We start from the raw sequence: 57,671 nt of genomic DNA, 5'->3' as shown, positions 1-57,671 counted from the left end.
TGGCGCCGGGGGCGTCCACCTCGTGGTGGTAGACCGTGAGCGCCCCCGCGAAGCCCAGCAGGGCCACGCTGAGGCCCGAGTAGACCATCACGCGTCCGTAGAGACCGAGCCTCGGCTCGCCCCGGCGGCGCCGGATCCGCTCGTACACCTTCACCGTCCGCACCGGACGCAGCAGGGGGAGGAGCACGACCAGGGTGTCGAGGGGGTGGGTGCGCAGGAAGCGGAACGGGGAGAGGCCGCTCAGCCGGAGCCGCACCAGGTAGTCCACGACGAAGAAGGCCCAGGTGGTGAGAATGACCGTGAGGCAGACGCCGTGCCAGACCGGGGGGAGCCGGCGGGCGAGGACGTGGACGGCGTAGCCGGTGAGGTAGACGAGGGAGGCCACGGCGAGGGGGACCTCCATGCGGCGGTCCCAGCGCTCCTGCCGGGACGGTGTCGGCGGCCTGTCGCCCGCTGGCCTGTCGCTCATCGGACCAGCATGGCCGCCGTACGGATCCGTCGCCCCGGCGACACGTTCCGAACGGACGACGCAATATGCTGCACAGCATGACGACTGAGCCGGAGCAGCAGATCGGAGTGGGGACGCAGGACGCGTTCCAGCGCCTGTGGACGCCTCACCGGATGGCGTACATCCAGGGCGAGAACAAGCCGACCGGGCCGGGTGCCGAGGACGGCTGTCCCTTCTGCTCGATTCCGTCGAAGTCGGACGAGGACGGGCTGGTGATCGCGCGCGGCGAGAGCGTGTACGCGGTGCTCAACCTGTACCCGTACAACGGCGGCCACCTCATGGTCGTTCCCTACCGGCACGTCGCCGACTACACGGATCTGGACGCGGCGGAGACGCTGGAGCTGGCCGCCTTCACGAAGCGCGCGATGGTGACGCTGCGGGCGGCCTCCGGCGCGCACGGCTTCAACATCGGCATGAACCAGGGCGCCGTCGCGGGTGCCGGGATCGCCGCGCACCTGCACCAGCACGTGGTGCCCCGCTGGGGCGGGGACACCAACTTCATGCCGGTCGTCGGCCACACGAAGGTGCTGCCCCAGCTCCTCGCGGACACCCGGAGGATGCTGGCCGACGCCTGGCCGTCCGGCGTCTGAGCCGTGGGGGGGGGGGGGGGGGGGGGGGGGGGGGCGGGCGGGCGCGGCCGCGCGGGCGCGGCGGGGGGGGGGGGGGGGGGGGGGGCGGGGGGGGGGGGGGGGGGGCGGGGGGGGGGGGGGGGGGGGGGGGGGGGGGGGCCCCCCCCCCCCCCCCCCCCACGGCCACGTCAGGCGTCGTAGACGTCGGCCTTCTTGGGACTCGCCTCCTGGACGCCGCCGCTGAGGGCGAGCGAGCGGTTGGTGAAGCGGTCCGTGTCGACGTTGTGCTCGTCGAGGACCTTGATGGTGGCGTTGTGGACCGCGCGCAGGACCGGCGTCGCCATGCGGATGGCGTCGTCGGCCATGAAGCGGTTCCTCCAGAGCGGACCGGCCCAGACGTGACGCAGGCCGAAGGGCTCCGGCAGGACGAGCTTGCCGCCGAGGAACTCCAGGACCGGCGGGAACCAGGTGAGCGGGGCGCGCACGGCCGTCCGCACGACGTCGTCGGTGGTGGTCAGCGGCAGCTTGACCTCGCGGGTCTCCCAGAAGCGGACGGACTTGGAGACCACCTTGGTCTTCGCCGCCGGCTTCTGGGTGAAGAGGCCGTGGACGGGGCCGAGGGCGTGGCCGGTGACCTCGACGCGGAGCGTGTGGTGGAGCGAGGTCACGGTGACCATCATGGTCAGGACGAGGTTGCCGTCCCAGAGGGTGAACTGCACGCCCAGGTAGTGGCGGTTGCCCGCGCCGAACTGCTGTTCGTTGCAGATGCGCTGTATCTCGTGGGGCTTCACCTGGTAGTGGACGATGCTGTCGCCCTCGGGGCGGCTGACCTCGTCGGCCCCCTCGCCGACCGGGACGACGATCCAGTGTTTCACCGTCGGCTTGGGGAAGCCGCTCTTGAGCGATCCGCGCTCCAGGAGGGTGAGCTGCTCGTGGATCTTGCGGACGACGTCCCAGGCGCGGAAGTCGTGCATCTCCTTGCCGTGCTTGGGGACGAGCTCCTCGGCGAGCGTCCAGCTGCCCCAGCGGGTGCCCAGGCCGAGGATGCCCTTGGGGCCGGCGTAGAACACGATGTTGGACTGCTGCTCGGCGGAGAGCTTCTCCAGGTTCTGGCGGAGTTCCTCGGCGGCCTTCTCGCCCGGGTCGCGGGGCGCCGCCTCGGGGATCTTGGCGCCGATGCCACCGCCGCCGAGCAGGGCGCTCCAGCGTTCGCGCAGGTCGACGGCGGTCTTCTCACAGACGCGGCGGGCGAGGAACCAGCCGATGACCGGGGCCACCAGCATGGCGCGCAGATAGGTCGGCAGGACCCCGGCGAAGGGGAGCTTGAACATCACGAGCAGGGCGAGGAACCCGGCGGCGACGAGCACCGCGGTGCCCAGGAAGCTGGTGCGCCTGTTGTCGGAGCCGGCGGCGAACCGGCGGAGCTGGATGACGGCGAGCCAGAGCAGCAGGCCGGGGAGGAAGAGGAGCCCGCAGACGAGCGTGATCAGGGTCAGCCGCGCGTCCCGCTGCTTGCGGATGCGGTTGGCCGCGAGGCAGTGGACCACCACCGGCTGGGGCTCCACGCCGAAGGACTGGACGAGCGCCTTGCGGGCCCCGCCCAGCATCCGCACCTGGACGGCGTGGGAGAACGCCTCGCCGAGGTCGGGGCGGAAGAGCTTGTGCCACTTGCCCGGGGTGACCTTCGACTTGTACAGGTCGTTGTCGGCCTCCAGGATCTTGTCGACGGGGCCGTCCCGGTACGCGGCGGAGGCGAGGGCGTGGGTCGCCGCCGTCTGCGCGTCCGAGCCCTGGAGGGGGATCTGCGCCCCGAGACCGAAACCGTCCATCGCCACTGCCGCCCCCATCGAGCCGAGTCCCTGTGCGGGCTGTTTCCCAACTGCGGTGCCCGGCACACCTTCTGAGCTGGGCACCCCAGCGTAACCGGGTACCGCCCCGTGCGTCACCGGAGTGCGGGGGGACGGCCGAATGCCGCCCGCCCCGCGTGGGCGGTCATGACTGTCGGCCCGTCAGCCGCGGCTGACGGCCCGTCAGTCAGGAGCTCTTTCCGGCCCGTTCCCGGATCTTCTCCGCCAGATGCGGCGGCATCGGCTCGTGCCGGGCGTACGTACGGCCGAAGCGTCCGGTGCCGTGGGACACGGACCGCAGGTCGACCGCGTACCGCGTGATCCCGGCCTCCGGGACCTCGGCCCGCACGAGGGTCCGTCCCGGGCCCGCCCGGTCGGTGCCGACGACCCGGCCGCGCCGGCCCGACAGGTCGCTCATGACCGGGCCGACGTACTCGTCGGGGACGAGGACCTCGACCTCGTCCACCGGCTCCAGGAGGCGGACGGGGACGCCGGCGGCCGCCTCGCGCAGGGCGAGGGCCCCGGCCGTCTGGAAGGCGGCGTCGGAGGAGTCGACCGAGTGGGCCTTGCCGTCGCGCAGGGTGACCCGGACGTCCACGAGCGGGTGGCCGGTGACGATCCCGCGCGCGGCCTGCGCCCGTACGCCCTTCTCGACGGAGGCGACGAACGGGCGCGGCACCGCCCCGCCGACCACCTCGTCGACGAACTCGATGCCGCTGCCCGGCGGCAGCGGCTCCACGTCGATCTCGCAGACGGCGTACTGGCCGTGGCCGCCGGACTGCTTGACGTGCCGGCCCCGGCCGGAGGAGGCGCCGCCGAAGGTCTCGCGCAGCGCCACCTCGTACGGCACGGCGTCGACCCGGACGCCGTGGTGCTCGCGGAGGCGTTCGAGGGCGACCTCCTGGTGGGCCTCGCCCAGGCACCACAGCACCGTCTGCCCGGTGTCCGGGTTCTGTTCGAGCCGCAGTGCCGGGTCCTCGGCGACCAGCCGGGCGAGGCCCTGCGACAGCCGGTCCTCGTCGGCCCTGCCGCGGGCCCGTACGGCGAGCGGCAGCAGGGGCTCCGGCAGGGGCCACGGTTCCATCAGGAGCGGGTCGTCCCTGTCGGAGACGGTGTCACCGGACTCGGCGTGCCCGAGCCGGGCGACGCAGACGAGGTCCCCCGCGACGCAGTGCGTCACGGGACGCTGCCGTCCGCCGAAGGGGGAGGTGAGGGCGCCGGTCCGGTCGTCCGCCTCGTGGAGGTCCCGGTCCCCCCGGCTCCCTTCCCGCCGGCCGGCGGGACCGCGTCCGCAGACGTGGACGGTCTCCTCGGGGCGCAGGGTCCCGGAGAAGACCCGGACCAGGGAGATCCGTCCCACGTAGGGGTCGGAGGCGGTCTTGACGACCTCGGCCACCAGGGGACCCCCGGGGTCGCAGACGACCGGGGGCCGGTCGCTCCCGTCGGGGGCGGTGACGGCGCGCGGCTCGTGCTCCAGGGGCGAGGGGAAGCCGCGGGTGATCAGCTCCAGGAGTTCGACGGTGCCCAGGCCCTGCGCACCGCCGTCGGCGGCGGGCGCGGCCGCGAGCACCGGGTGGAAGGCGCCCCGGGCGACGGCCTTCTCCAGGTCGCCGACGAGGGTCTCCGGGTCGATCGGCCCGCCGCCGAGGTAGCGGTCCATGAGGCTCTCGTCCTCGCTCTCGGCGATGATCCCCTCGATCAGCCGGGCGCGGGCGCCCGCGACGAGTTCCGCCCGCCTCCCGTCGGGCGGCTCCTCCCGCCGCACCCCGGTGGAGTAGTCGAGGACGCGTTCCGAGAGCAGGCCGGCCAGACCGGTGACGGGCGCGCGCCCGTCGGCGCCCTCGGCGCCGCGCACCGGCAGGTAGAGGGGGAGGACGGCGTCCGGGTCGTCGTGGCCGAAGAGCCCGGCGCAGACCTCGGTCAGCTCCGCGAAGCCGGTCCGGGCGGTGTCGAGGTGGGTGACGACGATGGCGCGGGGCGTGCCGACGGCGGCGCACTCCTCCCAGGCGGCACGGGTGGAGGCGGCGACGGCGTCGGCCTCCTGGGCGGCCGAGACGACGAAGAGGGCCGCGTCCGCCGCGCGCAGACCGGCCCTCAGCTCCCCGACGAAGTCCGCGTACCCGGGGGTGTCGAGGAGGTTGATCCTGCACCCGTCCCAGTCGACCGGGACGAGCGAGAGCTGCACGGAGCGGTGGTGCCGCCGCTCGATCCCGTCGTGGTCGGAGACCGTGCCGCCGTCCTCGACCCGCCCGGCCCGGCCGACCGCCCCGGCGGTCCGCGCGAGGGCCTCGACGAGCCTCGTCTTGCCCGATCCGGAGTGGCCGACCAGCACCACGTTCCGCACGGCCGAGGGCCGGTCGGCCGCCGGAACCCCGCCGGCGGCCCCGGCGGCCGTCTTCGCCCTGTCACCCATGACGTGTTCCTCCCGACTGCTCGCGCGGCGCGAACGGGACGTGGGCGCGGGGAGCGGCGCGCCGTACGGCACGGCTCCCGCGGCGGCCCTCCGGGGCCCGGCACCGGCCCTCGTGGCGCGTGCGGCGGCCCTTCCGGCCCGGCGCCGGTGCCCGTGGCGGCCCTCCGGGCCCGGCACCGGCTTCCGTGGTGGTCCTTCGAGCTTGGCACCCTCCCCGGGAGGCGTCCATCCGTGGCGGAGGCGCCCGCCCGCCGGGCCCCGGTCCCGAGGCACGCCGACGCGAACGGGCGGGCACCCGCCGATGACCGGGGGCGCTCGTGACTACGATGGGCGGGCCGGTGGTCGTAGGGGCCGCGCGGCCCACCGAACCTCGGGAAGGCCATGCTGAACAAGTACGCGCGTGCCTTTTTCACGCGTGTCCTCACACCGTTCGCCGCGTTTCTGCTCCGCAGGGGCGTCAGCCCCGACGCGGTCACGCTCATCGGCACGGCGGGGGTGATGGCCGGCGCGCTGGTCTTCTTCCCGCGCGGGGAATTCTTCTGGGGCACCATCGTCATCACCCTGTTCGTCTTCTCCGACCTCGTCGACGGCAACATGGCCCGGCAGGCCGGGATCTCCAGCCGCTGGGGGGCCTTCCTCGACTCGACGCTCGACCGGGTCGCGGACGGCGCGATCTTCGGCGGCTTCGCGCTCTGGTACGCGGGCAAGGGCGACGACAACGTGATGTGCGCCGTGTCGATCTTCTGCCTGGCGAGCGGCCAGGTCGTCTCGTACACCAAGGCCCGGGGCGAATCGATCGGCCTGCCCGTCGCGGTCAACGGCCTCGTCGAGCGCGCCGAGCGGCTCGTCGTCTCGCTGGTCGCCGCCGGACTCGCCGGACTGCACGCCTTCGGCGTCCCCGGCGTCCAGGTGCTGCTGCCGATCGCCCTGTGGGCCGTGGCCGTCGGCAGCGCGGTCACCCTGGGGCAGCGCGTTGTGACGGTACGGCGGGAATCGGCCGAGGCGGACGCCGCCGCGGCCGGGGGAAGCGGGGGGACGGCATGAGCGCGCTGAAGGACCGGCTCACCGACGGCCTGTACGGCCTCGGCTGGGCGACCGTGAAGAAACTGCCCGAACCGGTGGCCGCCGGCCTCGGCCGGGGGATCGCCGACCTCGCGTGGAAACGGCGCGGCCCGCGCGTCCTGCGCCTGGAGGCCAACCTCGCGCGCGTGGTGCCGGACGCCACGCCCGAACGGCTCGCCGAGCTGTCGAAGGCCGGCATGCGCTCGTACATGCGGTACTGGATGGAGTCCTTCCGGCTGCCGACCTGGAGCAGGGAGCAGGTCGGGCGGGCGGTGGACATCAAGGACATCCACCTCCTCGAAGAAGGTCTCGCCTCCGGGCGCGGGGTCGTCCTCGCCCTGCCGCACCTGGCCAACTGGGACCTGGCGGGCGTCTGGGCGACCCGCGCGCTGGGCGTGCCGTTCACCACGGTCGCGGAGCGGCTCGAACCGGAGTCGCTGTACGACCGGTTCGTCGCCTACCGCGAGTCCCTCGGCATGGAGGTCGTGCCGCACACCGGCGGCTCCGCCTTCGGCCGGCTCGCGCGGCGGCTGCGGGCCGGCGGCCTGGTCTGCCTGGTCGCGGACCGGGACCTGTCGGCCTCCGGCACCGAGGTCACGTTCTTCGGGGAGACCGCGCGGATGCCGGCGGGCCCGGCGATACTCGCCCAGCAGACGGGCGCGCTGCTGCTGCCGGCGACGCTCTGGTACGACGGCGCCGCGGTCATGAGGGGGCGGATCCACCCGCCCGTGGAGGTGCCCGGGACGGGCACGCGGGCCGAGAAGACCGCGCTCATGACCCAGGCCCTCGCCGACGCCTTCGCCGAGGGCATCGCGGAGCACCCGGAGGACTGGCACATGCTGCAACGGCTCTGGCTCGCCGACCTGGAGGAGCGCGGCGCGGACGAGCGGGGCACGGACGGGCGGGCTCCGGAGCGGAGCGAGGGCGGGACGGCGTGAGGATCGGGATCGTCTGCCCGTACTCCTGGGACGTGCCGGGCGGCGTCCAGTTCCACATCCGCGACCTCGCCGAGCACCTCATCGGTCTCGGCCACGAGGTCTCCGTCCTCGCCCCCGCCGACGACGAGACCCCGCTGCCGCCCTACGTGGTCTCCGCGGGCCGGGCCGTCCCGGTGCCGTACAACGGCTCGGTGGCCCGGCTGAACTTCGGCTTCCTCTCCGCCGCGCGGGTGCGCCGCTGGCTGCACGACAACGCGTTCGACGTCGTCCACATCCACGAACCGACCTCGCCCTCCCTGGGGCTGCTCACCTGCTGGGCGGCGCAGGGGCCGATCGTGGCCACCTTCCACACCTCGAACCCGCGCTCGCGCGCCATGATCGCCGCGTATCCGATCCTCCAGCCCGCCTTGGAGAAGATCAGCGCCCGCATCGCCGTGAGCGAGTACGCGCGGCGCACGCTGGTGGAGCACCTGGGCGGCGACGCCGTCGTCATCCCCAACGGCGTCGACGTGGACTTCTTCGCCCGCGCCGAGCCGAGGAAGGAGTGGCAGGGCGGCACCCTCGGCTTCATCGGCCGCATCGACGAACCCCGCAAGGGCCTGCCCGTCCTGATGAGGGCACTGCCCCGCATCCTCGCCGAACGGCCCGGGACGCGGCTCCTGGTCGCCGGGCGCGGGGACGAGGAGGAGGCGGTGGCCTCGCTGCCTCCCGAGACGCGGTCCCGGGTGGAGTTCCTGGGCATGGTCAGCGACGAGGACAAGGCTCGGCTGCTGCGCAGCGTCGACGTGTACGTGGCGCCCAACACCGGCGGGGAGAGCTTCGGCATCATCCTGGTCGAGGCGCTGTCGGCCGGCGCGCCCGTGCTCGCCGCCGACCTGGACGCCTTCGCGCAGGTCCTCGACCAGGGCGGCGCGGGCGAACTCTTCGCCAACGAGGACGCGGACGCCCTCGCCGAGGCGGCGATCCGCCTCCTGGGCGACGGGGAGCGCCGCGCGGAACTGAGCGCCCGGGGTTCGGCCCACGTCCGCCGCTTCGACTGGTCCACCGTCGGCGCGGACGTCCTCTCGGTCTACGAGACCGTCACGGCCGGCGCGGCGGCGGTGGACACCGACGAACGGGCGGGCGGGCTGCGGGCGCGGCTGGGGCTGTAGCGCCCGCGGTCCGCGCCCGGCGGGACCGGGGACGGGCGGGCCCCGGGGCGTACGACCCCCCCCCGCGACACCCACGGGTCCGCGGCGGGCCGGGACCGGCGGCCGTACGCTCCCGGCGGAACCCGCCCCGCGCCGGGAGCCGCGGGGCACGCTGGGACGATGAACCCGATCACCGTGCACCGGCTCGACCTCGGGCACTTCACCCGCCCCGCCGAGGAGTGGGGCGGGCCCCACGCGCGCGTGGAGCCCGTGTTCGGCTACCTCGTGCGGCACGCGCGCGGGACGGTCCTCCTCGACACCGGCATGGGCACCGGCTCGCCGGAGACCGACGCCCACTACCGGCCGGTCCGCAGGCCGCTCGCCGTCCGCCCCGGGGACGTGGACGCCGTCGTCAACTGCCACCTGCACTTCGACCACATCGGCGGCAACCAGCGCTTCCCCGGCACCCCCGTCCTCGTCCAGCGCGCCGAACTCGCCCTCGCCCGGGCCGGCGGGCACACCATCGACTCGCTCCTTCCCGGCGTCCGGTACGAGGAGCTGGACGGCGAGCACGAGATCGCGCCCGGCGTCCTCGTCGTGCCCACGCCCGGCCACACCGAGGGGCACCAGTCGCTGTTCCTCGACCACGGCGACCGCGTGACCGTCCTCGCGGGCCAGGCGTACGACGTCGCGGGCGAGTTCGGCGTCCCGTACCGCCCCTGGCTCGGCCGGCTCGCCGAACTGGCCGCCGGCCGCCCGGCCCGTGTCCTGTTCGCCCACGACCACGCCCTTTGGGACGGCGTGCTGCCACCGCCCCGGTAGCCTGTGCGCCCGTGACCCAAACCCTCATCTGGACCGTCGCCGCGCTGATCCTCGTCGGCGTCTACCTCAGCTGGACCGCCGGGCGGCTCGACCGGCTGCACTCCCGCATCGACGCCGCCCGCGCCGCCCTGGACGCGCAACTGCTCCGACGGGCCTCGGTCACCCAGGAACTGGCCACCTCGGGGATCCTCGACCCGGCCGCCTCGATCGTGCTGTACGAGGCCGCGCACGCCGCCCGGCAGGCCGAGGAGGACCACCGGGAGGTCGCCGAGAGCGAACTCAGCCAGGCGCTGCGGGCCGTCTTCGGCGAGCCCGAGCAGATGGAACTCGTACGGGAGGCCCCCGGCGGTGAGGAGGCCGTGGGGGAACTGGCGCAGGCCGTCCGCCGGGTGCCGATGGCCCGCCGCTTCCACAACGACGCCGTACGGGCCGCTCGGGCGCTGCGCCGCCACCGCACGGTCCGCTGGCTCCGGCTCGCGGGCCACGCGCCCTTTCCACTGGCCTTCGAAATGGACGACGAGCCGCCGGTGGCCCTTGCCGATCGTCCGGTCTGACCCTCCGTAACCTGCGAAAACGATCCACCGGGTCCACATTGGCCCTTGTGGTGGACCGCGAGTGGACTGTTTCCTCGACTCTGTCGTCAACCCCCGTTGTCACCAGTGAGGTATCCGTGTCCACCACGCCTTCCACCCCCTCCCCGTCCCCCGAGACCGGCACCGCCCGCGTGAAGCGCGGCATGGCCGAGCAGCTCAAGGGCGGCGTGATCATGGACGTGGTCAACGCCGAGCAGGCGAAGATCGCCGAGGACGCCGGCGCCGTGGCCGTCATGGCCCTGGAGCGGGTCCCCGCCGACATCCGCAAGGACGGCGGCGTGGCCCGCATGTCCGACCCGAACATGATCGAGGAGATCATCGGGGCGGTCTCCATCCCCGTGATGGCCAAGTCCCGCATCGGCCACTTCGTCGAGGCCCAGGTCCTGCAGTCGCTCGGCGTCGACTACATCGACGAGTCCGAGGTCCTCACCCCGGCCGACGAGGTCAACCACTCCGACAAGTGGGCCTTCACCACCCCCTTCGTCTGCGGCGCCACCAACCTGGGCGAGGCCCTGCGCCGCATCGCCGAGGGCGCGGCCATGATCCGCTCCAAGGGCGAGGCCGGCACCGGCAACGTCGTCGAGGCCGTCCGCCACCTGCGCCAGATCAAGAACGAGATCGCCAGGCTGCGCGGCTACGACAACAACGAGCTGTTCGCCGCCGCCAAGGAGCTGCGCGCCCCGTACGAGCTGGTCAAGGAGGTCGCCGAGCTCGGCAAGCTGCCGGTCGTCCTCTTCTCCGCCGGTGGCGTCGCCACCCCCGCCGACGCCGCGCTCATGCGCCAGCTCGGCGCCGAGGGCGTCTTCGTCGGCTCCGGCATCTTCAAGTCGGGCGACCCGGCCAAGCGCGCCGCCGCCATCGTGAAGGCCACCACCTTCTACGACGACCCGAAGGTCGTCGCGGACGCCTCCCGCAACCTGGGCGAGGCCATGGTCGGCATCAACTGCGACACCCTCCCCGCGTCCGAGCGCTACGCCAACCGCGGCTGGTAACCACCCATGAGCACTCCTGTGATCGGTGTCCTGGCGCTCCAGGGCGACGTACGGGAGCACCTGATCGCCCTGGCCGCGGCGGACGCCGTGGCCAGGCCGGTGAGGCGCCCCGAAGAACTCGCCGAGGTGGACGGCCTGGTCCTTCCCGGCGGCGAGTCCACCACCATCTCCAAGCTGGCCGCGCTCTTCGGCCTCGCGGAGCCGCTGCGCGAGCGCATCGCCGGGGGCCTGCCGGTCTACGGCACCTGCGCCGGCCTGATCATGCTCGCCGACAAGATCCTGGACCCGCGTTCGGGCCAGGAGACCTTCGGCGGCATCGACATGATCGTCCGCCGCAACGCCTTCGGGCGGCAGAACGAGTCCTTCGAGGCCGGCGTCACCGTCGCGGGTGTCGAGGGGGGCCCCGTCGAGGGCGTCTTCATCCGGGCCCCCTGGGTGGAGTCGGTCGGCGCGGACGTCGAGGTCCTGGCCGAGCACGGGGGCCACGTCGTCGCCGTACGGCAGGGCCGGGCGCTCGCCACCTCGTTCCACCCCGAGCTCACCGGGGACCACCGGGTCCACGCCCTGTTCGTCGACATGGTGCGCACGGCGGGCTGATCCGATCCCGGTAGGATCTCTGGGGTTCGTTCAGGAATGGGTTACGCGAAGGAGACAGGCAGATGTCCGGCCACTCTAAATGGGCTACGACGAAGCACAAGAAGGCCGTGATCGACGCCAAGCGCGGCAAGCTCTTCGCGAAGCTGATCAAGAACATCGAGGTCGCGGCCCGCACGGGCGGCGCCGACCCCGACGGCAACCCGACGCTCTACGACGCCATCCAGAAGGCGAAGAAGAGCTCGGTGCCGAACAAGAACATCGACTCCGCGGTCAAGCGCGGCGGCGGCCTGGAGGCCGGCGGCGTCGACTACGCCACGATCATGTACGAGGGCTACGGCCCGAACGGCGTCGCGGTGCTCATCGAGTGCCTCACCGACAACCGCAACCGCGCCGCCTCCGACGTGCGCGTCGCCATGACCCGCAACGGCGGCTCCATGGCGGACCCGGGCTCCGTCTCGTACCTGTTCAACCGCAAGGGCGTCGTCGTTCTCCCCAAGGGCGACCTGACCGAGGACGACGTCCTGGACGCGGTGCTCGACGCGGGCGCCGAGGAGGTCAACGACCTCGGCGAGTCCTTCGAGGTCGTCAGCGAGGCCACCGACCTGGTCGCGGTCCGCACCGCCCTCCAGGAGGCCGGCATCGACTACGACTCCGCCGAGTCCAGCTTCGTCCCGACCATGCAGGTCGAGCTGGACGAGGAGGGCGCGCGCAAGATGTTCAAGCTGATCGACGCGCTGGAGGACAGCGACGACGTGCAGAACGTCTTCGCCAACTTCGACGTGTCCGACGAGGTCATGGCGAAGGTCGACGCCTGATCGCGCTCTTTCCGCAGCGGGCCGACGGGGACACGCTCCCGTCGGCCCGCTGCGTTGTCGGTGGCAGCCGATAGCCTGCTCAAACAGGAGATCGAAGAGAGGGGGCGACGTGCGCGTACTCGGAGTGGACCCCGGGCTCACCCGGTGCGGCGTCGGCGTCGTCGAGGGCGTCGCCGGCCGGCCCCTGACCATGCTCGGCGTCGGCGTGGTGCGGACGCCCGCGGACGCCGACATCGGCATGCGCCTGGTCGGCATCGAGCGGGGCCTGGAGGAGTGGATCGACCGCTTCTCCCCCGAACTCGTCGCCGTGGAGCGGGTCTTCAGCCAGCACAACGTCCGTACGGTGATGGGCACCGCCCAGGCCAGCGCGGTCGCCATGCTCTGCGCCTCCCGGCGCGGCATTCCGGTCGCCCTGCACACCCCCAGCGAGGTCAAGGCCGCCGTCACCGGCAGCGGCCGCGCCGACAAGGCCCAGGTCGGAACGATGGTGACCCGGCTGCTCCGGCTCTCCGAACCGCCCAGGCCGGCCGACGCCGCCGACGCCCTCGCCCTCGCCATCTGCCACATCTGGCGGGCCCCCGCCCAGAACCGCCTCCAGCAGGCCGTCGCCGCCCAGAACCGTCTCCAGGAAGCGGCCGCACGGCACGCGTCCGCAGGGAAAGGCCGAACCCGATGATCGCCTTCGTCAGCGGCCCCGTCGCCGCCCTCGCCCCCACCACGGCCGTCATCCAGGTCGGCGGCGTGGGCATGGCCGTCCAGTGCGCCCCGGCGACCCTCGCGGGACTGCGGATCGGTGAAGAGGCCCGGCTCGCGACCTCCCTCGTCGTCCGCGAGGACTCCCTCACCCTGTACGGCTTCGCCGACGACGACGAGCGGCAGGTCTTCGAGCTCCTCCAGACCGCCAGCGGCGTCGGCCCCCGCCTCGCCCAGGCCATGCTCGGCGTGCACAGCCCCGACGCGCTGCGCCTCGCCGTCTCCACCGGCGACGAGAAGGCCCTCACCGCCGTCCCCGGCATCGGCAAGAAGGGCGCGCAGAAGCTCCTCCTGGAGCTGAAGGACAAGCTCGGCACCCCCCTCGGCAGCGCCGGCCCCGCCGGCGTCCGGCGCGCCGCCTCCGGCCCCGCGCCCTGGACCGAGCAGCTCGCCGCGGCCCTCGTCGGCCTCGGCTACGCGCCCCGCGAGGCCGAGGAGGCCGTCGACGCCGTCACCCCCCAGGCCGAGGCCGCCCTCGCCGAGACCGGCACCGCCCCCGTGCCGCAGCTGCTCCGCGCCGCCCTGCAGACCCTCAACCGCGCCCGCTGACCCCTCCGGCACACCGCCGGCCCCCGTACGAACGAGAAGGCACCACCGTGAACTGGGACGACGACACCGCCGCCGAGGCACCCGACGCCGAGGCGCGCATCGTCGGCGCCGCCGCAGAGGGTGACGACCAGGCCGTCGAGGCGGCCCTGCGCCCCAAGGACCTCAGCGAGTTCGTCGGCCAGGAGAAGGTCCGTCAGCAGCTCGACCTGGTCCTCAGGGCCGCCCGGCAGCGCGGCGCCACCGCCGACCACGTCCTGCTCTCCGGCGCCCCCGGCCTCGGCAAGACCACCCTCTCGATGATCATCGCGGCCGAGATGAACGCCCCGATCCGCATCACCTCCGGCCCCGCCATCCAGCACGCCGGGGACCTCGCCGCGATCCTCTCCTCCCTCCAGGAGGGCGAGATCCTCTTCCTCGACGAGATCCACCGGATGTCCCGCCCCGCCGAGGAGATGCTCTACATGGCGATGGAGGACTTCCGCGTCGACGTCATCGTCGGCAAGGGCCCCGGCGCCACCGCCATCCCCCTCGAACTGCCGCCCTTCACCCTCGTCGGCGCCACCACCCGGGCCGGTCTCCTGCCGCCCCCGCTGCGCGACCGCTTCGGCTTCACCGCCCACATGGAGTTCTACGACCCGTCCGAACTCCAGCGCGTCATCCACCGCTCCGCCGGGCTCCTCGACGTCGAGATCGACACGGCCGGGGCCGCCGAGATCGCCGGCCGCTCGCGCGGCACCCCCCGCATCGCCAACCGCCTGCTGCGCCGGGTCCGCGACTACGCCCAGGTCAGGGCGGACGGGGTCATCACCCGGGAGATCTCCGAGGCGGCCCTGAGGGTGTACGAGGTCGACGGCCGCGGCCTCGACCGGCTCGACCGCGCCGTCCTGGAGGCCCTGCTCAAGCTCTTCGGCGGCGGCCCCGTCGGCCTGTCCACCCTCGCGGTCGCGGTGGGGGAGGAGCGCGAGACCGTCGAGGAGGTCGCCGAACCCTTCCTCGTCCGCGAGGGCCTGCTGGCCCGTACGCCCCGGGGCCGGGTCGCCACTCCCGCCGCGTGGGCTCACCTCGGGCTCGTTCCGCCGGGGACGGCGGGCCCGGCGGCACCCGGAGGCGGACAGCAGGGGCTCTTCGGGGCGTGAGGGGCCCGGGTGACGGCGCGGAGTGTCGCCCGAGCAGGAACCACGGTGCCATGCTGGGCGTTGTTCCATCGATGCGGACTCGCCTAGACTCCGCCGATGCCGCCCTTTCTGGTCGGCGCGCCCACCCCCGAAGACCAGGCCGCGGGTTCTCCGTGACCGTGCGAAGGATTTCCGTCCCGTGAATAACATCGGCATGCTCCTCCCGTTCATCGTGCTCATCGGGGCGATGTTCCTGATGACCCGCTCTGCGAAGAAGAAGCAGCAGCAGGCGGCGGAGATGCGCAACCAGATGCAGCCCGGCACCGGCGTACGCACGATCGGGGGAATGTACGCCACCGTCAAGGAGATCGGCGACGAGACCGTCCTCCTGGAGGTCGCGCCCGGCGTGCACGCCGTCTACGCCAAGAACGCCATCGGCGCGGTCCTGGAGGACTCCGAGTACAACCGGATCGTCCACGGCGACGAGGGCGACGAGGCGCAGGACTCCGACGCCGTCGTCCCGGACGACGCCTCCTCCCTGACGGGGGCCACCGACATCGCCGCCGAGGACGCCCCCAAGGCGGACCTGACGAAGAAGTCGGACGCGGTCGAGGGCCAGAAGGACGGCAAGGCCGACGGCGAGACCGACGCGAAGTAGTCGCGGCCGGGGAACACGCGCACGCCTCCGGGAGTGCGCGGCCCCGGAACGGTTCCACGTCTGCGGGGGAAGGTCCCCACACATACTTCGTGGCCACCGCGCGCACACCCGGCGCGCGGTGGTTGGACAGGGAGATACGACAGGTGGCAGCACCGAAGAAGGGCCGAAGGCCGGCGGGGGGACAGAGCCGGCCGGGCCGCGCCCTGGCACTCATCCTGATCGCCATGGTCGCGCTCACCGGCGGCATGTTCTGGTCGGGGCACACCACCCCGCGCCTGGGCATCGACCTCGCCGGCGGTACGTCGATCACGCTCAAGGCCAAGGCCGACCCCGGCCAGGAGTCGGCGGTCAACGAGACCAACATGAACACGGCGGTCGACATCATCGAGCGCCGTGTCAACGGTCTGGGTGTCTCCGAGGCCGAGGTCCAGACGCAGGGCCGCGAGAACATCATCGTCAACATCCCCCGGGGGACGGACGAGAAGCAGGCCCGTGAGCAGGTCGGCACCACCGCCCAGCTCTACTTCCGGCCCGTTCTCGCGGTGACGAGCGGGGCGCCCCAGCCCGCGCCGACCGCCGGTTCCTCCGGCTCTCCCACGGCCCCTCCGGCGCCGTCCGCCTCCGGCGCGACCGCGGGCGGCAAGACGGCCGCCCCGAAGACCACCGCACCTCCCCAGGGCCGCGCGCTCACCGAGGCCCTCAGGGCCCCGACCCCGACCCCCACCGGAAGCGCCCCGGCCTCCGCGACGCCGAAGGCCACCGGCACCCCCGCGGCGACCCCGGCTCCGGACCCCGCCGCCGCGGCCCTCGAGCAGAAGTTCACCGCGCTGAACTGCCTCGACCCCAAGCAGCGCTCCGCCGCCGGCCAGGGCGTCAAGCCGTCCGAGCCCACCGTGGCCTGCGGCGAGGACGGGCCGGGCGCGTGGTCGAAGTACATCCTCGGCCCGGCCGAGGTGGAGGGCCGTGACGTCGACGACGCCAAGGGCGTCTTCGACCAGCAGCGCGGCATGTGGATCGTCACCATGGACTTCACGGACGCCGGTTCGAAGAAGTTCCAGGCGATCACCGGCAAGCTGTCCTCGCAGACCGACCCGCAGAACCGGTTCGCGATCGTCCTGGACGGCGAGGTCGTCTCGGCCCCCTCGGTGCGCCAGACGCTCAGCGCCAGCGCCGAGATCTCCGGCAACTTCAACCAGCAGTCCGCCCAGGACCTCGGCAACATCCTGTCCTACGGCGCCCTGCCGCTCTCCTTCCAGACCCAGAGCGTCGACACCGTCACCGCCGCGCTCGGCGGCGACCAGCTGGAGGCCGGCCTGATCGCCGGCGCCATCGGTCTCGCGCTCGTCGTGATCTACCTGGTCGTCTACTACCGCGGCCTGTCGCTGATCGCCATCCTCAGCCTCGGCGCCTCCGCGCTCCTCACCTACGTGATCATGGCCCTGCTCGGCCCGGCCATCGGCTTCGCGCTGAACCTGCCGGCCGTCTGCGGCGCCATCGTCGCCATCGGCATCACCGCGGACTCGTTCATCGTCTACTTCGAGCGCATCCGCGACGAACTCCGCGAGGGCCGCACGATCCGTCCGGCCGTCGAGCGCGCCTGGCCCCGGGCCCGTCGCACCATCCTGGTCTCCGACTTCGTGTCGTTCCTGGCCGCGGCCGTGCTCTTCGTCGTCACCGTCGGCAAGGTCCAGGGCTTCGCGTTCACGCTCGGTCTGACCACCCTGCTCGACATCGTCGTGGTGTTCCTCTTCACCAAGCCGGTCATGACCCTGCTCGCGCGGACCAAGTTCTTCGGCAACGGTCACCCGTGGTCCGGTCTGGACCCGAAGCGCCTCGGCGCCAAGCCGCCGCTGCGCCGCACCCGCCGCACCACCGCCCCCGCCGGCCCTGTCGACCCGAAGGAGGCGTGAGATGTCGAAGCTCGGCGATCTCGGCGCCCGACTCCACCGAGGTGAGGTCGGCTACGACTTCATCGGCAACCGCAAGCTCTGGTACGGCCTGTCCGTCCTGATCACCATCACCGCCATCGTCGCCCTGGCCGTCCGCGGCCTCAACATGGGCATCGAGTTCCAGGGCGGCGCCGTCTTCACCACCCCGAAGACGGACGTCTCCGTCAGCCAGGCCCAGGAGTACGCGGAAGAGGCGTCGGGCCACGACGCGATCGTCCAGCAGCTCGGCAACGGCTCGCTGCGCATCCAGGTCGGCGGCCTCGACACCGACAAGTCCGACCAGGTCCGCTCGGAGCTGGCCAAGGACCTCAAGGTCGCCGAGAACAAGATCGCGGCGGAGCTGGTCGGTCCCAGCTGGGGCGAACAGATCGCCAACAAGGCGTGGACCGGCCTCGGGGTCTTCATGATCCTCGTGGTGATCTACCTGGCCATCGCCTTCGAGTGGAGAATGGCGGTCGCGGCGCTCGTCGCCCTCGTCCACGACCTCACCATCACCGTGGGCATCTACTCCCTGGTCGGCTTCGAGGTCACCGTCGGCACCGTCATCGGCCTGCTGACGATCCTCGGTTACTCGCTGTACGACACCGTCGTCGTCTTCGACTCCCTCAAGGAGTCCACGAAGGACCTCACGAAGAAGCAGGCCCGCTTCACCTACAGCGAGCTGGCCAACCGTTCGATCAACGGCACCCTGGTCCGTTCGATCAACACCACCGTCGTCGCGCTGCTGCCGGTCGCCGGCCTGCTCTTCATCGGCGGCGGCGTCCTCGGCGCCGGCATGCTCAACGACATCTCGCTGTCGCTGTTCGTGGGCCTCGCCGCCGGCGCGTACTCGTCGATCTTCATCGCCACCCCGCTCGTCGCCGACCTCAAGGAACGCGACCCGGCGATCAAGGACCTCAAGAGGCGCGTCCTGGCCAAGCGGGCCGCCGCCGCCAAGGACGAGCGGGCGGACGGGACGGACGCGTTCGGCGACGGTGCCGAGACCGCCGTCGTCGGCCCCCGAGCCGGCCGCCGGGGCCGTACCGAGGAGCACCGAGGATGACCGCGGGGGCCCCGGACGTCACCGGCCTCCTGCTGAGCCGCATCCGCGACGTGCCGGACTACCCGAAGCCGGGCGTGCTGTTCAAGGACATCACGCCGCTGCTCGCGGACCCGGAGGCGTTCGGCGCGCTCACCGACGCCCTCGCCGGGCTGTGCTCCGCGCACGGCGCGACGAAGGTCGTCGGCCTGGAGGCCCGCGGCTTCATCCTGGCCGCGCCGGCGGCCGTCCGCGCGGGCCTGGGCTTCGTCCCGGTCCGCAAGGCCGGCAAGCTCCCCGGGGCCACGCTGCGCCAGGCGTACGAGCTGGAGTACGGCACCGCCGAGATCGAGGTGCACGCCGAGGACCTGGCGGCGGGCGACCGCGTCATGGTCATCGACGACGTCCTCGCCACCGGCGGCACGGCCGAGGCGTCCGTCGAGCTCATCCGCCGCGCGGGCGCCGAGGTCGCGGGCGTCGCCGTCCTCATGGAGCTGGGCTTCCTCCCGGGCCGCGCCCGTCTGGAGCCCGCCCTGAAGGGCGCTCCGCTCACGGCGCTGATCACCGTCTGACGCCGGGTCTCCACCCGCGCGGGGCGCTCCGGGAATCACCGGGGCGCCCCCGTCGTTTTCCGGAGTGCCCCGGTCCGGTGCCCCGGTCCGGTGCGCCGGGGCGGACGCCGCGGGCGCCCCGGGCGCCCGTCCCCTCCGGGCGCGTGAGCGGGGCGGGACACGGCTCGATACGATGGACTTCCGGGCCTGACCGGGGGACCCGGAACCTCCCCCAGACCCCGTCCGGGGGGACCCCAGAGGAGCGCTCTTGCCAGACGAGGCCCAGCCACTCTCCGCCGCGCAGCCCGACCCGAAGGCCGAAGAGGCCGCGCCGGGGACCGGGGCGCCACGGAACGAGCCCGCGGAGGCCGGGCCCGCGCCCGCCGCCGCGTCCGAGCCGGCCTCGCCCGCGCGCCCCGCACCGGCCCCGCCCGCCCGCTCCGGCGGCTCCTCCAACCGCGTCCGCGCCCGCCTCGCCCGCCTGGGCGTCCAGCGCTCCTCCCCGTACAACCCGGTCCTGGAACCGCTCCTGCGGATCGTCCGTTCCAACGACCCCAAGATCGAGACGGCCACGCTCCGCCAGATCGAGCGGGCCTACCAGGTCGCCGAGCGCTGGCACCGGGGCCAGAAGCGCAAGAGCGGCGACCCGTACATCACGCATCCGCTCGCCGTCACCACCATCCTCGCGGAGCTGGGCATGGACCCGGCGACCCTGATGGCCGGGCTCCTGCACGACACCGTCGAGGACACCGAGTACGGCCTCGACACCCTGCGCCGGGACTTCGGCGACCAGGTCGCGCTCCTCGTCGACGGCGTCACCAAGCTCGACAAGGTCAAGTTCGGCGAGGCCGCCCAGGCCGAGACCGTCCGCAAGATGGTCGTCGCCATGGCCAAGGACCCGCGCGTCCTGGTCATCAAGCTCGCGGACCGCCTGCACAACATGCGCACCATGCGCTACCTCAAGCGGGAGAAGCAGGAGAAGAAGGCCCGCGAGACGCTGGAGATCTACGCCCCCCTGGCCCACCGCCTCGGCATGAACACCATCAAGTGGGAGCTGGAGGACCTCGCCTTCGCGATCCTCTACCCCAAGATGTACGACGAGATCGTCCGGCTCGTCGCCGAGCGCGCCCCCAAGCGGGACGAGTACCTCGCGGTGGTCACCGACGAGGTCCAGGCCGACCTGCGCGCCGCCCGCATCAAGGCCACCGTCACCGGCCGCCCCAAGCACTACTACAGCGTCTACCAGAAGATGATCGTCCGCGGCCGTGACTTCGCGGAGATCTACGACCTGGTCGGCATCCGCGTCCTCGTGGACACCGTCCGCGACTGCTACGCGGCCCTCGGCACCGTCCACGCGCGATGGAACCCGGTCCCCGGCCGGTTCAAGGACTACATCGCGATGCCGAAGTTCAACATGTACCAGTCGCTGCACACGACGGTCATCGGACCCAACGGCAAGCCCGTCGAGCTCCAGATCCGCACCTTCGACATGCACCGGCGCGCCGAGTACGGCATCGCCGCGCACTGGAAGTACAAGCAGGAGGCCGTCGCCGGCGCCTCCAAGGTCCGCGCCGAGGTGCCGAGGAAGACCGGCAAGGACGACCACCTCAACGACATGGCGTGGCTGCGCCAGCTCCTCGACTGGCAGAAGGAGACCGAGGACCCCGGCGAGTTCCTGGAGTCCCTGCGCTTCGACCTCTCCCGCAACGAGGTCTTCGTCTTCACCCCCAAGGGCGACGTCATCGCGCTGCCCGCCGGGGCCACCCCCGTCGACTTCTCGTACGCGGTCCACACCGAGGTCGGCCACCGCACGATAGGGGCACGGGTCAACGGGCGGCTCGTCCCGCTCGAATCGACCCTCGACAACGGCGACCTGGTCGAGGTCTTCACCTCCAAGGCCGCCGGCGCCGGGCCCTCCCGCGACTGGCTCGGCTTCGTCAAGTCCCCGCGCGCCCGCAACAAGATCCGGGCCTGGTTCTCCAAGGAACGCCGGGACGAGGCCATCGAGCAGGGCAAGGACGCCATCGCGCGGGCCATGCGCAAGCAGAACCTGCCGATCCAGCGCATCCTGACCGGCGACTCCCTCGTCACCCTCGCCCACGAGATGCGCTACAGCGACATCTCCTCGCTGTACGCGGCGATCGGCGAGGGCCACGTCACCGCCCAGTCCATCGTGCAGAAGCTGGTCCAGGCGCTCGGCGGCGAGGAGGCGGCCACCGAGGACATCGACGAGGCCACCCCGCCGACCCGCGGGCGTTCCAAGCGCCGCTCCAACACCGACCCCGGCGTCGTCGTCAAGGGCGTCGAGGACGTCTGGGTGAAGCTGGCCCGCTGCTGCACCCCCGTGCCCGGCGATCCGATCATCGGGTTCGTCACCCGGGGCAGTGGAGTATCGGTTCACCGCAGCGACTGCGTCAACGTGGACTCGCTCTCCCGGGAGCCGGAGCGGATCCTGGAGGTCGAGTGGGCCCCCACCCAGTCCTCCGTCTTCCTCGTCGCCATCCAGGTCGAGGCACTGGACCGCTCCCGGCTGCTCTCCGACGTCACCCGGGTCCTCTCGGACCAGCACGTCAACATCCTCTCGGCGGCCGTGCAGACCTCCCGCGACCGGGTGGCCACCTCCCGCTTCACCTTCGAGATGGGCGACCCGAAGCACCTGGGCCACGTCCTGAAGGCCGTGCGGGGCGTGGAGGGCGTCTACGACGTGTACCGCGTGACCTCGGCCCGCAGGCCGTAGCGAAGGAACGAGAAGGGGGCGGTTCCGGTACGCACCGGAACCGCCCCCTTCGTGACGGCCGTGTCAGCCGCCGAACTCCTCCAGGCCCTTCAGGGCCTGGTCGAGCAGGGCCTGGCGGCCCTCCAGCTCACGCGAGAGCTTGTCGGCCTTGGCGTCGTTTCCGGCGGCGCGGGCCGCGTCGATCTGCTTGCGCAGCTTCTCGACCGCGTCCTGGAGCTGGCCGGTCAGACCCGCGGCACGCGCGCGCGCCTCCGGGTTCGTCCGGCGCCACTCGGCCTCCTCGGCCTCCTGGATCGCCCGCTCCACCGCCTGCATCCGGCCCTCCACCTTGGGCCGGGCGTCACGCGGGACGTGACCGATCGCCTCCCAGCGCTCGTTGAGGGAGCGGAAGGCCGCACGGGCCGCCTTCAGGTCCGTCACCGGGACGAGCCTCTCGGCCTCGGCCGCCAGCTCCTCCTTCAGCTTCAGGTTCTCGGTCTGCTCCGCGTCCCGCTCGGCGAAGACCTCGCCGCGCGCCGCGAAGAAGACGTCCTGGGCGCCGCGGAAGCGGTTCCACAGCTCGTCCTCGTGCTCGCGCTGGGCACGGCCCGCCGCCTTCCAGTCCGCCATCAGCTCGCGGTAGCGGGCCGCCGTGGCCCCCCAGTCGGTGGAGTTCGACAGGGACTCGGCCTCCGCGACCAGGCGCTCCTTCGCCTTGCGGGCGTCCTCGCGCTGGGCGTCCAGGGACGCGAAATGGGCCTTGCGGCGCTTCGAGAACGCCGAGCGGGCGTGCGAGAAGCGGTGCCACAGCTCGTCGTCGGACTTGCGGTCGAGCCGCGGGAGGGCCTTCCACGTGTCCACGAGCGCCCGCAGCCGCTCGCCCGCGGAGCGCCACTGCTCGCTCCCGGCCAGTTCCTCGGCCTCGGCGACGAGCTTCTCCTTGGCGGCCCGCGCCTCGTCGGTCTGCCGGGCCTTCTGGGCCTTGCGCTCCTCGCGGCGCGATTCGACCGTCTCCACGAGCTTGTCCAGGCGGGCGCCGAGCGCGGCCAGGTCGCCGACGGCGTGGTGCTCGTCGATCTGGTGCCGGATGTGCTCGATCGCCGCGGTGGCGTCCTTCGCCGAGAGGTCGGTGGTCCTCACCCGCTTCTCGAGGAGGCCGATCTCGACCACCAGGCCCTCGTACTTGCGCTCGAAGTAGGCCAGGGCCTCCTCGGGGGTGCCGGCCTGCCACGATCCGACGACCTTCTCGCCCTCGGCCGTCCGCACGTACACGGTGCCCGTCTCGTCGACGCGGCCCCACGGGTCGCTGCTCACAGCGCCTCCTCACCATGATGCCGTCGCGGGGTCGTACCCCCCGGGCATCGTCCACAGTTTCCCGGCGGGCCTCGCCCGCCTTCCGCAGCGCGGCCGACGGCCCACGCTGCACACCGCCAATCTAGGCGAACCGCGGCCCGGCTGTCCGCACTCGGCGGGACCGAGATTCGACGGCCGGCGCGCGGGAGCGGACGCGCGGGCCCGCGCGTCCGCTCCGGCTCACTTCTTCGTGACGGTCGCCTTCTCGATGGTGACGGCCTTCTTCGGGGCGCCGTCCGTGGCGCCGCCCGCGACACCGGCCGCGGCGACGTCCTGGACCGCCTTGAGACCGGCCGCGTCGATCTTCCCGAAGGGGGTGTACGTCGGCGGCAGCTTGGTGTCCTTGTACACGAGGAAGAACTGGGAGCCGCCGCTGCCCGGCTGTCCGGTGTTCGCCATGGCCACGCTGCCGGCCGGGAAGGTCACCGTGCCGTCCGCGCCCGCCTTGCCGAGGCCGTCCAGGTTCTCGTCCGGGATGGTGTAGCCGGGGCCGCCGGTGCCGGTGCCCTGGGGGTCGCCGCACTGGAGCACGTAGATGCCCTGCGTGGTGAGCCGGTGGCACTTGGTCCCGTCGAAGTACTTCTTGTCCGCGAGGTGCTTGAAGGAGTTCACCGTGCGCGGGGTCTTCGCCGCGTCCATGGTGATCGTGACGGCGCCCTCGTTGGTCCTGAGCACCATGTCGTACGAGGCGTTCCGGTCCACGGTGAGCTCCGGCTCCGGGTTCGCGGACCGCGAGGGCGCCGGCGTGGAGGAGGAGGCCCCGGGGGTGGGCGTGCCGCCCGCCGCGCCGTCCGAGCCCTTCGTGCCGTCGTCGGTCAGTTTCACCGAGGCGTACACGGCGCCGCCCGCCGCCAGCACCACCGCGAGGGCGGAGGCGACGACGGTGTTGCGGCGCCTGGCCTTGCGGCGCTTCTCCTCCCGCCGCTGCTGCTGCCGTACGTACTTCTCCCTGGCAAGCTGCCGCCGCCGCTGATCGCTGCTGACCACCGGGTCCGCTCCTTGTCGCTCGTCTGTTCCCGGCCTGGCCGGATGTGCCCGTACCGTATACGGGTTGGCTGTGGAAGCGGCACCGCCGGTAGGCTCTGATCCGCCGCATTCCGTGTTTCTCGTGTTTCTTGTGTTTCTTGTGTTTCTCGTGTCCGTGAATCCCGCGCCCCCGTGCCGGACGACCCTAAGGACGAACGTGCTGATTGCCGGGTTCCCCGCCGGGGCCTGGGGGACCAACTGCTATCTGGTCGCCCCCGCCGCGGGCGAGGAGTGCGTGATCATCGACCCCGGCCACCAGGCCGCGCGGGGTGTCGAGGAGACGCTCAGGAAGCACCGGCTCAAGCCCGTCGCCGTCGTCCTCACCCACGGGCACATCGACCACGTCGCCTCCGTCGTCCCGGTGTGCGGCGCCCATGACGTCCCCGCGTGGATCCACCCCTCGGACCGCTACATGATGAGCGATCCGGAGAAGGCCCTCGGCCGCTCCATCGGCATGCCCCTCATGGGCGAGCTGACCGTGGGGGAGCCCGACGACGTGCGCGAACTCGCGGACGGCTCCGAGCTGAGGCTCGCCGGTCTGGAGTTCTCGGTCGCCCACGCGCCCGGCCATACCAAGGGGTCGGTGACCTTCAGGATGCCCGAGACCGCGGAGGTCCCCTCCGTGTTCTTCTCCGGGGACCTGCTGTTCGCCGGCTCCGTCGGACGCACCGACCTGCCCGGCGGTGACATGGACGAGATGCTCGGATCGCTGGCCCGCGTGTGCCTGCCGCTCGACAACTCGACCGTGGTGCTGTCGGGGCACGGTCCCCAGACGACCATCGGCCAGGAACGCGCCACCAACCCCTACCTCCGGCAGGTGGCCGCCGGCCTCGGGAGCCCCGACGCTCCCCGACGAGGAATGTGACGACCCACGTGAGCACCTTCAAGGCCCCCAAGGGCACCTACGACCTCATCCCGCCGGTCTCGGCGACCTACCTCGCCGTCCGCGAGGCCATCGCGGCCCCCCTGCGCCGCTCCGGCTACGGCTACGTCGAGACCCCCGGCTTCGAGGACGTGAACCTCTTCGCCCGCGGCGTCGGCGAGTCCACCGACATCGTGACCAAGGAGATGTACGCCTTCGAGACCAAGGGCGGCGACCGCCTCGCCCTGCGTCCCGAGGGCACCGCCTCCGTGCTCCGCGCCGCCCTGGAGGCCAACCTCCACAAGCGGGGGAACCTGCCGGTCAAGCTCTGGTACTCCGGTTCGTACTACCGCTACGAGCGCCCGCAGAAGGGCCGCTACCGGCACTTCTCGCAGGTCGGCGCCGAGGCGATCGGCGCCGAGGACCCGGCGCTCGACGCCGAGCTGATCATCCTGGCCGACGAGGCGTACCGCTCCCTGGGCCTGCGGAACTTCCGCATCCTGCTGAACTCGCTCGGTGACAAGGAGTGCCGTCCCGCCTACCGCGAGGCCCTCCAGACCTTCCTGCGCGGCCTCGACCTGGACGAGGACACCCTGCGCCGTGCCGAGATCAACCCGCTGCGCGTCCTCGACGACAAGCGCGAGTCCGTGCGGAAGCAGCTCACCGGCGCCCCGCTCCTGCGCGACCACCTGTGCGACGCGTGCACGGCGTACCACGCGGAGGTGCGCGCCCTGATCACCGCGGCGGGCGTCGTCTTCGAGGACGACCCGAAGCTGGTGCGCGGCCTCGACTACTACACCCGCACCACCTTCGAGTTCGTCCACGACGGCCTCGGCTCGCAGTCGGCGGTCGGCGGCGGCGGCCGCTACGACGGCCTCTCCGAGATGATCGGCGGCCCCGCGCTGCCGTCCGTCGGCTGGGCGCTCGGCGTGGACCGCACGGTCCTCGCCCTGGAGGCCGAGGGCGTCGAACTCGACCTGCCCTCCGCCACCAGCGTCTTCGCCGTCGCCCTCGGCGAGGAGGCCCGCCGGGTCCTCTTCGGCAAGGTCACCGAGCTGCGCAGGGCCGGCGTCGCCGCGGACTTCTCCTTCGGCGGCAAGGGCCTCAAGGGCTCCATGAAGGACGCCAACCGCTCGGGCGCCCGCCTCACCGTCGTCGCCGGCGAGCGCGACCTCGCCGAGGGCGTCGTCCAGCTGAAGGACATGGAGTCCGGCGAGCAGCGGGCGGTCGCCCTGGACGACCTCCTGGACGCGGTGCGGGCCGAGCTGGCCTGACCCCCGGTACGTACGGAGGGGGGCCCGGCGCGCGAGCGGCCGGGCCCTTCCTTATGTCCACCGAACGGTGGACACGGGCCTCCGTGCGGCAGAATGTCCGTGCCCAGCAGCCCGCGAGCGATGGATCGGAAACATGACGAAAGCAGCGGTGGACGACCCGGCACCCGGCACGATCGGAGCGAGCCGCGCCTTCGCCCGGCTCCTGGTGGTCACCGGCGCGGCCGGACTGCTCGCCGCCTGGGTCATCACGATCGACAAGTTCAAGCTCCTGGAGGACCCCGGCTTCACCCCCGGGTGCAGCCTCAACCCGGTCGTCTCCTGCGGCAACATCATGAAGAGCGAGCAGGCCTCGGTCTTCGGCTTCCCCAACCCGATGATCGGCCTCGTCGCGTACGGCATGGTGATCGCGATCGGCGTCGGGCTGCTCGCCGGCGCCCGCTACCGCCGCTGGTACTGGCTCGGCCTCCACGCCGGCACCCTCTTCGGCGTCGGCTTCTGCGCCTGGCTCACCTACCAGTCGCTGTACGAGATCAACGCGCTCTGCCTGTGGTGCTGCCTGGCCTGGGTCGGGACCATCGTCATGTTCTGGTACGTGACCTCGCACAACGTGCGCCACGGCGTGATCCCCGCCCCCGCGTGGCTGAGGACCTTCTTCGGCGAGTTCACCTGGGTCCTGCCCGCCCTGCACATCGGGATCATCGGCATGCTGATCCTGACCCGCTGGTGGGACTTCTGGACGAGCTGATCCCGGCGGCGTTGTCGGCGGCGTGACCTAGGCTTCATGAACGTGGAGCCCGACCTCTTTACCGCAGCCGCCGAAGAACGCCAGGAGAAGGACCCGTCCAGCAGCCCGCTGGCCGTCCGGATGCGCCCCCGCACCCTCGACGAGGTGGCGGGCCAGCGGCATCTGCTCAAACCCGGCTCGCCGCTGCGCCGGCTCGTGGGGAGCGGCGCGGGCGGCCCCGCCGGCGCCTCCTCCGTGATCCTCTGGGGCCCGCCGGGCACCGGCAAGACCACCCTGGCGTACGTGGTCTCCAAGGCGACCGACAAGCGGTTCGTGGAGCTGTCCGCGATCACTGCCGGCGTCAAGGAGGTCCGGACCGTCATCGAGGGCGCCCGGCGCGCGGCCGGCGGCTACGGCAGGGAGACCGTCCTCTTCCTCGACGAGATCCACCGCTTCTCCAAGGCCCAGCAGGACTCCCTCCTGCCGGCCGTCGAGAACCGCTGGGTGACGCTGATCGCGGCCACCACCGAGAACCCCTACTTCTCCGTCATCTCCCCGCTCCTCTCCCGCTCGCTCCTCCTCACCCTGGAGCCGCTGACCGACGAGGACCTGAAGGGCCTGCTCGCGCGGGCGCTCACGGACGAGCGGGGACTCGGCGGGGCGGTGACCCTGCCGGCGGACGCCGAGGCCCACCTCCTCCGGGTCGCCGGCGGCGACGCCCGCCGCGCCCTGACCGCCCTGGAGGCCGCCGCCGGGGCGGCGATCGCCAAGGGCGAGGCGGAGATCACCCTCGGGACGGTCGAGGAGACCGTCGACCGGGCGGCCGTGGCGTACGACCGGGACGGCGACCAGCACTACGACGTCGCCAGCGCGCTCATCAAGTCGATCCGGGGCTCGGACGTGGACGCGGCCCTGCACTACCTGGCGCGGATGATCGAGGCGGGGGAGGACCCGCGCTTCATCGCGCGGCGGCTGATGATCTCCGCGAGCGAGGACATCGGCCTGGCCGACCCGAACGCCCTGCCGATCGCCGTGGCCGCCGCCCAGGCCGTCGCCATGATCGGTTTTCCCGAGGCGGCGCTGACCCTGAGCCACGCCACCATCGCCCTGGCCCTGGCCCCGAAGTCGAACGCGGCGACGACCGCCATCGGCACCGCCCTCGCCGACGTGCGGGCTGGCCTCGCGGGCCCGGTCCCGTCGCACCTGCGCGACGGCCACTACAAGGGCGCGGCCGCGCTGGGCCACGCCCGGGGATACGTGTACCCGCACGACGTGCCCGGCGGCATCGCCGCCCAGCGGTACGCCCCGGACACGGTCCACGGCCGCCAGTACTACGAGCCCACCCGCTACGGCGCGGAGGCGAGGTACGCGGACGTGGTGGAGCGCGTGCGGGCACGGCTGCGGGGCGACGAGTAGGCCCCAGGGCTCCGGACCGTCTCCGGGATCGGGGTGTGCGCGGGGCCCGCGCGGACCCGGTACACTGGTCCGGATCGCTGCGTCCCGTGTCCGGCTCCGGTCGGCACCACCAGAACGGGACAGTCAGTCGGAGACCCGGCCCTCGGACGGGGTCTCCAGGAGCGTCGCGCACCTTCGAAGGTGTCGCGTGCCACCCATCACCCCCCGGAATCGCGGGAGCGGCGATGGGTCGTTCGCGTGCTGCACGTATGTGCCCAGACCTGGGAGCGGCTGCCCGGCAGGTCCGTCCCGTACGGACCCGGCGGGTTTCCCGGCTGCGGATGCGACCTCCCCTAACCCTGGTGAAGCCGTTTCTTTCCCACAGAGAGGTTGGTTCATGCCGAACCAGTCCCGCCCCAAGGTCAAGAAGTCGCGTGCCCTCGGCATCGCGCTGACGCCGAAGGCCGTCAAGTACTTCGAGGCCCGCCCCTACCCGCCGGGCGAGCACGGCCGCGGCCGCAAGCAGAACTCGGACTACAAGGTCCGTCTGCTCGAGAAGCAGCGTCTGCGCGCCCAGTACGACATCAGCGAGCGCCAGATGGCGCGCGCCTACGACCGCGCCAAGAAGGCCGAGGGCAAGACGGGCGAGGCGCTGGTCGTCGAGCTCGAGCGTCGTCTCGACGCCCTGGTCCTGCGTTCGGGCATCGCCCGCACCATCTACCAGGCCCGCCAGATGGTCGTCCACGGCCACATCCAGGTCAACGGCCAGAAGGTCGACAAGCCGTCCTTCCGCGTCCGTCCCGACGACGTCGTGATGGTCCGCGAGCGCAGCCGCACCAAGCCGCTGTTCGAGGTCGCCCGCGAGGGTGGCTTCGCCGCCGACGGCGAGACCCCCCGCTACCTCCAGGTCAACCTGAAGGCGCTGGCGTTCCGCCTCGACCGCGACCCGAACCGCAAGGAGATCCCGGTCATCTGCGACGAGCAGCTGGTCGTCGAGTACTACGCCCGCTGACGCGAGCGCGGTACCGCCCACGCGGTGTCCGGCCCGCCGCTTCCCCGCCCTTTCCGGCGGGGGAGCCGGCGGGCTTCCGCGTTCCCGGGGCCCGGCGGCCCGTCCGGAGGCCCGGTCCGGCTCCGCCGGGAGGACCGCTCCGCCGCACGGGACACGGAGCGTGCTCACCCCCGCGCGCTCCGTACGACCGGTTTTCGCCGCCGGTCCTCCACGGGCCGCGGGGGCGCCGACGCGGGCGGTAATGCGGTACGGCACGGCAGCCCGGGCGCGATAGGGTCGGGGGACGACTTTTCACAAGGCCCAACGACAGCAGAGAGCGGTGCAGCGTGACCGGTGGAGAGGTTGCCGGGCTCCTGGTGGCCGTCTTCTGGGCGATCCTCGTCTCCTTCCTCGCCGTGGCACTGGTGAGGCTGGCGCAGACGCTCAGGGCGACCACCAAGCTCGTGGCGGACGTGACCGAACAGGCCGTTCCCCTGCTCGCCGACGCCTCGGCCACGGTGCGGTCGGCGCAGACCCAGCTCGACCGGGTGGACGCCATCGCCTCGGACGTCCAGGAGGTCACCTCCAACGCCTCCGCGCTCTCCACCACCGTCGCCTCCACCTTCGGCGGCCCGCTCGTCAAGGTGGCCGCCTTCGGCTACGGCGTGCGCCGGGCGCTGGGCCGGAGCCGGGACGGGGAGGGCGCCCCGCGCGCCTCCGCGCGCCGTACCGTGGTCGTCGGCCGTACCGTGCCGTTCTCGCGACCCCGGAAGCAGAAGGGCTGAGCCGTATGTTCCGCCGCACGTTCTGGTTCACGGCCGGCGCAGCCGCCGGCGTGTGGGCCACCACCAAGGTCAACCGGAAGCTGAAGCAGCTGACCCCCGAGAGCCTCGCGGCCCAGGCCGCGAACAAGGCGGTCGAGACCGGCCACCGCCTCAAGGACTTCGCCCTCGACGTGAGGGCGGGCATGGTCCAGCGGGAGGCCGAGCTGGGGGAGGCGCTCGGGCTCGACGCCGCCGACGGCGCGGACGCGGCCCGGGAGCTTCCGGAACCCCGCCGCAGGGCCGCGCTCGGCCCCGCACCCACGTACTTCACGTCCCCCACGAGTTCGTTCAACCGGAATGAGGACCACTGATGGAGTCGGCTGAAATCCGCCGCCGCTGGCTGAGCTTCTTCGAGGAGCGCGGGCACACCGTCGTCCCTTCGGCGTCGCTCATCGCGGACGACCCGACTCTGCTGCTCGTCCCCGCCGGCATGGTGCCCTTCAAGCCCTACTTCCTGGGCGAGGTGAAGCCGCCCTTCTCGCGCGCCTCCAGCGTGCAGAAGTGCGTGCGCACGCCCGACATCGAAGAGGTCGGCAAGACCACCCGCCACGGCACGTTCTTCCAGATGTGCGGCAACTTCTCCTTCGGCGACTACTTCAAGGAAGGCGCCATCAAGCTCGCCTGGGAGCTGCTGACCACCCCGGTCGAGCACGGCGGCTACGGGCTCGACCCGGAGAAGCTCTGGATCACCGTCTACGAGCAGGACGACGAGGCCGAGCGCATCTGGCGCGACGTCGTCGGCGTCCCCGCCGAGCGCATCCAGCGCCTGGGCATGGGCCCCAACTTCTGGTCCATGGGCGTCCCCGGCCCCTGCGGCCCCTGCTCCGAGATCAACTACGACCGCGGCCCCGAGTTCGGCGTCGAGGGCGGCCCGGCCGTCAACGACGAGCGGTACGTGGAGATCTGGAACCTGGTCTTCATGCAGTACGAGCGCGGCGAGGGCTCCGGCAAGGACGACTTCCCGATCCTCGGCGACCTGCCCGCCAAGAACATCGACACGGGCCTCGGCCTGGAGCGCCTGGCGATGATCCTCCAGGGCGTCCAGAACATGTACGAGACGGACACCCTCAAGGTCGTCATCGACAAGGCCACCGAGCTCACCGGCGTCCAGTACGGCAAGGCCCACGAGAGCGACGTCTCGCTCCGCGTGGTCGCCGACCACATGCGCACCTCCGTCATGCTCATCGGCGACGGCGTCACCCCCGGCAACGAGGGCCGCGGCTACGTGCTGCGCCGCATCATGCGCCGCGCCGTCCGCAACATGCGCCTGCTCGGCGCCACCGGCCCGGTCGTCCAGGACCTCGTGGACACCGTGATCGGCACGATGGGCGAGCAGTACCCCGAGCTGATCACCGACCGCAAGCGCATCGAGACCGTCGCCCTCGCCGAGGAGGCCGCCTTCCTGAAGGCCCTCAAGGGCGGCACCAACATCCTCGACACCGCCGTCACCGAGACCAAGGCGTCCGGCGGCACGGTCCTCTCCGGCGACAAGGCGTTCCTGCTCCACGACACCTGGGGCTTCCCGATCGACCTCACCCTGGAGATGGCCGCCGAGCAGGGCCTCTCCGTGGACGAGGACGGCTTCCGCCGCCTGATGAAGGAGCAGCGGGACCGGGCCAAGGCCGACGCCAGGGCCAAGAAGACCGGCCACGCCGACGTCACCGCCTACCGCGAGATCGCGGACAGCAAGGGCGCCACCGAGTTCACCGGCTACACCAGCACCGAGGGCGAGACCACGGTCGTCGGCCTCCTCGTCAACGGCGTCCCCTCGCCGGCCGCCTCGGAGGGCGACGAGGTCGAGGTCGTCCTCGACCGCACCCCGTTCTACGCCGAGGGCGGCGGCCAGATCGCCGACCAGGGCCGCATCAGGCTGCACAGCGGTGCCGTCATCGACGTCCGCGACGTGCAGCAGCCGGTCCCGGGCGTCTCGGTGCACAAGGGTTCCGTGCAGGTCGGCGAGGTGACCGTGGGCGCCACCGCCTACGCCGCCATCGACGTGCGCCGCCGCCGGGCCATCGCCCGCGCCCACTCGGCCACCCACCTCACCCACCAGGCGCTGCGCGACGCCCTCGGCCCGACGGCCGCCCAGGCCGGTTCCGAGAACCAGCCCGGCCGCTTCCGCTTCGACTTCGGCTCCCCGAACGCCGTTCCCGGCGCGGTCCTCACCGACGTCGAGCAGAAGATCAACGAGGTCCTCGCGCGCGAGCTGGAGGTCCACGCCGAGGTCATGCCGATCGACGAGGCCAAGCGCCAGGGCGCCATCGCCGAGTTCGGCGAGAAGTACGGCGAGAAGGTCCGCGTCGTCACCATCGGGGACTTCTCCAAGGAGCTGTGCGGCGGCACCCACGTCCACAACACCGCCCAGCTGGGTCTGGTGAAGCTGCTCGGCGAGTCCTCGATCGGATCCGGCGTGCGCCGCATCGAGGCCCTCGTCGGCGTCGACGCGTACCACTTCCTCGCCAAGGAGCACACGGTCGTCGCCCAGCTCCAGGAGCTGGTCAAGGGCCGTCCCGAGGAGCTGCCGGAGAAGATCTCCTCCATGCTCGGCAAGCTGAAGGACGCCGAGAAGGAGATCGAGAAGTTCCGCGCGGAGAAGGTCCTCCAGGCCGCCGCCGGCCTCGTCGAGTCCGCCCGTGACATCCGGGGCGTCGCCCTGGTGACCGGGCAGGTGCCGGACGGCACCACCGCCGACGACCTGCGCAGGCTGGTCCTCGACGTGCGCGGCCGGATTCCGGGCGACCGTCCGGCCGTCGTCGCCCTCTTCACCACCGTGGGCGGCAAGCCGCTCACGGTCATCGCCACCAACGAGGCCGCCCGCGAGCGGGGCCTCAAGGCCGGCGAGCTGGTCCGCACGGCCGCCAAGACCCTCGGCGGCGGTGGCGGCGGCAAGCCGGACGTCGCCCAGGGCGGCGGCCAGAACCCGGAGGCCGTCGGCGAGGCCGTCGCCGCCGTCGAGCGCCTCGTGGGGGAGACGGCGTGACGATGCGCCGCGGCCGCCGCATCGCGGTCGACGTCGGGGACGCCCGGATCGGGGTCGCCTCGTGCGACCCCGACGGGGTCCTCGCCACGCCGGTGGAGACCGTGCCGGGACGCGACGTCCCGGCCGCCCACCGGCGGCTCCGCCGGATCGTCGAGGAGTACGAGCCGATCGAGGTCGTCGTGGGCCTGCCCCGCTCGCTCAGCGGGCGGGAGGGCCCCGCCGCGACCAAGGTCCGCGCCTTCGCCCGGGAGATGGCGAAGGGCATCGCCCCGGTCCCGGTCCGGCTGGTGGACGAGCGCATGACCACGGTCACCGCCACCCAGGGCCTGCGGGCCTCCGGGGTGAAGGCGAAGAAGGGGCGGTCCGTCATCGACCAGGCCGCCGCCGTGATCATCCTGCAGAACGCTCTTGAGTCCGAACGGGTATCAGGTAATCCGCCCGGTGAGGGCGTCGAAGCGGTCATCTGATCGCGATACGGTAACGTTCCGCGCGATACGGCGGCGTTCGAACAGCTGCCGTACTACGGAGAGGCGGATCGTCCGGAAGCCTCGCGGCTGTTTTGGGGATCGATGACTGAGTATGGCCGGGGCTCCGGCTCCGAACCGTGGCACCCCGAGGACCCGCTCTACGGGGACCAGGGGTGGGACGGCCGGCAGCGGTACCCGCACCCGCAGCAGGCGAACCAGTACGGCCACGAGGACCAGGGCCACCAGGACCCGTACGGCCGGGATGGTCACGGAGGTCATGGCGGCCAGGGGTACGAGGGCGACCCGTACCAGCAGTACGGGCAGCAGGCGCAGCAGTACCAGCAGCAGCCGCAGGACTACGCCGACCCCCAGTACCAGCAGCAGCACGACCAGCAGCAGCAACAACACCACCAGCAGCACCCGCATCAGCAACAGCACCACCAGCAGCAGTACCAGCAGGTCTACGACCAGCAGCAGTACGGGGCGGGGCACCAGGGCGGTTACGACGCGCCCGGGCACCTCGGTCAGCAGTACGACGGCGGCTGGGAGTCGGGCCAGGCGGCCATGGCGTACGGCACGCCCCCGGCCGATCCGTACGGCGGCCAGGACCCGGACCTGTACGGCACCCCCGGGGCCTACCCCCCGCCCCAGCCCCCCGGCCGCCGGCAGGGTCCGCCGGAGCCGGTGATCGACTGGGCGCCGGAGGAGCACCCGGAGCCGGAGGAGGAGAACCACCCCTTCTTCACCGGCGGGGACGACGACCGGGGCGGCCGTGACGACCACGACGGCTACGACGACCACGACGACCACGACGACGAGGAACCGGCGCGCGGACGCGGTTCCCGCGGCGACGACCGCGAACGCCGGAGCAAGGCGAAGAAGCGCAAGGGCAAGAACGGCATGGCCTGCCTGGTCGTCGCGGCCGTCCTGGTCGGCACCGTGGGCGGCATCGGGTACTTCGGCTACAAGTTCTGGCAGGGCCAGTTCGGCGCCGTTCCCGACTACGCGGGAAGCGGCAGCGGCGAGATCCAGGTCGAGATCCCCAAGGGCTCCTACGGTTCCGACATCGGCAACATCCTGAAGAAGGCGGGCGTCGTGAAGAGCGTCGACGCCTTCGTGTCGGCCCAGCAGAAGGACCCCAAGGGCAACACGATCCAGGCCGGCGTCTACACGCTGAAGAAGGAGATGTCCGCGGAGAGCGCGGTCAAGCTGATGCTCAACCCGGCGAGCCAGGCCAACCTGGTCGTCCCCGAGGGCAAGCGGAACGTCTGGGTCTACGAGAAGCTCGACGAACGCCTGGGCCTCAAGCCGGGCACCACGAAGGAGATCGCCCGTGCGAAGGCGGACTCCCTCGGTCTGCCCGCCTGGGCCAAGAAGCACCCCGACGTCAAGGACCCGCTGGAAGGTTTCCTCTTCCCGGCGAGCTATCCCGTCGCCAAGGGCGGCAAGCCCGAGGACGCGCTGCGCAAGATGGTGACCCGCGCCAACCAGGAGTACGACAAGCTGGACCTGGAGGAGAAGGCGAAGTCCCTGGGCGTCGCGGGGCCCTGGGAACTCGTCACGGTCGCGAGCCTGGTCCAGGCGGAGGGCAAGACCCACGACGACTTCCGCAAGATGGCGGAGGTGGTCTACAACCGCCTCAAGCCGGACAACTACGAGACCAACCAGAAGCTCCAGTTCGACTCGTCCCTCAACTACCTGAAGGGGCAGAGCGAGATCAAGATCTCCGAGAAGGAGGCCAACAGCAACCGGGACCCGTACAACACGTACGTGCACAGGGGGCTGCCTCCGGGGCCGATCGGAAATCCGGGGAACGAGGCGCTGGCCGCCATGCTCGACCCGACGAAGGACGGCTGGATCTACTTCGTCGCCACCGACGGCATGCACAAGACCGAGTTCGCCAAGACCCTCGCCGAGCACAACAAGCTGAAGGAAAAGTTCGATGCCACCACGAGCCAGTGAGGTGGTCCGCCGCGCCGCCGTCCTCGGTTCGCCGATCGCCCACTCCCTCTCCCCGGTCCTGCACCGGGCCGCGTACGCCGCGCTCGGCCTCGACGCCTGGTCGTACGAGCGCTTCGAGGTGGACGAGGCCGCGCTGCCCGGGTTCATGGAGGGGCTGGACGACGGCTGGGCCGGGCTCTCGCTGACCATGCCGCTCAAGCGGGCGGTCATCCCGCTGCTCGACGAGGTCAGCGACACGGCCGCGTCCGTGGAGGCCGTCAACACCGTCGTCCTCCGGGAGGGCGGGCGGCGGGTCGGCGACAACACCGACATCCCCGGCATGATCGCCGCCCTGCGCGAGCGGGGCGTCGAGAAGGTGGAGGCCGCCGCCGTCCTCGGCGCCGGCGCCACCGCCTCCTCCGCGCTCGCGGCGCTGGCCCGCGTCTGCGCGGGGCCCGTCACCGCGTACGTACGGAGCGAGGCGCGGGCCGGGGAGATGCGCGGCTGGGGCGAGCGGCTCGGCGTGGACGTGCGCACCGCCGACTGGGAGCGCGCGCCGGAGGCGTTCGAGGCCCCGCTGGTGATCGCGACCACCCCCGCCGGCACGACGAACGCCCTGGCGACCGCCGTCCCCGACGCAGCCGGGACCCTCTTCGACGTCCTCTACGACCCCTGGCCGACCCCGCTGGCCGCCGCCTGGGCCGACCGGGGCGGCAAGGTCGTCGGCGGCCTCGACCTCCTGGTCCACCAGGCAGTCCTCCAGGTCGAGCTGATGACGGGCCGCGCGCCGGCCCCCCTCGCCGCCATGCGGGCGGCGGGAGAACGGGCACTGGCGGCCCGGTAGGTTCCGCCGGCACCGGGCGTGCCGGCGGAGGCGGGACACCGCTCCGGCGCACGAACCCCGTCCGGTGACCGGACCGGCAACCGAGCGGTCGCTCCGGCGTGGGAGGATCGGGGGCGGCGGGCCAGGGCCGCGCACCCGGGCGCGCCGTCGCAGTGCCAGGCGCGAGCATGAGGAGCATCGTTGAGCAGGTTGCGTTGGCTGACGGCAGGAGAATCCCACGGACCCGCGCTGGTCGCGACCCTCGAGGGTCTCCCCGCCGGTGTCCCGGTCACCACGGAGCTGGTGGCCGACCACCTCGCGCGAAGGCGCCTCGGTTACGGACGCGGCGCCCGGATGAAGTTCGAGCAGGACGAGGTCACCTTCCTGGGCGGCGTCCGGCACGGCCTCTCCCTCGGTTCCCCGATCGCCGTCATGATCGGCAACACCGAGTGGCCCAAGTGGGAGAAGGTCATGTCGGCCGACCCGGTCGATCCCGCGGAGCTCAAGGAGACGGGCCGCAACGCCCCCCTGACCCGGCCCCGTCCCGGCCACGCCGACCTCGCCGGCATGCAGAAGTACGGCTTCGACGAGGCCCGGCCGATCCTGGAGCGCGCCAGCGCCCGCGAGACCGCCGCCCGCGTCGCCCTCGGCGCCGTCGCCCGTTCCTTCCTCAAGGAGGCCGCGGGCATCGAGGTCGTCTCCCACGTGGTCGAACTGGCCGCCGCCAAGGCCCCCTACGGCGTCCGCCCGACCCCCGCCGACGTCGAGAAGCTCGACGCCGACCCGGTCCGCTGCCTCGACGCCGACGCGTCGAAGGCGATGGTCGCCGAGATCGACCAGGCCCACAAGGACGGCGACACCCTCGGCGGCGTGGTCGAGGTCCTGGCCTACGGCGTGCCCGTCGGCCTCGGCTCCCACGTCCACTGGGACCGGCGCCTCGACGCCCGGCTCGCCGCCGCCCTCATGGGCATCCAGGCGATCAAGGGCGTCGAGGTCGGCGACGGCTTCGACCTCGCCCGCGTGCCCGGCTCCAAGGCCCACGACGAGATCGTCCGCACCGAGGACGGCATCAGGCGCGCCTCCGGCCGCGCCGGCGGCACCGAGGGCGGTCTCACCACCGGCGAACTGCTGCGCGTCCGTGCCGCGATGAAGCCCATCGCGACCGTCCCGCGCGCCCTCGCCACCATCGACGTCGCCACCGGCGAGGCCGCCGCCGCCCACCACCAGCGCTCCGACGTCTGCGCGGTCCCCGCCGCCGGCATCGTCGCCGAGGCCATGGTCGCGCTCGTCCTCGCGGACGCCGTCCTGGAGAAGTTCGGCGGGGACAGCGTCCCGGAGACCCGCCGCAACGTGCGGTCGTACCTCGACAACCTCCAGATCCGGTGACCGCCGGACCCCTGGTCGTCCTCGTCGGCCCGATGGGGTCCGGCAAGTCCACGGTGGGCGCGCTCCTGGCCGAGAGGCTGGGCGCGCCCTACCGGGACACCGACGCCGACATCGTCGCCGCCGAGGGACGCGAGATCTCCGACATCTTCGTGGAGGACGGCGAGGAGCACTTCCGCGCCCTGGAACGGGCCGCCGTCGCCCGCGCCGTCGCCGAGCACGAGGGCGTCCTCGCCCTCGGCGGCGGCGCGGTCCTCGACGCGGGCACCCGCGGCCTGCTCGCCGGACTGCCCGTCGCCTACCTCTCGATGGACGTCGAGGAGGCGGTCCGCCGCGTCGGTCTCAACACCGCGCGGCCGCTGCTCGCCGTCAACCCCCGCCGGCAGTGGCGCGAGCTGATGGAGGCGCGCCGCCACCTGTACACCGAAGTCGCCCGCGCCGTCGTCGCCACCGACGACCGCACCCCCGAAGAGGTCGCGGACGCGGTCCTCTCGGCACTGGAACTCAAGAAGGACGCATGAGCACGGACCAGGAAGTGACCCGCATCCACGTGGCGGGCAGCGCGGGTACGGAGCCGTACGAGGTACTGGTCGGCCGGCAGCTCCTCGGCGAGCTCCCCGCCCTGATCGGCGACCGCGCCAAGCGGGTCGCCGTGATCCATCCCGAGGCCCTGGCCGACACCGGCGAGGCACTCCGCGCCGACCTCGCCGACCAGGGGTACGAGGCGGTCGCCATCCAGGTGCCGAACGCCGAGGAGGCCAAGACCGCCGAGGTCGCCGCCTACTGCTGGAAGGCCCTGGGCCAGACCGGTTTCACCCGCACCGACGTCGTCGTCGGCGTCGGCGGCGGCGCCACCACCGACCTGGCCGGCTTCGTCGCCGCGACCTGGCTGCGGGGCGTGCGCTGGATCGCCGTGCCGACCACCGTCCTGGCCATGGTCGACGCGGCCGTCGGGGGCAAGACCGGCATCAACACCGCCGAGGGCAAGAACCTCGTCGGCGCCTTCCACCCGCCCGCCGGGGTCCTCTGCGACCTCGCGGCCCTCGACTCGCTGCCGGTGCACGACTACGTCAGCGGCCTCGCGGAGGTCATCAAGGCCGGCTTCATCGCCGACCCGGTGATCCTCGACCTCGTCGAGGAGGACCCGGGGGCGGCCCGCACGCCGGCCGGACCGCACACCACCGAGCTGCTCGTCCGCTCGATCCGGGTCAAGGCCGAGGTGGTCTCCGACGACCTCAAGGAGTCCGGCCGCCGCGAGATCCTCAACTACGGCCACACCCTCGCCCACGCCATCGAGAAGAACGAGCGCTACAAGTGGCGCCACGGCGCCGCCGTCTCCGTCGGCATGGTCTTCGCCGCCGAACTCGGCCGCCTCGCCGGGCGCCTGGACGACGCCACCGCCGACCGGCACCGCGCGGTCCTGGAGTCCGTCGGCCTGCCGCTCACCTACCGCGGCGACCAGTGGCCCAAGCTCCTGGAGACCATGCGGGTCGACAAGAAGTCCCGCGGCGACCTGCTGCGCTTCATCGTGCTCGACGGGCTCGGCAGGCCGACCGTCCTGGAGGGCCCCGATCCGGCCGTCCTGGTCGCGGCGTACGGCGAGGTGTCGGCGTGAGCGAGCCGCGTCCGGGCCGCCCGGTCCTCGTGCTGAACGGCCCGAACCTGGGCCGGCTCGGCTCCCGCGAGCCCGACGTCTACGGCGCCACCTCCTACCAGGGGCTCGTGGAGTCCTGCCGCGCCCTCGGCGCGGAACTCGGCTTCGACGTCGAGGTGCGGGAGACCAACGACGAGGGCGAGATGATCCGCTGGCTCCACGAGGCGGCGGACGGCTCGGTCCCGGTGGTGATCAACCCGGGGGCGTTCACGCACTACTCGTACGGGATGCGGGACGCGGCCGCCCAGCGGACCGCGCCGCTGATCGAGGTGCACATCTCGAACCCGTACGCCCGCGAGGAGTTCCGGCACACCTCGGTGATCGCGGCCGTGGCGACCGGGACCGTCGCCGGGTTCGGCATCGGCTCCTACCGGCTGGCGCTGCGGGCGCTCGCCGGGGAACTGGCCGGCTGACGGGGCACCGGGGGAGGCCCCCGGCCGTTCCCCCCAGGGGGGCCGGGGGCGGTAACGTTCCGCCGTCCGGGGTACACGACCGACCCCGGAGGACATCAGGCGTACGAGACGGAGTGGCATCGGATGCAGCACGCAGTGGGGGGCCCGCCGCCACCGCACGGGCGGCCGGGAGGGGCTTCCGGCCCCGTTCCCGCGGCGGGGGACGGCACCAGGGGCGGACCGCCGCCCGTACCGCGGGGCGCCGCCCCGCACCCGGGGCCGGACGTCCGTCCCCTGCCCGGTGTCCACCCCGTCCCCCCGGGCGGGGCCCCCGGGCTCCCGTACGCCCCGCCGGTCCCGGCGTCCGGCGCGTCGGGGCCCGTACCGCCGCCCCCGGTCGCCGGGCCGGTGCCCCCCGGGGCCCCGCACCCGGGCGACCCCACCGGACAGGTGCCGCTCCCGCCCGCCGCGCCGGCCGTGGAGCACGGCGCGGGGACCGGCGCCGCGACCCTCGCCGTGCTGCTGATAGGCCCGGCCGGCGCCGGCAAGACGACCGTCGCCCGGCACTGGGCCCGGCGCCGCCGCGTGCCCACCGCCCACATCAGCCTGGACGACGTGCGCGAGTGGGTCTGCTCCGGCTTCGCCGACCCGCGGTCCGGGTGGAACGAGCACTCCGAGGCGCAGTACCGGCTCGCCCGCCGCACCTGCGGCTTCGCCGCGCGCAACTTCCTCGCCAACGGCATCTCCTGCATCGTGGACGACGCGGTCTTCCCGGACCGGCCCGTCGTCGGCCTCGGCGGCTGGAAGCGGCACGTCGGCCCCGGCCTGCTGCCCGTCGTCCTCCTGCCCGGCCTGGAGGTCGTCCTGGAGCGCAACGCCGAGCGCAGCGGCAACCGGCGCCTCTCGGACGAGGAGGTCGCCGCCATCCACGGCCGGATGGCCGGCTGGTACGGCTCGGGCCTGCCGATCATCGACAACTCCACGTACGACGTCGAGACCACCGCCCGCGTCCTGGACGACGTCCTCGCCCGCGCGATCGCGAGCCCGCCCGCCTGGTGACCCGGGTCCCGCCCGGTCGGCCGTCCTGAACAGGCCGTCGCGGCCCCCTCCTCGTAGGCTCGGAGCATGTCAGAGGTGTATGCGGACCGCCGTGTACGGCTGCGCGACCGGTGCGCGGCCGCGGGCAGCCCGGCGGCCCTGGTCTCCCGCCCCGCCAACGTCCGCTATCTCGCGGGCGGTTCCCCGCCGGGGTCCGTCCTGCTCGTCGGCCCGGAGCCGGAGGCGGACGTCCTGCTCCGCCCCGTCGCGCCCGGGGGCGAACCGGCGGACGGACGGATCGACGAACTGCTCCGGCAACAGGTCCTGCCCACCGGGGGAGGGGACCCGGCCGTCACGGCCGTCGGCCTCGCCCGCCGCGCGGGCGCCGACGCGCTCGCCGTCGAGGAGCACCACCTGACGGTCGCCCGCCACCGGGCGATGGGCGCCGTCGCGCCCGGACCGCGTCTCACCGACCTCGCCTGCGCCGTGGAGCAGCTCAGGATCGTCAAGGACGAGGACGAGATCGCCTGCCTCAGGATCGCCGCCGAGATCACCGACCAGGCCCTCGGGGAACTCCTGGAATCGATCCTGGTGGGACGGACCGAACGCCACCTCGCCCTGGAACTGGAGCGCCGGCTCGTGGACCACGGCGCCGACGGGGCCGCCTTCCCCACCTCGGTGGCGACCGGCCCGCACTCCGGCCGCCGGGGCCACCGGCCCACCGACCGCCGGGTCGAGGAGGGCGATTTCCTCTCCGTCTGCCTCGGCGCCGACTACCGCGGCTACCGGTGCGAGATCGGCCGCACCTTCGTCATCGGAACCGCTCCCGCCGACTGGCAGATCGACCTGTACGAACTCGTCTTCGCCGCTCAGCGGGCCGCGCGGGAGTCCCTGGTGCCCGGCGCCGAGTACCGGGACGTGGACCGGGCGGCCCGCCGGATACTGAAGGCGGCGGGGCACGCGGAGACCGCCGTACCCCTCACCGGGCACGGGGTGGGACTGGAAATCGACGAGGACCCGCAGTTGTCGCCCTCGGCCATGGGTAAACTGGACGCTTGTGTGCCGGTCACCGTCGAACCGGGGGTCCACCTCCCGGGCCGGGGCGGAGTCCGGATCGATGACACGCTCGTCGTGCGCCAGGAGGCGGACGGCGGACCCGAGCTACTCACCATCACGACCAAGGAGCTGCTCGCGCTGTGAGGCGCGTACGCCTCCCCGGTCCCACGTCAGTCCAGGAGATTCCGCAACCGTGGCTTCCACGAACGACCTCAAGAACGGCATGGTGCTCAAGCTCGAAGGCGGCCAGCTCTGGTCCGTCGTCGAGTTCCAGCACGTCAAGCCCGGCAAGGGCCCGGCCTTCGTGCGCACCAAGCTCAAGAACGTGCTGTCCGGCAAGGTCGTCGACAAGACCTTCAACGCGGGCGTGAAGGTCGACACGGCCACCATCGACCGCCGTGACATGCAGTTCTCCTACATGGACGGCGACTACTTCGTCTTCATGGACATGGAGACCTACGACCAGCTGCACGTCGACCGCAAGGCCGTCGGCGACGCCGCCAACTTCCTCGTCGAGGGCTTCACCGCCTCCGTCGCGCAGCACGAGGGCTCGGTGCTCTACGTCGAGCTGCCGGCCGCCGTCGTGCTGACGATCCAGCACACGGACCCGGGCGTCCAGGGCGACCGCTCCACCGGCGGCACCAAGCCCGCCACGCTGGAGACCGGTCACGAGATCCAGGTCCCGCTCTTCATCACCACCGGTGAGAAGATCAAGGTCGACACGCGCACCAGCGACTACCTCGGCCGGGTGAACGACTAACCGTGGCCGCCCGGAGCAAGGCCCGCAAGCGCGCCTTCCAGATCCTCTTCGAGGCCGACCAGCGCCGCGCCTCCGTCCAGGAGGTCCTCGCGGACCAGGTCCGGCACGCCCGGACGGACGACCGGCAGCCGCCGGTGAACGAGTTCACCATGCAGCTGGTGGAGGGGTACGCGTCCCACGTGGCGCGGATCGACGAGCTCATCGCCACCTACGCTGTGGACTGGGACCTCGACCGGATGCCCGCCGCCGACCGGAACATCGTGCGCCTCGGCGCGTACGAGCTGATCTGGGAGGACGGTACGCCGGACGCGGTCGCGATCGACGAGGCGGTGCAGCTCGCCAAGGAGTTCTCCACCGACGAGTCCCCGGCCTTCGTCAACGGCCTGCTGGCGCGCTTCAAGGACCTGAAGCCGCGCCTGCGCCGGGACGCGGACGCCTGAGTCCCCCGTCCTCCGGCGGCCGAAGGGCCCGCGGCACCTGCTGCCGCGGGCCCTTCGGCGTGCTCCGGGGCCGTTCCCGGGGGCGGGGGCCGGAACGGCACGGGGCCCGTGGACGTCGATGACGTCCACGGGCCCCGGCGGTACGTTTCTGCCGACCCCGGAGGGGGGGTCAGCCCTCCTCGTGGGCGACCGCGCGCCGCGCGTCCGCGTCCAGCACGCCCCAGCTGATCAGCTGCTCCGTGAGGACCGAGGGGGACTGGTCGTAGATGACGGCGAGCGTGCGCAGGTCGTCCTGGCGGATCGACAGCACCTTGCCGTTGTAGTCGCCGCGCTGCGACTGGATCGTCGCCGCGTAGCGCTGGAGGGGGCCGGCCTTCTCCTGGGGGACGTGGGCCAGGCGCTCCAGGTCCAGGACCAGCTTCGGCGGCGGCTCGGCGGCCCCGCCCGGCGTGGTGCCCGGCAGCAGCTCCTGCACCGGCACCCCGTAGAAGTCGGCCAGCTCGGCGAGGCGCTGCACGGTCACGGCACGGTCGCCGCGCTCGTACGAGCCGACCACCACGGCCTTCCAACGGCCCTGGGACTTCTCCTCCACCCCGTGGAGCGAGAGACCCTGCTGAGTGCGGATGGCACGGAGTTTGGCCCCGAGCTGCTTGGCGTATTCGCTGGACATAACGCTCCCGGACGCTGTGACGACATGCGGCTGCGCCGCGCGGCTGGTAACTCACTGTGAGGTTACGCAGCGTTACACCCACCCGTCAAGCCGAAAGGTCCGTACCGCCCCCTCCCGGGGGACGGCGCCCGGGGGAGCACGGGGGTGCGCGAGGAGCGCCGCACCACCCCTGGTAGAGTTGACGCGCAAGTCAGACGTCCTTTAAGAGCCGTCCCGTGAGGCGGAGAAGGAGGTCCGTTTCCCATGGACACCCGGCTGGACACCCAGCAGCAGTACGGCGACGACGCGCGGCCCGTTCTCGAAGGCCCCGACATCGCGCGGGTCCTCACCCGCATCGCCCACGAGATCGTCGAGCGCGCCAAGGGCGCCGACGACGTGATCCTCCTCGGCATCCCCACCCGCGGCGTCTTCCTCGCCCGCCGGCTCGCCGAGAAGCTCGCCTCCATCACCGGCACCGAGGTCCCCGTCGGCTCCCTCGACATCACCATGTACCGGGACGACCTGCGGATGAAGCCGGCCCGCGCCATCGGCCGCACCGAGATCCCCGCCGACGGCGTCGACGGACGCCTCGTCGTCCTCGTGGACGACGTCCTCTTCTCCGGCCGGACCATCCGCGCCGCCCTCGACGCCCTCGGCGACATCGGCCGCCCCCGTGCCGTCCAGCTCGCCGTCCTCGTCGACCGCGGCCACCGCGAGCTGCCCATCCGCGCCGACTACGTCGGCAAGAACCTCCCCACGTCGCTGCGGGAGACGGTCAAGGTCCTGCTCGCCGAGGAGGACGGTCGCGACACCGTCCTGCTCGGCTCCAAGCCCGCCTCCTAGCCGGACCGGCCCTTCCGCCGGGGCCGGGGCACCCCCCTGTGCCCCCGCATGCCCTCACGCCTCCCCACCACGGAGAGAAACCCCGATGATGCGTCACCTCATCTCGGCCGCCGACCTCACCCGCGACGACGCCGTACTGATCCTCGACACCGCCGAGGAGATGGCCCGGGTGGCCGACCGCCCCATCAGAAAGCTGCCGACCCTGCGCGGCCGCACCATCTGCAACCTCTTCTTCGAGGACTCCACCCGGACCCGGATCTCCTTCGAGGCGGCCGAGAAGCGCCTCTCCGCCGACGTGATCAACTTCGCGGCCAAGGGCTCCAGCGTCTCCAAGGGCGAATCCCTCAAGGACACCGCCCAGACCCTGGAGGCCATGGGCGTCGACGCGGTCGTCATCCGGCACGGCGCCTCCGGCGCCCCGTACCGCCTCGCCACCTCCGGCTGGATCGACGCCCCCGTCGTCAACGCCGGCGACGGCACCCACCAGCACCCCACCCAGGCCCTCCTGGACGCCTTCACCATGCGCCGCCGCCTCGTCGGCCGGGACGCCGGGCTCGGACGGGACCTGGCCGGGCGGCGCGTCACGATCGTCGGCGACGTCCTCCACAGCCGCGTCGCCCGCTCCAACGTCGACCTGCTGCACACCCTCGGCGCCGAGGTCACCCTGGTGGCCCCGCCGACCCTGGTCCCCGTCGGGGTCGAGAGCTGGCCCTGCGCGATCTCGTACGACCTCGACGCCGTGCTGCCGAAGTCCGACGCGGTGATGATGCTGCGCGTGCAGCGCGAGCGGATGAACGCCGCCTTCTTCCCCACCGAGCGCGAGTACTCGCGCCGCTACGGCCTCGACGGCGAGCGGATGGCGAAGATGCCCGAGCACGCCCTGGTGATGCACCCCGGCCCCATGGTCCGCGGCATGGAGATCACCGCCGAGGTCGCCGACTCCGACCGCTGCACGGTCGTCGAGCAGGTCGCCAACGGCGTGTCCGTCCGCATGGCCGTGCTCTACCTGCTCCTTGGCGGCTCCGAGCCCGCCGTCACCACCACCCCCGCCGCGCGCACCGAGGAGAACAAGTAACCATGAGCAAGATCCTTATCCGCGGCGCGAAGGTACTCGGCGGCGAGGTCCAGGACGTCCTGATCGACGGCGAGACCGTCGCCGGGGTCGGTACGGACCTGTCCGCCGAGGGCGCGACCGTGATCGAGGCCGGCGGACAGATCCTCCTGCCGGGCCTGGTCGACCTCCACACCCACCTGCGCGAGCCCGGCCGCGAGGACTCCGAGACCGTCCTCACCGGCACCCGCGCCGCCGCCGCCGGCGGCTACACCGCCGTCTTCGCCATGGCCAACACCCACCCGGTCGCCGACACCGCCGGCGTCGTCGAGCAGGTCTGGCGCCTCGGCAAGGAGTCCGGCTACTGCGACGTGCAGCCCATCGGCGCCGTCACCGTCGGCCTGGAGGGCAGGAAGCTCGCCGAGCTCGGCGCCATGCACGACTCCGCCGCGGGCGTCACCGTCTTCTCCGACGACGGCAAGTGCGTGGACGACGCCGTGATCATGCGCCGCGCCCTGGAGTACGTGAAGGCGTTCGGCGGCGTCGTCGCCCAGCACGCCCAGGAGTCCCGCCTCACCGAGGGCGCCCAGATGAACGAGGGCGTCGTCTCCGCCGAGCTCGGCCTCGGCGGCTGGCCCGCCGTCGCCGAGGAGTCGATCATCGCCCGCGACGTCCTCCTCGCCGAGCACGTCGGTTCCCGCGTCCACATCTGCCACCTCTCCACCGCCGGCTCCGTCGAGATCGTCCGCTGGGCCAAGTCCCGGGGCATCGACGTCACCGCCGAGGTCACCCCGCACCACCTCCTCCTCACGGACGAGCTGGTCCGCTCGTACAACCCCGTCTACAAGGTCAACCCGCCGCTGCGCACCGAGAAGGACGTCCTCGCGCTCCGCGAGGCGCTGGCCGACGGCACGATCGACATCGTCGCCACCGACCACGCCCCGCACCCCCACGAGGACAAGGACTGCGAGTGGGCCGCCGCCGCCATGGGCATGGTCGGCCTGGAGACCGCCCTCTCCGTCGTCCAGCGGACGATGGTCGAGACCGGCCTCCTCGACTGGGCGGGCGTCGCCGACCGCATGTCCTTCGCCCCCGCCCGCATCGGCCGGGCCGAGGGCCACGGACGCCCCGTCTCACCCGGTGAGCCCGCGAACCTGACGCTGGTCGATCCGGCTTACCGTGGAGTCGTGGACCCCGCGGACTTCGCCTCCCGCAGCCGCAACACCCCGTACGAGGGGCGCGAGCTGCCGGGACGCGTCACCCACACCTTCCTGCGGGGCCGGGCAACGGTCGTGGACGGGAAGCTGGCGTGACACCACTCATCACAATCGCCGCGGGGGCAATCGCCGCGGAGGCGGCCGACCAGAAGTCGGCGGAGGTGACCGACTGGGCCGGACGGCTCGGCTGGGTCGCCGGACTGCTGCTCTTCGTCGCCTTCGTGTACTGGCTGATGCGCCAGGGATGGAAGTGGCGCGGCAGCCTCCAGTCCGGCCTCCCGGAACTGCCCGGAGCGCCGGAGCGGACCGGAGAGGCGCGACTGACCCTCCACGGGCGCTACCACGGCTCCACCACCGCCGGGCAGTGGCTCGACCGGATCGTCGCCCACGGCCTGGGCGTCCGCAGCCGCGTCGAGCTCACCCTCACCGACGCCGGGATCGCGGTCGTGCGCCCCGGGGCGCGGGACTTCTTCCTCCCGGCCGCCGCCCTGCGCGGAGCCCGCCTCGACAAGGGCATCGCAGGCAAGGTCCTCACCGAGGGCGGCCTCCTGATCATCACCTGGGAGCACGGCGGCGAACTCCTCGACTCCGGCTTCCGGTCCGACCGCGCGGCGGAGCACGCCGCCTGGGTCGAGACCGTCAACTCCATGACCAACGCAACGGAAGGCGCACGATGACGACCTCCACCAGGGGAGCCGCCCAGGCTCCCGCCGTACTCGTCCTGGAGGACGGCCGCATCTTCCGCGGCCGCGCCTACGGGGCCGTGGGGGAGACCTTCGGCGAGGCCGTGTTCTCCACGGGCATGACCGGCTACCAGGAGACCCTCACCGACCCGTCGTACCACCGCCAGGTCGTGGTCATGACCGCTCCGCACGTCGGCAACACCGGCGTCAACGACGAGGACCCCGAGTCCGGCCGCATCTGGGTCTCCGGTTACGTCGTCCGCGACCCCGCCCGCGTCTCCTCCAACTGGCGCGCCCGCCGCTCCCTCGACGAGGAGCTGGAGCGCCAGGGAGTCGTCGGCATCTCCGGCGTCGACACCCGCGCCCTCACCCGCCACCTGCGCGAACGCGGCGCCATGCGCGTCGGCATCTTCTCCGGCGACGCCTGCGCCGGCGTCCGTGACGAGACCCTGCTCGCCAAGGTCAAGGAACAGCCCGGGATGAAGGGCGCGGACCTCTCCGCCGAGGTCGCCACCAAGGAGACGTACGTCGTCCCCGCGATCGGTGAGAAGAAGTTCACCGTCGCCGCCGTCGACCTCGGCATCAAGGGCATGACGCCGCACCGGATGGCCGAGCGCGGCATCGAGGTCCACGTGCTGCCCGCCACCGCCACCGCCGAGGACGTCTACGCCGTCCGGCCCGACGGGGTGTTCTTCTCCAACGGTCCCGGCGACCCGGCCACCGCCGACGGACCCGTCGCCCTGATGCGGGCCGTCCTGGAGCGGAGGACCCCGCTCTTCGGCATCTGCTTCGGCAACCAGATCCTGGGCCGCGCCCTCGGCTTCGGCACCTACAAGCTGAAGTACGGCCACCGGGGCATCAACCAGCCGGTCCAGGACCGCACCACCGGCAAGGTCGAGGTCACCGCGCACAACCACGGCTTCGCCGTCGACGCCCCCCTCGACGAGGTCTCCGACACCCCCTTCGGGCGTGCCGAGGTCTCCCACGTCTGCCTGAACGACGGCGTCGTGGAGGGGCTCCGGCTGCTCGACCGGCCGGCCTTCTCCGTCCAGTACCACCCCGAGGCGGCCGCGGGCCCGCACGACGCCGCGTACCTCTTCGACCGTTTCACTTCCCTGATGGAGGCCGAGCGTGCCTAAGCGCACCGATATCCAGTCCGTCCTGGTCATCGGCTCCGGCCCGATCGTCATCGGCCAGGCCGCCGAGTTCGACTACTCCGGCACCCAGGCGTGCCGCGTCCTCAAGGCCGAGGGCCTGCGGGTGATCCTGGTCAACTCCAACCCGGCCACGATCATGACCGACCCGGAGATCGCCGACGCCACGTACGTCGAGCCGATCACCCCCGAGTTCGTCGAGAAGATCATCGCCAAGGAGCGCCCCGACGCCCTCCTGCCCACCCTCGGCGGCCAGACCGCGCTCAACACCGCGATCTCCATGCACGAGCAGGGCGTCCTGGAGAAGTACGGCGTGGAGCTCATCGGCGCCAACGTCGAGGCCATCCACAAGGGCGAGGACCGCGACCTCTTCAAGGGCGTCGTGGAGGCCGTCAAGGCCAAGATCGGCTACGGCGAGTCCGCCCGCTCGGTCATCTGCCACTCCATGGACGACGTCCTCGCGGGCGTCGAGACGCTCGGCGGCTACCCCGTCGTCGTCCGCCCCTCCTTCACCATGGGCGGCGCCGGCTCCGGCTTCGCCCACGACGAGGAGGAGCTGCGCCGCATCGCCGGCCAGGGCCTGACCCTCTCGCCCACCACCGAGGTGCTCCTGGAGGAGTCCATCCTCGGCTGGAAGGAGTACGAGCTGGAGCTGATGCGCGACAAGAACGACAACGTCGTGGTCGTCTGCTCCATCGAGAACTTCGACCCGATGGGCGTCCACACCGGCGACTCGATCACCGTCGCCCCGGCCATGACGCTCACCGACCGCGAGTACCAGCGGCTGCGCGACATCGGCATCGCGATCATCCGCGAGGTCGGCGTCGACACCGGCGGCTGCAACATCCAGTTCGCGATCGACCCGGCCGACGGCCGGATAATCGTCATCGAGATGAACCCGCGCGTCTCCCGCTCGTCGGCGCTCGCCTCCAAGGCGACCGGCTTCCCGATCGCCAAGATCGCGGCCCGCCTCGCCGTCGGCTACACGCTGGACGAGATCCCGAACGACATCACGGAGAAGACCCCGGCGTCCTTCGAGCCCTCGCTCGACTACGTCGTCGTCAAGGCCCCGCGCTTCGCCTTCGAGAAGTTCCCCGCCGCCGACTCCACGCTGACCACCACCATGAAGTCGGTCGGCGAGGCCATGGCGATCGGCCGCAACTTCACCGAGGCGCTCCAGAAGGCCCTGCGCTCCCTGGAGAAGAAGGGCTCGCAGTTCACCTTCGTGGGCGACCCCGGCGACAAGGAGGAGCTGCTGCGCGAGGCCGTCCGCCCGACCGACGGCCGGATCAACACCGTCATGGCCGCCATCCGCGCCGGGGCCACCCCGCAGGAGGTCTTCGACGCCACGAGGATCGACCCGTGGTTCGTCGACCAGCTCTTCCTGATCAAGGAGATCGCCGACGAGCTGGCCGCCGCCGAGAAGCTCGCCCCGGAGATCCTGGCCGAGGCCAAGCGCCACGGCTTCTCCGACGCCCAGATCGCGGAGATCCGCGGCCTGCGCGAGGACGTCGTCCGCGAGGTCCGGCACGCCCTCGGCGTCCGCCCGGTCTACAAGACGGTCGACACCTGCGCCGCCGAGTTCGCGGCCAGGACCCCGTACTTCTACTCGTCCTACGACGAGGAGAGCGAGGTAGCGCCGCGCGAGAAGCCCGCCGTGATCATCCTGGGCTCCGGCCCGAACCGCATCGGCCAGGGCATCGAGTTCGACTACTCCTGCGTCCACGCCTCCTTCGCCCTGAGCGACGCGGGCTACGAGACCGTGATGGTCAACTGCAACCCGGAGACCGTCTCCACCGACTACGACACCTCCGACCGGCTCTACTTCGAGCCGCTCACCCTGGAGGACGTCCTGGAGATCGTCCACGCCGAGACGCTCGCCGGCCCCGTCGCCGGCGTCGTGGTCCAGCTCGGCGGCCAGACCCCGCTGGGTCTCGCCCAGGCGCTCAAGGACAACGGCGTGCCGGTCGTCGGCACCTCCCCGGAGGCCATCCACGCCGCCGAGGACCGCGGCGCCTTCGGACGGGTCCTCGCCGAGGCCGGCCTCCCGGCCCCCAAGCACGGCACCGCCACCACCTTCGAGGGTGCCAAGGCCATCGCGGACGAGATCGGCTACCCCGTCCTGGTCCGCCCGTCGTACGTGCTCGGCGGGCGCGGCATGGAGATCGTGTACGACGAGGCCCGCCTGGAGTCGTACATCGCGGAGTCCACCGAGATCAGCCCCACCCGGCCGGTCCTGGTCGACCGCTTCCTGGACGACGCCATCGAGATCGACGTGGACGCGCTCTACGACGGCCACGAGCTGTACCTCGGCGGCGTCATGGAGCACATCGAGGAAGCCGGCATCCACTCCGGCGACTCGGCCTGCGCCCTGCCCCCGATCACCCTCGGCGGCCACGACATCAAGCGGCTGCGCGCCTCCACGGAGGCCATCGCCAAGGGCGTCGGCGTCCGCGGCCTGATCAACATCCAGTTCGCCATGGCCGGCGACATCCTGTACGTCCTGGAGGCCAACCCGCGCGCCTCCCGGACCGTCCCCTTCACCTCGAAGGCGACCGCCGTCCCGCTCGCGAAGGCCGCCGCCCGCATCTCGCTGGGCGCCACCGTCGCCGAGCTGCGCGCCGAGGGCCTGCTGCCCCGGAACGGCGACGGCGGGACCCTGCCGTTCGACGCGCCGATCTCCGTCAAGGAGGCCGTGATGCCGTGGAGCCGCTTCCGCGACGTCCACGGGCGCGGCGTCGACACCGTCCTCGGACCGGAGATGCGCTCCACCGGCGAGGTCATGGGCATCGACTCCGTCTTCGGCACGGCGTACGCGAAGTCGCAGGCCGGCGCCTACGGCCCGCTGCCCACCAAGGGCCGCGCGTTCATCTCGGTCGCCAACCGCGACAAGCGCTCGATGATCTTCCCGGCCCGCGAGCTCGTCGCCCACGGCTTCGAACTCCTCGCCACCTCCGGCACCGCCGAGGTCCTCAAGCGCAACGGCATCAACGCCACGGTCGTGCGCAAGCTCAGCGAGGGAGAGGGCCCGAACGGCGAGAAGACCGTCGTCCAGCTCATCCACGACGGCGAGGTCGACCTCATCGTCAACACCCCGTACGGCACCGGCGGCCGCCTCGACGGCTACGAGATCCGTACGGCCGCGGTCGCGCGCGGCGTCCCGTGCCTCACCACGGTCCAGGCGCTCGCCGCGGCCGTCCAGGGCATCGACGCGCTCCATCACGGCGGCGTCGGCGTGCGCTCCCTCCAGGAGCACGCCGAGCACCTGACCGCGGCCCGCGACTAGGGCGTGTGTCGAAAGTCCCGTCCGCCCGGCGGCGCCCGGCACGCACTCCCCCGTAGCCCTTCGGGCACGGGGGTGCCCCCAGCGGCGTTGTCGGGCTCGCCCCGATGCATCCGGTATCGGGGCGACCCTCCGCCGTGCGATCGCACGCACCGGACACCGCCGGGCCCGCCCTCCGGGCGGACGACGCCACTTTCGAAACACGCCCTAGGGCGCGTGTCGAAAGTCCCGTCCGCCCGGCGGCGCCCGGCACGCACTCCCCCGTAGCCCTTCGGGCACGGGGGCGCCCCCAGCGGCGTTGTCGGGCTCGCCCCGATGCATCCGGTATCGGGGCGGCCCCCCGCCGCGCGATCGCACGCACCGGACACCGCCGGGCCCGCCCTCCGGGCAGACGACGCCCCTTTCGACACCCGCCCCAGCAGCCCGTACGGAGAAGGGGGACACCGACCACCGCGCGGTGTCCCCCTTTTCATGACCGAACAAGGGATATTCCGGACGATGTACAAGCTGTTCTTCCACCTGGTCTTCAAGCGGATGGACCCCGAGAAGGCCCACCACCTGGCCTTCCGCTGGATCCGCCTGGCCGCCCGCGTCCCGGTGCTCCGCACCTTCGTCGCCGCCGCCCTCGCCCCCCGGTACGAGGAGCTGCGCACCGAGGCCCTGGGCCTGCGGATGCACGGGCCCTTCGGCCTGGCCGCCGGCTTCGACAAGAACGCCGTCGCCGTCGACGGCATGGCGATGCTCGGCTTCGACCACGTCGAGATCGGCACCGTCACCGGCGAGGCCCAGCCCGGCAACCCGAAGAAGCGCCTCTTCCGGCTCGTCCCGGACCGCGCCCTGATCAACCGCATGGGCTTCAACAACGAGGGCTCCGCCGCCGTCGCCGCCCGGCTCGCCGCCCGCAACCCCGTCTTCCGGACCGTCGTCGGCGTCAACATCGGCAAGACCAAGACCGTCCCCGAGGCCGAGGCCGCCGCCGACTACGTGAAGTCCACCGAGCGCCTCGCCGCCCACGCCGACTACCTCGTCGTCAACGTCTCCTCCCCGAACACCCCCGGCCTGCGCAACCTCCAGGCCACCGCCTCCCTGCGTCCGCTCCTGACCGCCGTGCGCGAGGCGGCCGACCGCACGGTCACCGACCGCCGGGTCCCGCTCCTGGTCAAGATCGCCCCCGACCTGGCCGACGAGGACGTGGACGCGGTCGCCGACCTCGCCCTGGAACTCGGCCTCGACGGCATCATCGCCACCAACACCACCGTCGCCCGCGAGGGCCTCGGCCTGAGGTCCGCGCCCGAGCTGATCAAGGAGACCGGCGGGCTTTCCGGCCGCCCGGTCAAGCAGCGCTCCCTGGAGGTCCTGCGCCGCCTCCACGCGCGCGTGGGCGACCGCCTGGTCCTGATCGGCGTCGGCGGCGTCGAGAACGCCGAGGACGCCTGGCGGCGCATCCTCGCCGGCGCCACCCTCGTCCAGGGCTACAGCGCCTTCGTCTACGAGGGCCCGTTCTACGCCCGCGCGATCCACAAGGGCCTCGCCGCGCGCCTCGCCGCCTCCCCGTACGCCACCCTCGCCGAGGCCGTCGGCGCCGACAACCGAAAGGCCGCCCCGTGACCCCGACCCCCTCCTTCGGCGCCCGCCTGCGCTCCGCCATGGACGAGCGCGGCCCGCTCTGCGTCGGCATCGACCCGCACGCCGCCCTGCTGGACTCCTGGGGCCTCGGCGACGACATCGCCGGCCTGGAGCGCTTCACCTTCACCGTCGTCGAGGCCCTCGCCGGCACCGTGGCCGTCTTCAAGCCCCAGTCCGCCTTCTTCGAGCGCTTCGGCTCGCGCGGCGTCGCCGTTCTGGAACGCGCCGTCGCCGACCTGCGCGCGGCGGGCGGCCTGGTCGTCATGGACGCCAAGCGCGGGGACATCGGCTCCACGATGGCCGCCTACGCCGAGGCGTTCCTGCGGAAGGGCTCCCCGCTCTTCTCCGACGCGCTCACGGTCTCCCCGTACCTCGGCTACGGCTCCCTGAAGCCGGCCGTCGACCTGGCCCGGGAGTCCGGCGCCGGCCTCTTCGTCCTGGCCCTCACCTCCAACCCGGAGGGCGGCGAGGTCCAGCGGGCCGTCCGCACCGACGACCCGGCCGGCCGCACGGTCGCCGCGACGATGCTCGCCCACCTGGCCGAGGAGAACGCGGGGGAGACCCCCATGGGCTCCTTCGGCGCGGTCGTCGGCGCCACCCTCGGCGACCTGTCCTCCTTCGACCTGGACATCAACGGTCCGCTCCTCGCCCCCGGCATCGGCGCCCAGGGCGCGACCCCCGCCGACCTCCCCGCCGTCTTCGGCGCGGCGGTCCGCGACGTCGTCCCGAACGTCAGCCGGGGGGTCCTGCGGCACGGCCCGGACGCGACCGCCCTGCGCGACGCGGCGCTCCGGTACGCGGACGAGATCCGCGAGGCCGTCGCCGTGTGACCCCCGTCCGGGTCCCGCCGGTCAATCCGCAGGTCGGAGCGGATCGGGCCCGGCCCGGGGGGCGAGGGGGCGGAGGTTTCGCCCGGTCGTTCCGCTCCTTGACGAAAACTTGGCTCAAAAGCGGGTCGTTATGTCGGAAAAGTCCTGGTCGATCGATGCTGACCAGGACTTTTCCTTCTTTCTCGCTGACTGGAGCGGCCTCGGCCGCTAGTCTCCGGGGCAGAGCAGGCGTTCAGCGACCACTCCGTTGGGCGTCGCTCCACTGGTGTGGGGCACTGGTTCCTCACCGGTCCGTATCCGACAGATCGACATCCGAGGTGACGTAGGCGTGGCTCTTCCGCCCCTTACCCCTGAACAGCGCGCTGCCGCGCTCGAGAAGGCCGCCGCGGCTCGCCGGGAGCGGGCCGAGGTCAAGAATCGACTCAAGCACTCCGGAGCCTCCCTCCAGGAGGTCATCAAGACCGGCCAGGAGAACGACGTCATCGGCAAGATGAAGGTCTCCGCGCTCCTGGAGTCCCTGCCGGGCGTGGGCAAGGTCCGCGCCAAGCAGATCATGGAGCGGCTCGGCATCTCCGAGAGCCGCCGGGTGCGCGGTCTCGGCTCCAACCAGATCGCCTCCCTGGAGCGCGAGTTCGGTTCCACCGGAGCCTGACCTTTCGGGGCATTCCCGGCATGCGGCCTCCTCCCCGCGCAAGCAGGGGTGAACCACTGGAATAATCGCCGCATGGCAGCAGAGGTACGTCCGCGGCTGACCGTGCTCTCCGGCCCCTCAGGGGTCGGCAAGAGCACGGTCGTCGCGCATATGCGCAAGGTCCACCCCGAGGTCTGGCTCTCGGTGTCGGCGACGACACGGAAGCCGCGCCCCGGCGAGAAGCACGGCGTCCACTACTTCTTCGTGACGGACGACGAGTTCGACAAGCTGATCGCCAACGGTGAGCTCCTCGAGTGGGCCGAGTTCGCGGGCAACCGCTACGGCACCCCGCGCGCCGCCGTCCTCGACCGGCTGGACTCCGGCGAGCCGGTCCTCCTGGAGATCGACCTCCAGGGCGCCCGCCAGGTCAAGGACTCCATGCCGGAGTCCCGGCTGGTCTTCCTGGCCCCGCCGAGCTGGGAGGAGCTGGTCCGCCGCCTCACCGGCCGCGGCACCGAGTCGCCCGAGGTCATCGAGCGCCGTCTGGGCGCCGCGAAGGTCGAACTGGCCGCAGAGTCGGAGTTCGACACCACCCTTGTCAACACCTCCGTCGAGGACGTGGCCCGCGAGCTGCTAACGTTGATGCTGTTGACTTCTGGGGAATGATCCCCGGTTCCCAACGGCTTGTCTGATCTTTTTCCATCTTCGGAAGGTAGAGCGTGTCCTCTTCCATCACCGCGCCCGAGGGCATCATCAACCCGCCGATCGACGAGCTGCTCGAGGCCACGGACTCGAAGTACAGCCTCGTGATCTACGCGGCCAAGCGCGCGCGTCAGATCAACGCGTACTACTCCCAGCTCGGCGAGGGCCTGCTGGAGTACGTGGGTCCGCTCGTCGACACCCACGTCCACGAGAAGCCGCTCTCGATCGCCCTGCGCGAGATCAACGCGGGTCTGCTGACGTCCGAGGCCATCGAGGGCCCCGCGCAGTAAGCAGGAAGCGCGCAGCGCTTGCAAGACGTGCCACCACGGGCCCGGCGGAACATCCGCCGGGCCCGTGGTGTCTCATGGAGCCGTACGCATCCGCGTGCGTGTCCGAGTGCGGGATCCGAGTGCGGGGAGTCGTGGAAGTCGTGGAAGTCGTGGCAAAGCCGAAGGTCGTTCTGGGCGTCACCGGCGGCATCGCCGCCTACAAGGCGTGCGAGCTGCTCCGCCGGCTCACCGAGTCGGGCCACGACGTCCGGGTCGTGCCGACCGACTCCGCCCTGCACTTCGTCGGGGCCGCCACCTGGTCGGCGCTCTCCGGCAACCCCGTCTCGACCGAGGTGTGGGAGTCCGTCCACGAGGTGCCGCACGTGCGGATCGGCCAGAACGCCGACCTCGTCGTCGTCGCCCCCGCCACCGCCGACATGCTCGCCAAGGCCGCCCACGGCCTCGCCGACGACCTCCTCACCAACACGCTGCTCACCGCGCGCTGTCCCGTCGTCTTCGCCCCCGCCATGCACACCGAGATGTGGGAGCACCCGGCGACCCGGGAGAACGTGGCGACCCTGCGCCGCCGCGGCGCCGTCGTCGTCGAGCCCGCCGTCGGCCGCCTCACCGGCGTCGACACCGGCAAGGGCCGGCTTCCCGACCCCGGCGAGATCTTCGAGGTCTGCCGCCGCGTCCTCGCCCGGGGCGCCACCGTCCCCGATCTGGCCGGCCGCCACGTCGTGGTCAGCGCGGGCGGCACCCGCGAGCCCCTCGACCCCGTCCGCTACCTGGGCAACCGCTCCTCCGGGAAGCAGGGCTACGCCCTCGCCCGGACCGCCGCCGCCCGGGGGGCCAGGGTCACCCTGGTCGAGGCCAACACCGGCCTGCCCGACCCGGCCGGCGTCGACGTCGTCCGCGTCGGCACCGCCCTCCAGCTCCGCGAGGCCGTCCTCGGGGCCGTCGCCGACGCCGACGCCGTGGTCATGGCCGCCGCGGTCGCCGACTTCCGGCCCGCCGTCTACGCCCCCGGCAAGATCAAGAAGAAGGGCGACGACGGCGCCCCCGTCGTCGAACTCGTCCGCAACCCCGACATCCTCGCCGAACTGGCCGCCGGCCGGGCACTGCCCGGGCAGGTGGTCGTCGGCTTCGCCGCCGAGACCGACGACGTCCTCGCCAACGGGCGCGAGAAGCTGCGCCGCAAGGGGTGCGACCTCCTCGTCGTCAACGAGGTGGGGGAGCGCAGGACCTTCGGCTCCGAGGAGAACGAGGCCGTGGTCCTCGCCGCCGACGGCACCGAGACGCCCGTGCCGTACGGGCCGAAGGAAGCGCTCGCCGAGACGGTCTGGGACCTGGTCCTGCCCCGGCTGCGTCCCACGGTCTGAGACGCGGCCGGAACGATCCGGGGCGCGGCGGGCCGTCGCTCCGCGTCACCCGGGAGGCGGCGGAAAGCGCCTCCTCCCGGGTGATTCACGCCCCGGCGGCGCGGGTATCGGTGCCCCACCGGGGACCGGTTCCGAAACCCGAGGGCATCCGCCGGGCGAGACACCTGGTCCATTGCCCGACCACGACCGATAGACTGTTCGCGGAACGTCGAGGGGCGCAGCCCCCTGCCGGTCCGAGCCAGAGTAGCCAGCAGCCGCTGCAACCCCAGGGAGCGTTGTGTCCCGTCGTCTGTTCACCTCGGAGTCCGTCACCGAGGGACATCCCGACAAGATCGCTGACCAGATCAGCGACACCATTCTCGACGCGTTGCTG

At 72.4% G+C, this 57,671-nt stretch carries 55 protein-coding genes (1 of these 55 running past the window's edge); 49 read left to right on the top strand and 6 right to left on the bottom strand.

Annotation, left to right across the window (positions count from 1 at the left end):
• Positions 1-469, bottom strand: the 5' portion of a protein-coding gene (locus ACFYZY_RS25790) for a potassium channel family protein (RefSeq protein ID WP_388698449.1). It extends 260 nt beyond the left edge of the window; 469 of the gene's 729 nt are visible here — the first part of the coding sequence; it begins with the start codon at positions 467-469; its stop codon lies beyond the left edge, outside the window.
• Between the two features lie 65 nt (positions 470-534).
• Between ACFYZY_RS25790 and ACFYZY_RS25785 the strand changes: the two genes are divergently transcribed.
• On the top strand, positions 535-1,098 hold the full coding sequence (locus ACFYZY_RS25785; protein ID WP_388698446.1) for an HIT family protein: 564 nt from the start codon (positions 535-537) through the stop codon (positions 1,096-1,098).
• A gap of 167 nt (positions 1,099-1,265) precedes the next feature.
• On the opposite strand, the gene ACFYZY_RS25780 is transcribed toward ACFYZY_RS25785, so the two are convergent.
• Both ACFYZY_RS25780 and ACFYZY_RS25775 read right to left on the bottom strand, forming a co-directional pair.
• Positions 1,266-2,924 (bottom strand): hypothetical protein, encoded by a 1,659-nt coding sequence (locus tag ACFYZY_RS25780; RefSeq protein WP_388698443.1) that lies wholly within the window; start codon positions 2,922-2,924, stop codon positions 1,266-1,268.
• Between the two features lie 187 nt (positions 2,925-3,111).
• Complete coding sequence (locus ACFYZY_RS25775) at positions 3,112-5,337, bottom strand: elongation factor G-like protein EF-G2 (RefSeq protein WP_388698440.1); 2,226 nt, start codon at positions 5,335-5,337, stop codon at positions 3,112-3,114.
• Between the two features lie 381 nt (positions 5,338-5,718).
• Between ACFYZY_RS25775 and pgsA the strand changes: the two genes are divergently transcribed.
• From pgsA to ACFYZY_RS25695, 16 genes are all read left to right on the top strand, one after another.
• On the top strand, positions 5,719-6,381 hold the full coding sequence (pgsA, locus tag ACFYZY_RS25770; protein ID WP_388698437.1) for a phosphatidylinositol phosphate synthase: 663 nt from the start codon (positions 5,719-5,721) through the stop codon (positions 6,379-6,381).
• The gene (locus ACFYZY_RS25765) at positions 6,378-7,337 is read left to right on the top strand and encodes a phosphatidylinositol mannoside acyltransferase (protein WP_388698434.1); all 960 of its coding nucleotides are present in this window, start codon (positions 6,378-6,380) and stop codon (positions 7,335-7,337) included. Before pgsA ends, ACFYZY_RS25765 begins: the two co-directional genes overlap by 4 nt.
• On the top strand, positions 7,334-8,488 hold the full coding sequence (locus tag ACFYZY_RS25760; protein ID WP_388698431.1) for a glycosyltransferase family 4 protein: 1,155 nt from the start codon (positions 7,334-7,336) through the stop codon (positions 8,486-8,488). The genes ACFYZY_RS25765 and ACFYZY_RS25760 overlap by 4 nt, the downstream gene beginning before the upstream one ends.
• A 159-nt stretch (positions 8,489-8,647) precedes the next feature.
• Positions 8,648-9,289, top strand: coding sequence for an N-acyl homoserine lactonase family protein (locus tag ACFYZY_RS25755; RefSeq protein WP_388698428.1), 642 nt, complete (start codon positions 8,648-8,650; stop codon positions 9,287-9,289).
• An 11-nt stretch (positions 9,290-9,300) separates the two neighbouring features.
• Positions 9,301-9,843, top strand: coding sequence for a hypothetical protein (locus ACFYZY_RS25750; RefSeq protein WP_388698425.1), 543 nt, complete (start codon positions 9,301-9,303; stop codon positions 9,841-9,843).
• Between the two features lie 116 nt (positions 9,844-9,959).
• On the top strand, positions 9,960-10,874 hold the full coding sequence (gene pdxS / locus ACFYZY_RS25745; RefSeq protein WP_388698423.1) for a pyridoxal 5'-phosphate synthase lyase subunit PdxS: 915 nt from the start codon (positions 9,960-9,962) through the stop codon (positions 10,872-10,874).
• Positions 10,875-10,880: 6 nt separating this feature from the next.
• The gene (pdxT, locus tag ACFYZY_RS25740; protein WP_388698420.1) at positions 10,881-11,471 is read left to right on the top strand and encodes a pyridoxal 5'-phosphate synthase glutaminase subunit PdxT; all 591 of its coding nucleotides are present in this window, start codon (positions 10,881-10,883) and stop codon (positions 11,469-11,471) included.
• 62 nt (positions 11,472-11,533) lie between these two features.
• Positions 11,534-12,286, top strand: a complete 753-nt coding sequence (locus ACFYZY_RS25735; RefSeq protein WP_388698419.1) for a YebC/PmpR family DNA-binding transcriptional regulator — start codon at positions 11,534-11,536, stop codon at positions 12,284-12,286.
• 109 nt (positions 12,287-12,395) lie between these two features.
• The gene (gene ruvC, locus ACFYZY_RS25730) at positions 12,396-12,962 is read left to right on the top strand and encodes a crossover junction endodeoxyribonuclease RuvC (protein WP_388698416.1); all 567 of its coding nucleotides are present in this window, start codon (positions 12,396-12,398) and stop codon (positions 12,960-12,962) included.
• Positions 12,959-13,588, top strand: a complete 630-nt coding sequence (ruvA, locus tag ACFYZY_RS25725; RefSeq protein WP_388698414.1) for a Holliday junction branch migration protein RuvA — start codon at positions 12,959-12,961, stop codon at positions 13,586-13,588. The genes ruvC and ruvA overlap by 4 nt, the downstream gene beginning before the upstream one ends.
• 47 nt (positions 13,589-13,635) lie before the next feature.
• Positions 13,636-14,724: a Holliday junction branch migration DNA helicase RuvB gene (gene ruvB, locus ACFYZY_RS25720; protein WP_388698412.1), complete on the top strand. Its 1,089-nt coding sequence runs from the start codon at positions 13,636-13,638 to the stop codon at positions 14,722-14,724.
• A 193-nt stretch (positions 14,725-14,917) separates the two neighbouring features.
• Positions 14,918-15,361 (top strand): preprotein translocase subunit YajC, encoded by a 444-nt coding sequence (gene yajC / locus ACFYZY_RS25715; protein ID WP_388698564.1) that lies wholly within the window; start codon positions 14,918-14,920, stop codon positions 15,359-15,361.
• 143 nt (positions 15,362-15,504) lie between these two features.
• Positions 15,505-17,271, top strand: a complete 1,767-nt coding sequence (secD, locus tag ACFYZY_RS25710; RefSeq protein WP_388698409.1) for a protein translocase subunit SecD — start codon at positions 15,505-15,507, stop codon at positions 17,269-17,271.
• 1 nt (position 17,272) lies between these two features.
• Positions 17,273-18,352, top strand: a complete 1,080-nt coding sequence (gene secF, locus ACFYZY_RS25705) for a protein translocase subunit SecF (protein ID WP_388698405.1) — start codon at positions 17,273-17,275, stop codon at positions 18,350-18,352.
• Positions 18,349-18,900 carry an adenine phosphoribosyltransferase gene (locus tag ACFYZY_RS25700; protein WP_388698403.1) on the top strand — a complete coding sequence of 184 codons (552 nt, stop codon included), beginning with the start codon at positions 18,349-18,351 and terminating at the stop codon, positions 18,898-18,900. The genes secF and ACFYZY_RS25700 overlap by 4 nt, the downstream gene beginning before the upstream one ends.
• Before the next feature lie 247 nt (positions 18,901-19,147).
• Positions 19,148-21,616 (top strand): RelA/SpoT family protein, encoded by a 2,469-nt coding sequence (locus tag ACFYZY_RS25695; RefSeq protein ID WP_388698400.1) that lies wholly within the window; start codon positions 19,148-19,150, stop codon positions 21,614-21,616.
• Between the two features lie 63 nt (positions 21,617-21,679).
• On the opposite strand, the gene ACFYZY_RS25690 is transcribed toward ACFYZY_RS25695, so the two are convergent.
• Both ACFYZY_RS25690 and ACFYZY_RS25685 read right to left on the bottom strand, forming a co-directional pair.
• Positions 21,680-22,909: a DUF349 domain-containing protein gene (locus ACFYZY_RS25690; protein WP_388698398.1), complete on the bottom strand. Its 1,230-nt coding sequence runs from the start codon at positions 22,907-22,909 to the stop codon at positions 21,680-21,682.
• A gap of 219 nt (positions 22,910-23,128) precedes the next feature.
• A complete protein-coding gene (locus ACFYZY_RS25685) occupies positions 23,129-23,935 on the bottom strand; it encodes a peptidylprolyl isomerase (protein ID WP_388698395.1) in 807 nt (268 codons plus the stop codon).
• A gap of 196 nt (positions 23,936-24,131) precedes the next feature.
• On the opposite strand from ACFYZY_RS25685, the gene ACFYZY_RS25680 reads away from it, so the two are divergent.
• From ACFYZY_RS25680 to nusB, 19 genes are all read left to right on the top strand, one after another.
• Complete coding sequence (locus tag ACFYZY_RS25680; protein ID WP_388698392.1) at positions 24,132-24,839, top strand: MBL fold metallo-hydrolase; 708 nt, start codon at positions 24,132-24,134, stop codon at positions 24,837-24,839.
• Positions 24,840-24,847: 8 nt separating this feature from the next.
• Positions 24,848-26,110, top strand: a complete 1,263-nt coding sequence (gene hisS, locus ACFYZY_RS25675; RefSeq protein ID WP_388698390.1) for a histidine--tRNA ligase — start codon at positions 24,848-24,850, stop codon at positions 26,108-26,110.
• Between the two features lie 133 nt (positions 26,111-26,243).
• Positions 26,244-26,855 carry a vitamin K epoxide reductase family protein gene (locus tag ACFYZY_RS25670; RefSeq protein ID WP_388698387.1) on the top strand — a complete coding sequence of 204 codons (612 nt, stop codon included), beginning with the start codon at positions 26,244-26,246 and terminating at the stop codon, positions 26,853-26,855.
• Positions 26,856-26,897: 42 nt separating this feature from the next.
• Positions 26,898-28,250: a replication-associated recombination protein A gene (locus ACFYZY_RS25665; RefSeq protein WP_388698561.1), complete on the top strand. Its 1,353-nt coding sequence runs from the start codon at positions 26,898-26,900 to the stop codon at positions 28,248-28,250.
• 376 nt (positions 28,251-28,626) lie between these two features.
• The gene (gene rpsD, locus ACFYZY_RS25660; RefSeq protein ID WP_030214918.1) at positions 28,627-29,241 is read left to right on the top strand and encodes a 30S ribosomal protein S4; all 615 of its coding nucleotides are present in this window, start codon (positions 28,627-28,629) and stop codon (positions 29,239-29,241) included.
• Between the two features lie 326 nt (positions 29,242-29,567).
• On the top strand, positions 29,568-30,005 hold the full coding sequence (locus tag ACFYZY_RS25655) for a DUF948 domain-containing protein (RefSeq protein WP_388698384.1): 438 nt from the start codon (positions 29,568-29,570) through the stop codon (positions 30,003-30,005).
• A gap of 5 nt (positions 30,006-30,010) precedes the next feature.
• Positions 30,011-30,355 carry a DUF6167 family protein gene (locus ACFYZY_RS25650; RefSeq protein WP_388698381.1) on the top strand — a complete coding sequence of 115 codons (345 nt, stop codon included), beginning with the start codon at positions 30,011-30,013 and terminating at the stop codon, positions 30,353-30,355.
• Positions 30,355-33,024 (top strand): alanine--tRNA ligase, encoded by a 2,670-nt coding sequence (gene alaS, locus ACFYZY_RS25645; protein ID WP_388698378.1) that lies wholly within the window; start codon positions 30,355-30,357, stop codon positions 33,022-33,024. Before ACFYZY_RS25650 ends, alaS begins: the two co-directional genes overlap by 1 nt.
• A 2-nt stretch (positions 33,025-33,026) precedes the next feature.
• Positions 33,027-33,491, top strand: a complete 465-nt coding sequence (gene ruvX / locus ACFYZY_RS25640) for a Holliday junction resolvase RuvX (RefSeq protein WP_388698559.1) — start codon at positions 33,027-33,029, stop codon at positions 33,489-33,491.
• Between the two features lie 102 nt (positions 33,492-33,593).
• Entirely contained in the window at positions 33,594-35,453 is a 1,860-nt protein-coding gene (gene mltG / locus ACFYZY_RS25635; protein WP_388698375.1) for an endolytic transglycosylase MltG, read from the top strand.
• Positions 35,434-36,276, top strand: a complete 843-nt coding sequence (locus ACFYZY_RS25630; RefSeq protein ID WP_388698372.1) for a shikimate dehydrogenase — start codon at positions 35,434-35,436, stop codon at positions 36,274-36,276. Before mltG ends, ACFYZY_RS25630 begins: the two co-directional genes overlap by 20 nt.
• Before the next feature lie 180 nt (positions 36,277-36,456).
• The gene (gene aroC / locus ACFYZY_RS25625; RefSeq protein ID WP_388698370.1) at positions 36,457-37,641 is read left to right on the top strand and encodes a chorismate synthase; all 1,185 of its coding nucleotides are present in this window, start codon (positions 36,457-36,459) and stop codon (positions 37,639-37,641) included.
• On the top strand, positions 37,638-38,159 hold the full coding sequence (locus tag ACFYZY_RS25620; protein WP_388698367.1) for a shikimate kinase: 522 nt from the start codon (positions 37,638-37,640) through the stop codon (positions 38,157-38,159). Before aroC ends, ACFYZY_RS25620 begins: the two co-directional genes overlap by 4 nt.
• The gene (gene aroB, locus ACFYZY_RS25615) at positions 38,156-39,253 is read left to right on the top strand and encodes a 3-dehydroquinate synthase (protein WP_388698365.1); all 1,098 of its coding nucleotides are present in this window, start codon (positions 38,156-38,158) and stop codon (positions 39,251-39,253) included. The genes ACFYZY_RS25620 and aroB overlap by 4 nt, the downstream gene beginning before the upstream one ends.
• Positions 39,250-39,705, top strand: a complete 456-nt coding sequence (aroQ, locus tag ACFYZY_RS25610; protein WP_388698362.1) for a type II 3-dehydroquinate dehydratase — start codon at positions 39,250-39,252, stop codon at positions 39,703-39,705. Before aroB ends, aroQ begins: the two co-directional genes overlap by 4 nt.
• 123 nt (positions 39,706-39,828) lie before the next feature.
• Positions 39,829-40,743 (top strand): AAA family ATPase, encoded by a 915-nt coding sequence (locus tag ACFYZY_RS25605; protein WP_388698360.1) that lies wholly within the window; start codon positions 39,829-39,831, stop codon positions 40,741-40,743.
• A 66-nt stretch (positions 40,744-40,809) separates the two neighbouring features.
• Complete coding sequence (locus tag ACFYZY_RS25600) at positions 40,810-41,922, top strand: aminopeptidase P family protein (protein WP_388698358.1); 1,113 nt, start codon at positions 40,810-40,812, stop codon at positions 41,920-41,922.
• Positions 41,923-41,971: 49 nt separating this feature from the next.
• Positions 41,972-42,538, top strand: a complete 567-nt coding sequence (gene efp, locus ACFYZY_RS25595; protein ID WP_388698355.1) for an elongation factor P — start codon at positions 41,972-41,974, stop codon at positions 42,536-42,538.
• Positions 42,539-42,540: 2 nt separating this feature from the next.
• On the top strand, positions 42,541-42,978 hold the full coding sequence (gene nusB, locus ACFYZY_RS25590) for a transcription antitermination factor NusB (RefSeq protein WP_388698352.1): 438 nt from the start codon (positions 42,541-42,543) through the stop codon (positions 42,976-42,978).
• 169 nt (positions 42,979-43,147) lie between these two features.
• On the opposite strand, the gene bldD is transcribed toward nusB, so the two are convergent.
• Positions 43,148-43,648: a transcriptional regulator BldD gene (bldD, locus tag ACFYZY_RS25585; RefSeq protein WP_030355502.1), complete on the bottom strand. Its 501-nt coding sequence runs from the start codon at positions 43,646-43,648 to the stop codon at positions 43,148-43,150.
• 243 nt (positions 43,649-43,891) lie between these two features.
• Here bldD and pyrR point away from each other — a divergent pair, with 243 nt between their 5' ends.
• From pyrR to ACFYZY_RS25520, 13 genes are all read left to right on the top strand, one after another.
• On the top strand, positions 43,892-44,470 hold the full coding sequence (gene pyrR / locus ACFYZY_RS25580; RefSeq protein WP_388698351.1) for a bifunctional pyr operon transcriptional regulator/uracil phosphoribosyltransferase PyrR: 579 nt from the start codon (positions 43,892-43,894) through the stop codon (positions 44,468-44,470).
• A gap of 85 nt (positions 44,471-44,555) precedes the next feature.
• A complete protein-coding gene (locus tag ACFYZY_RS25575; RefSeq protein WP_388698348.1) occupies positions 44,556-45,545 on the top strand; it encodes an aspartate carbamoyltransferase catalytic subunit in 990 nt (329 codons plus the stop codon).
• Between the two features lie 2 nt (positions 45,546-45,547).
• Positions 45,548-46,834, top strand: a complete 1,287-nt coding sequence (locus tag ACFYZY_RS25570; RefSeq protein WP_388698345.1) for a dihydroorotase — start codon at positions 45,548-45,550, stop codon at positions 46,832-46,834.
• Positions 46,831-47,415: a hypothetical protein gene (locus ACFYZY_RS25565; RefSeq protein ID WP_388698342.1), complete on the top strand. Its 585-nt coding sequence runs from the start codon at positions 46,831-46,833 to the stop codon at positions 47,413-47,415. The genes ACFYZY_RS25570 and ACFYZY_RS25565 overlap by 4 nt, the downstream gene beginning before the upstream one ends.
• Positions 47,412-48,560 (top strand): glutamine-hydrolyzing carbamoyl-phosphate synthase small subunit, encoded by a 1,149-nt coding sequence (gene carA / locus ACFYZY_RS25560; protein ID WP_388698339.1) that lies wholly within the window; start codon positions 47,412-47,414, stop codon positions 48,558-48,560. Before ACFYZY_RS25565 ends, carA begins: the two co-directional genes overlap by 4 nt.
• Positions 48,553-51,861, top strand: coding sequence for a carbamoyl-phosphate synthase large subunit (carB, locus tag ACFYZY_RS25555; protein WP_388698336.1), 3,309 nt, complete (start codon positions 48,553-48,555; stop codon positions 51,859-51,861). The genes carA and carB overlap by 8 nt, the downstream gene beginning before the upstream one ends.
• Positions 51,862-52,356: 495 nt before the next feature.
• Positions 52,357-53,466 carry a quinone-dependent dihydroorotate dehydrogenase gene (locus tag ACFYZY_RS25550; RefSeq protein WP_388698334.1) on the top strand — a complete coding sequence of 370 codons (1,110 nt, stop codon included), beginning with the start codon at positions 52,357-52,359 and terminating at the stop codon, positions 53,464-53,466.
• Positions 53,463-54,314 carry an orotidine-5'-phosphate decarboxylase gene (gene pyrF, locus ACFYZY_RS25545; protein WP_388698331.1) on the top strand — a complete coding sequence of 284 codons (852 nt, stop codon included), beginning with the start codon at positions 53,463-53,465 and terminating at the stop codon, positions 54,312-54,314. The genes ACFYZY_RS25550 and pyrF overlap by 4 nt, the downstream gene beginning before the upstream one ends.
• A 328-nt stretch (positions 54,315-54,642) precedes the next feature.
• A complete protein-coding gene (locus ACFYZY_RS25540) occupies positions 54,643-54,966 on the top strand; it encodes an integration host factor (protein ID WP_030008746.1) in 324 nt (107 codons plus the stop codon).
• Between the two features lie 72 nt (positions 54,967-55,038).
• Entirely contained in the window at positions 55,039-55,611 is a 573-nt protein-coding gene (gene gmk / locus ACFYZY_RS25535; RefSeq protein ID WP_388698329.1) for a guanylate kinase, read from the top strand.
• Between the two features lie 53 nt (positions 55,612-55,664).
• Positions 55,665-55,937 (top strand): DNA-directed RNA polymerase subunit omega, encoded by a 273-nt coding sequence (gene rpoZ / locus ACFYZY_RS25530; RefSeq protein WP_005319902.1) that lies wholly within the window; start codon positions 55,665-55,667, stop codon positions 55,935-55,937.
• 149 nt (positions 55,938-56,086) lie between these two features.
• Positions 56,087-57,298, top strand: a complete 1,212-nt coding sequence (coaBC, locus tag ACFYZY_RS25525) for a bifunctional phosphopantothenoylcysteine decarboxylase/phosphopantothenate--cysteine ligase CoaBC (protein WP_388698556.1) — start codon at positions 56,087-56,089, stop codon at positions 57,296-57,298.
• Between the two features lie 277 nt (positions 57,299-57,575).
• Positions 57,576-57,671, top strand: a 96-nt coding sequence (locus ACFYZY_RS25520) for an S-adenosylmethionine synthetase N-terminal domain-containing protein (RefSeq protein ID WP_352332740.1), incomplete at its 3' end; no start/stop codon positions are given.

This window comes from Streptomyces sp. NPDC001744, from assembly GCF_042892575.1.
In the GTDB taxonomy this organism is placed as follows: Bacteria; Actinomycetota; Actinomycetes; order Streptomycetales; family Streptomycetaceae; genus Streptomyces.
The sequence above is the reverse complement of the archived record's forward strand: the minus strand, read 5'-3'. Positions and strand labels throughout refer to the sequence as shown.

Excerpts from the sequence above, each read along its gene's own strand:
- ACFYZY_RS25785 (WP_388698446.1), top strand. The coding sequence starts at position 535 with ATGCTGCACAGCATGACGACTGAGCCGGAGCAGCAGATCGGAGTGGGG.
- ACFYZY_RS25780 (WP_388698443.1), bottom strand. The coding sequence starts at position 2,924 with ATGGGGGCGGCAGTGGCGATGGACGGTTTCGGTCTCGGGGCGCAGATC.
- ACFYZY_RS25775 (WP_388698440.1), bottom strand. The coding sequence starts at position 5,337 with ATGGGTGACAGGGCGAAGACGGCCGCCGGGGCCGCCGGCGGGGTTCCG.
- pgsA (WP_388698437.1), top strand. The coding sequence starts at position 5,719 with ATGCTGAACAAGTACGCGCGTGCCTTTTTCACGCGTGTCCTCACACCG.
- ACFYZY_RS25765 (WP_388698434.1), top strand. The coding sequence starts at position 6,378 with ATGAGCGCGCTGAAGGACCGGCTCACCGACGGCCTGTACGGCCTCGGC.
- ACFYZY_RS25755 (WP_388698428.1), top strand. The coding sequence starts at position 8,648 with ATGAACCCGATCACCGTGCACCGGCTCGACCTCGGGCACTTCACCCGC.
- pdxT (WP_388698420.1), top strand. The coding sequence starts at position 10,881 with ATGAGCACTCCTGTGATCGGTGTCCTGGCGCTCCAGGGCGACGTACGG.
- ACFYZY_RS25735 (WP_388698419.1), top strand. The coding sequence starts at position 11,534 with ATGTCCGGCCACTCTAAATGGGCTACGACGAAGCACAAGAAGGCCGTG.
- ruvA (WP_388698414.1), top strand. The coding sequence starts at position 12,959 with ATGATCGCCTTCGTCAGCGGCCCCGTCGCCGCCCTCGCCCCCACCACG.
- yajC (WP_388698564.1), top strand. The coding sequence starts at position 14,918 with ATGCTCCTCCCGTTCATCGTGCTCATCGGGGCGATGTTCCTGATGACC.
- secF (WP_388698405.1), top strand. The coding sequence starts at position 17,273 with ATGTCGAAGCTCGGCGATCTCGGCGCCCGACTCCACCGAGGTGAGGTC.
- ACFYZY_RS25700 (WP_388698403.1), top strand. The coding sequence starts at position 18,349 with ATGACCGCGGGGGCCCCGGACGTCACCGGCCTCCTGCTGAGCCGCATC.
- ACFYZY_RS25670 (WP_388698387.1), top strand. The coding sequence starts at position 26,244 with ATGACGAAAGCAGCGGTGGACGACCCGGCACCCGGCACGATCGGAGCG.
- rpsD (WP_030214918.1), top strand. The coding sequence starts at position 28,627 with ATGCCGAACCAGTCCCGCCCCAAGGTCAAGAAGTCGCGTGCCCTCGGC.
- ACFYZY_RS25650 (WP_388698381.1), top strand. The coding sequence starts at position 30,011 with ATGTTCCGCCGCACGTTCTGGTTCACGGCCGGCGCAGCCGCCGGCGTG.
- alaS (WP_388698378.1), top strand. The coding sequence starts at position 30,355 with ATGGAGTCGGCTGAAATCCGCCGCCGCTGGCTGAGCTTCTTCGAGGAG.
- ruvX (WP_388698559.1), top strand. The coding sequence starts at position 33,027 with ATGCGCCGCGGCCGCCGCATCGCGGTCGACGTCGGGGACGCCCGGATC.
- mltG (WP_388698375.1), top strand. The coding sequence starts at position 33,594 with ATGACTGAGTATGGCCGGGGCTCCGGCTCCGAACCGTGGCACCCCGAG.
- ACFYZY_RS25630 (WP_388698372.1), top strand. The coding sequence starts at position 35,434 with ATGCCACCACGAGCCAGTGAGGTGGTCCGCCGCGCCGCCGTCCTCGGT.
- aroB (WP_388698365.1), top strand. The coding sequence starts at position 38,156 with ATGAGCACGGACCAGGAAGTGACCCGCATCCACGTGGCGGGCAGCGCG.
- ACFYZY_RS25605 (WP_388698360.1), top strand. The coding sequence starts at position 39,829 with ATGCAGCACGCAGTGGGGGGCCCGCCGCCACCGCACGGGCGGCCGGGA.
- ACFYZY_RS25600 (WP_388698358.1), top strand. The coding sequence starts at position 40,810 with ATGTCAGAGGTGTATGCGGACCGCCGTGTACGGCTGCGCGACCGGTGC.
- bldD (WP_030355502.1), bottom strand. The coding sequence starts at position 43,648 with ATGTCCAGCGAATACGCCAAGCAGCTCGGGGCCAAACTCCGTGCCATC.
- pyrR (WP_388698351.1), top strand. The coding sequence starts at position 43,892 with ATGGACACCCGGCTGGACACCCAGCAGCAGTACGGCGACGACGCGCGG.
- ACFYZY_RS25575 (WP_388698348.1), top strand. The coding sequence starts at position 44,556 with ATGATGCGTCACCTCATCTCGGCCGCCGACCTCACCCGCGACGACGCC.
- ACFYZY_RS25570 (WP_388698345.1), top strand. The coding sequence starts at position 45,548 with ATGAGCAAGATCCTTATCCGCGGCGCGAAGGTACTCGGCGGCGAGGTC.
- carA (WP_388698339.1), top strand. The coding sequence starts at position 47,412 with ATGACGACCTCCACCAGGGGAGCCGCCCAGGCTCCCGCCGTACTCGTC.
- ACFYZY_RS25550 (WP_388698334.1), top strand. The coding sequence starts at position 52,357 with ATGTACAAGCTGTTCTTCCACCTGGTCTTCAAGCGGATGGACCCCGAG.
- gmk (WP_388698329.1), top strand. The coding sequence starts at position 55,039 with ATGGCAGCAGAGGTACGTCCGCGGCTGACCGTGCTCTCCGGCCCCTCA.